Source organism: Brevundimonas sp. DW-iso22, from assembly GCF_058725425.1.
In genome coordinates this window covers 1-54,909 of record NZ_JBZXEB010000002.1, presented here as the reverse complement: position 1 = coordinate 54,909, position 54,909 = coordinate 1, and the positions used below count along the sequence as shown (strand labels likewise).

The window sequence follows — 54,909 nt, the reverse complement described above, 5'->3', positions numbered from 1 at the left end:
TTCAAGCCGAACGTGACCGTCTTCTCGCCTCGATCCGCTAGCGGAGCCGAGGTCTCCATGCGCGATCAGATCCCCGTGTTCATCGGTCTGGCCGCCGGCTTCCTGCTGTGGTCCCTGATCATCACCGGGGCCTCCATCCTGTTGAACAGCGTGATGGAGGAGAAGGCGAACAAGATTCTGGAGGTGCTGTTGTCGTCGGCCTCCTCGACCGAAATCATGACGGGCAAGGTGCTGGGCGTGGCGCTCCTGACGCTGACCGTCCTGGCCTTCTGGGGCATCCTCGGCGGAGCTGGCCTGGTCATCGGCAGTCCCGATCTGGCGCGGGATGTGGGCTCGGCCCTGATGGACGGCGGGCTGGTCTTCTACTTCCTGCTCTACATGGTTGGCGGCTATCTGATGTATGCGGTGCTGTTCGCAGCCATCGGGGCCTTCTGCGAGACGCCGCGTGATGCCCAGACCCTGATGGGTCCCATCATGATGGTGCTGGTCGTGCCGATCGTGGTCATGCAGATGGCCCTGCGCAATCCGGACGCACCGGTGGTCCAGATCCTGTCCTGGGTTCCCTTCTTCACGCCCTTCCTGATGAGCGCGCGGGCTCCCTCCGACCCCCCGATGATCGAGATCGTCGGCACCATGGTCGGCATGTTCGCCTTCGCCGCCCTGATGATCTGGGTTGCGGGACGTGCCTTCCGCGCCGGTGCCCTGTCCGACGTGAAACTCAGCTTCAAGAGCTTCGCCGGCGCGATCCGCGGCGGAGGGCGGTAGGTCATCGTCTCCTCCCCGTCGCCTCTTGGCAATGGGAAGAGGGACCGCGAAGCGGTGGAGGGGCCGCCGGGAGAGCTGGTGTATGCCTTCGCCCCTCCGTCACGGCGCGAAGGCGCGCTGCGCCACCTCCCCATCGCTGCGCGACAGGGAGGAGACAACAAAAAAGGCCGCCCCGGTTTCCCGAGGCGGCCTTTGAATTCTGTGTCGCGCTGTCTGCGCTTAACCGCGGGCAGCACCCGGGCCCGGCACGCGGGGCTTCGGAGGCGGCAGCAGGCCTTCGCGCTGCATGCGCTTGCGGGCCAGCTTGCGGGCGCGACGAACGGCCTCGGCCTTCTGCCGGGCGCGCTTTTCCGAGGGCTTCTCGAAATGCACGTGGCGCTTCATTTCACGGAAGCTGCCTTCACGCTGCATCTTCTTCTTGAGGGCTTTCAGCGCTTGATCGACGTTATTATCGCGAACGAAAATCTGTACCAGGTTGAACTCTCCTTTGGCCGCCCGCCGCGTCCTGTGAGGGAGACGGGCGAACAAATAAAAATCGCGCTCCGAACCTGAGGGCTCGCGAGTGAAGGCGGGCTGATACACGAGCCGACCGGCCCTGTCCAGATCGTCGCGCCCTAATCTGAAGGCTCGAAACCCACCGATTACGGGCTTATGCTGCTCAGATGACCGATGTGCCACACCTGTCAAACGAAGCCCCGGAAGCGGATTGGGGCGACCGCATGGAGCAGGCGGTGCTGGATGCCGCCATCGTGCGGGCCCCCGTCATGGGCTGGAACAGCCGCATGGTCCGCGCAGCCTGTGACGACAACGGCCTGTCACTGGGGGATGAGGAACTGCTGCTGCCCAACGGCGCGCGTGATCTGGCGGCCCTGCTGTCACGTCGCCACGACGACAGGGCGCTGGCGACACTGGCCGAACTGGACGTCGCCTCGCTGAAAATCCGCGAGCGAATCGCCCGCGCCGTCTCCGCCCGGCTGGAGGCCGGGGCGCAGGACCTTGAGGCCACCCGCCGCTGCGCCGCCTTTCTGGCCCTGCCGACCAATGCCGACCTGGGGCTGAAACTGGCCTGGGAGAGCGCCGACCATCTGTGGCGCTGGGCTGGCGACACCGCCACCGACTGGAACCACTATTCCAAGCGGACCATCCTGTCCGGCATCCTCATCCCCGCCATGACGATGCGCTGGTTCGACGGCCGCGACGCCGCCGACGCCTTCGTCTCACGCCGCATCGACAACGTCATGGCTTTCGAAAAATGGAAAGCCGGCAAGGACTTCGACGCGCCGTTGCGCAAGCTGACGGATGTGCTCAGCCAGATGCGGTATGGGGCGAAAGCGGAATAGCGGAACCGCTCACCTCCCCATCGCAGATGGGGAGGGGGACCGCGCGAAGCGTGGTGGAGGGGGTGACTCCGGCGCTGGAAGGCGTTCCCTGACAACCCTCACGATAAACGCCAGAACGCCATCCAGTTCGTCGCGCACATCGACTGTCGCGATCCGGATAACCCGGACTCCCTGGTTCGCAAGCCACCGCGTCCGCCGCACGTCATGCTGCAATTGATCCGGGTGCTCGTGAATGCGCCCATCCACCTCTATCGCTAGCCGTGCCGCCGCGCAGTAAAAGTCGACGATATAGGGACCAATCGGATGCTGCCGCCGAAACTTGAAGCCGTGCAGCCAATGTCCGCGCACTCGGGTCCATAACCGCGCCTCCGGCGGCGTCATCGGTCGGCGCAGGCTCTTGGCGCGACCACATGTGGACGTGTCCGACATGCACGGATGCTTGCATGTTCTTTCTTTGTTCTCAACTGGAAAAGCTGGTGCCGCCCCCTCCTGGCCGCTGACGCGGCCTGTCCTCCCCATTCGCCTTCGCGAATGGGGAGGTGAGGGTCAGAGCCCCTTCACCCGGTTCACATGCGCCATCTTGCGGCCCGGCCTGGCTTCCGCCTTGCCATAGAGGTGCAGGCGGGCGTGCGGCTCGGCGGCCAGTGAGCGCCATTGCTCGACCTCGGCGCCCAGCAGATTGGTCATCTCGACCTGCGCATGCGCCGCCGTGGGACCTAGCGGCCAACCGGCGATGGCGCGGATATGCTGTTCGAACTGGTCGCAGACGCAGCCGTCCTGGGTCCAGTGGCCGGTGTTGTGCACGCGCGGCGCGATCTCGTTGACCCGCAGGTCGCCGTTGCCCAGATCGAACAGCTCGACGCCCAGAACGCCGACATAATCCAGCCCCTCCAACACAGCGCGCGCGATGGCTTCGGCCCGCCCTTGCGTCGCCGCATCGACCACAGCTGGAGCCAGGGTCGTCTTCAGCACCCCGCCCGAATGGATATTCTCACCCAGCGGATAGACGGCGATCTGGCCGTCGCGGCCCCGTGCAGCGATAACCGACAGCTCTCGTACGAAGGCGGCCTTTGCTTCCAGCACCGATGGTCGTTCGCCGACCGCATGCCAGGCATCGGCGGCCATGGCGGCGGAGGTGACCCAGATCTGGCCCTTGCCGTCATAACCTTCGCGCCGCGTCTTCAGCAGGGCAGGGGTGCCCAGCCGCTCCAGTCCGGCGATCAGGTCCTCAACACTATCGACCACGGCGAAGTCCACGGTTATCGCCCCGACACCGTTCAGGAAGGTCTTTTCCTCGACCCGGTCCTGGGCCACGGCGAGGGCGCGCGGGCCGGGCGCGACCAGAGCGCCGCCCTCGGCCATCTGCGCGACCGAGGCGGCGGGGACGTTTTCGAACTCGAAGGTCACGGCCTGACAGGTCTGGCCCAGCACCCGCAGGGCCGTGGGATCGTCATAGGCGGCGACGATCTGGCCCTGGGACACCCGTCCCGCCGGACTGTTCTCCTCCGGATCCAGAATGACGACGTTGAAGCCCAGCCGCGACGCCGCCTGGCTGAGCATCCGGCCCAGCTGGCCGCCGCCCAGGATGCCCAGGGTCGATCCGGGGGGGAGGGGTTTCGATGACACAGGCGTGGCGCTCAAGCTCAGTCCTCGACCGTCTCGTGAACGCCTTCGGTCTGGGCGGTGCGGAAGGCCGTTAGCCGCCCGGCCAGGGCGTCATCCGATAGTGCCAGGATCTGCACCGCGAGGATGCCCGCATTCTTGGCCCCGGCCTCGCCGATGGCCAGGGTGGCGACCGGCACGCCGCCGGGCATCTGGACGATCGACAACAGGCTGTCCATGCCCTTCAGCGCCTTGGATTCGACCGGCACGCCCAGCACAGGCAGGTCAGTCATCGACGCCGCCATGCCGGGCAGATGGGCTGCGCCACCGGCACCCGCTATGATGATCTTGTGGCCCGCTGCCTTCGCTCCCGTCGCGAAATCATAGAGCCGCTGCGGCGTCCGGTGGGCGCTGACGACGCGGGCCTGCCAAGTCACGCCCAGCCGGTCCAGCATGTCGGCGGCGTGTTTCATGGTCGGCCAATCCGAGCGACTGCCCATGATGATCGCTACAGGAGCTATCTGGTTCGCCATGCCGTCGGACCTTTCGCGGAAAGCGGCGCGATACAGCACACACGTTGCGCCCGCAACCGACCGCGTTAGGCTGCATGCGGGCCGGGCGGGGTGAGTCGCGCGGACCGGGGAGCTGGAATTCATCCTTGACCGACGCGGCCGTCATCGACCCCCACGCCGAGATCGAGCGCCTGCGCGCCGAGGTCGAGGCCCTGCGCCTGCGCGCCGAGGCCGCCGAAGCCGCCGCCGATCACGACGTCCTGACCCCTGCTCTGAACCGGCGAGGCTTCGTGGCCGTGCTGGAGCGCACCATGGCCTATTGCAAGCGCTACGAGGCTACGGCGGTGCTGCTGTATCTGGATCTGGACGGGTTCAAGGGCGTCAACGACAGCCTTGGGCATGCCGCCGGCGATGCCGCCCTGGTCCATGTCGCCAACCTGTTGCTGGCCAATAGCCGGGCCGCCGATGCCGTCGGGCGGATGGGCGGAGACGAGTTCGCGCTGCTGATGCTCAATGCCGGCCTCGACGAGGGCCGGGACAAGGCCGCCAGGCTGAACGCCGCCCTGGCCGAGGGGTTCGACTGGAACGGCACGCGGGCACCGCTCGGCGGCTCGTTTGGCGTGCGCGCCTGGGTCGATCACGAGGATGCCGAGGTCTGGCTGGCCGAGGCCGACGCCGCCATGTGGGTCAGGAAACGCGGGCGCTAGAAAAGGAGCGCGGACCTCGTTCGTGCGCTATTTCAGACTCGCGCAGAACCGCTGGATCCGCCCGCAGGCCTCCTCCAGCACCGTCTCCGACGTCGCATAGCTGATGCGGAAATAGGGGCTCAGGCCAAAGGCCGTCCCTTGGACCACCGCCACGCCCTCAGCGTTCAGCAATTCTGTCGTGAAGGTCTCGTCGCCATCGATGACCACGCCCGCCTCGGTCGTCTTGCCGATCAGCCCCTCGATCGACGGATAGACATAGAAGGCGCCTTCCGGGTTGGGGCAACGGATGCCCGTCGCCTGGTTCAGCATCGACACCACCAGATCGCGGCGCATCTCAAAGGCCTTGCCGCGCTCGGCGATGAAGTCCTGGGGCCCGTTCAGCGCCTCGACCGCGGCCCACTGACTGATGGAGGAGGGGTTGGAGGTCGTCTGCCCCGCCACCTTGCGCATCAGGTCGATCAGCGGCTTGGGCCCGCCCGCATAGCCGATGCGCCAGCCCGTCATGGCATAGGCCTTGGACACGCCGTTGATGGTCAGGGTCCGGTCGTACAGGTCCGGCGCGACCTGGGCGATCGTGGTGTAGTCGAAATCGCCATAGATCAGGTGTTCGTACATGTCGTCGGTCATGACCCAGACCTGCGGGTGACGACGCAGCACCTCGGCCAGCGCCTCCAGCTCGGCCCGCGTATAGGCCGCGCCGGTCGGGTTCGACGGGCTGTTCAGGATCAGCCATTTGGTCCGCGGCGTAATGGCGGCTTCGAGCGCCTCGGGCTTCAGCTTGAAGCCATCCGCCTCATGACCCACCACGACCACCGGCTCGCCGCCGGCCAGAAGCACCATGTCGGGGTAGCTCACCCAGTAGGGCGCCGGCACGATCACCTCGTCGCCCGGCGACAGGGTTGCGACCAGGGCATTATAAAGCACCGCCTTACCGCCGGGCGCGACGTGGATCTGGGCGGGCGTATAGGTCAGGCTGTTCTCGCGCGCGAACTTGGCCACCACAGCGGCCTTCAGCTCGGGCAGGCCGTCGACGTCGGTGTATTTGGTCTCGCCGCGCTGGATGGCGGCAATGGCGGCGGCCTTGATGTTCTCCGGCGTGTCGAAGTCCGGCTCTCCGGCTCCCAGGCCGATCACATCGCGCCCCTCGGCCTTCAGCGCACGTGCCTGTGCGGTCACGGCCAGGGTGGCGGACGGCTTGACGCGGGCAAGGGCGGACGACTGCAGGCTGGACATGGCGAATCTCGGAGATGTCGGGAGCCGGGGAGGGCATCGCCTGTTTACGGGCAGGGTCGGGCCGGTGCAAATGGTCAGGACGATGTTCTGTAAAGGCGTTCACTCATGCTTGCTGCGCTGATGATGTCGCTGGCTCTATCGGGCCAGGAGCCGTGCGCCGATCTATGGTCGGACAAATGCGAAGCTGAGCGACGCGCGCGTCCGAACTGTTTCGACGATAATCTGACGGACCGCTGCGCCGCAGACGAACAGGCCCGAGTGCGCACCCTGCTCGGCGTCGCTTCCATCGAGGATGAGTCTGCCGCCGGCGTCGAGGCCTACCGCGCCTTCTTCGTTGATGGTTATGGCAACGACATGCCGGCGGTCGCCTTTGAACGACGTCCGGGAGAAGGACCCAAGGTTGTCGTCTACGGCCGGGAGGGACGCAGCATGAGCGCGCCAGTATCCGCAGATATCTGGCAAAATGTTCAGTCGGAGTCCCGGTTCGCCGACCGTGTGCTGCAGGAACCGGTCGCCACAGCGACCGCTGAAGGACAGCCCACGGCACTCCCCGCCATGTGTCTGCACTCTTGGGTTCAGACGGTTGAAATGGCCAATACCTGGCCTGAACGCTGGAGCGTCACGCCTGTTCGAAGGCGAACGGAGGATGCTTGCGGTGGCGGTCTGACGACCCGGTTCGCCTTCCATCTCGCCGACGTCGCGGTGAAGGCTATTCCTCCATGCGATGTGCTGGATGAGGGCCAGCAGCGCAACCGGATCACACAACTCGATACATGTCTGAGACTGAAGGGCGACCGACTTGCTGCCGCTGACCTTCGTAATGCCCGGTCGTCGTTCGGGCTGCGCCGTGGAGCCGATCCGGCCGACGCCTATGCATGGCAGGCCGCTATGGGCACCAATGGCTCGCCGCGACTGGTTTGGGCCGGTCAGGAGATCAAGACTGAAAGAAGCCGGGATAAGAATGTCGCCGAGTTTCTGATCGCCAGGCACGCCGAACTGTCCAGCCTGACTTTCCGCCAAACCGCGTTCGAAGGCATCAATTCTCGCCGCGCCATCGCAGAAGGGGTGGCCAGCTACGTCGTGGATGAGACCACATGGCAGGCCGACTATCGCCAGACATGGGTCTGGGACCTGTCGCTGATCGAATGGATGCTGTCCGACTGGGTCGTCGAGTCATTCGCCCCGGTTCCTACCCGCTAAATGCGCCGCCTCCTCGACTTCATCCTGAACATGGAGGCCGCCCGCTGGCGGGCCTTACTGGCGACCGCGGTGCTGCTGGCGGCCGTCACCGGCCTGTTCCTGTTCGGCAAGCACCAGCTGGATCTTGGGGCCGAGAGTCAGCTTGAGGCCTGGATGAGCGGCTTCCGCACTGGCCCTTGGGGCGTATTCGTCGCCATCGCGGTGTTCACCCTGTCGGCCTTCCTGGGGGTACCGCAGTTCCTGCTGATCGCCGCCTGCGTGGTCGCCTTCGGGCCGTGGTTCGGGTTCCTCTACAGCTGGATCGCCACCGTCGTTTCGGCGGGCGCGACCTACTGGCTGGGCCGCGGGCCGACGGCGCGGGCGCTGGAGCGGTTCGGGGGGCGCACGACCGACCGGCTGAAGCGGTTCGTCGGCGACAATGCCTTCTATGCCAGCTTCATGATCCGCAATGTGCCCTCGGCCCCCTTCATCGTCGTCAACATGGCGTTCGGGGCGACGCGGGCGAACTTCTGGGGCTTTCTGACGGGCTGTGCCCTGGGCGTTCTACCCAAGACGGTGCTGGTGGCCTTCTTCGGCGGGGCGGTGGTCTCGGCGGTCAGCGGCGACGGCATCTGGACATCGCTGATTCTTGCGGGCGTCGCGGTGGTCTGGCTGGGCCTCATGCTCGGTGTCCGCGAGCTGGTCCGTAGGCGGGAGAGGGCGACGGAACGAGAATAATCTGGCACCGGTATTGTTACGGATAGGTCGCGCCTCTATCTGCGTTGTCCATCCACACCCTTTCAGGAGATCGCCATGCTCAAGCTCTATATCTCGCCCGGTGCCTGCGCCACCGCCTCCCACATCGCTCTGGAAGAGGCGGGGGCCGATTATCAGACCCAGGTGGTCGACCTGAAATCCGGCCAGCAGAGGACGCCCGAATACCTGGCCGTCAATCCGGCGGGTGTGACCCCGGCCCTGGAAACCGATCACGGTGTGATCACCCAGAATGCTGCGATCCTGGCCCTGGTCGCCCAGACCCACCCGGATCGCAATCTGGCCCCGACCGAGCCCTACGCCCTGGCCGCGTTCAATGCCTTCAATGGCTTCCTCGCCTCGTCACTGCATCCGGCGATCGGCAAGGTGCTGTTCAGCCGCCCGCCACTGGAGGGCGAGGCTAAGGATCAGGCCATCGAGATGGCGCTGTCCAAATATCAACTGGTGCAGGATCACTATCTGAAGGGTGACTATGTCCTGGGCGACACCTTCAGTCTGGCCGACGGCTATCTGGTGGTGTTCGAGCGCTGGGCGCGTCAGGCGGGTCTGCTGGACGCCAGCCGCTTCCCCCGTCTGAACGCCCATCTGGATAGGATTCAGGCCCGGCCTGCGGTGCAGGCGGTGCTGAAGGCGGAAGGTCTCGCGGTGATATGATATTTAGCGCTCCGGCAACCTTTTGGGGCGCAACCTCACGTTCACGTGGAGGTTGCGCCCATGGATACCCTGGTCTTTCGTCAGGAACACGCCGTCTTGCTGCGCTCGGCCAGTCGTCTGGCTGGTCTTGCAGCGACACTGCAGACGCGCGCCGATGCCATCGGCGTCAGGGAACTCATCAATGGCATGGACGCCCTGCTGGTCGATCACCTGAGCAAGGAAGATAACGACCTCTATCCTTTGATGATGGCGTCCGACGACTATGAACTTCGTACCATGGCACGCGACGCCTTCGCGGACATGGGCCTGCTTCATGGTGCCTGGCTGGCTTATCGAAACCAATGGACAGTAGACCGAATTTTGGTCGATGCATCGACATTCGGAGCAGCCACCGCTGCCTTAGTCGAGGCGCTGGCGACCCGCATAGCGATGGAAAACGAGACGCTGTACCCGGCTGCGGATGCCGCAGGTCTGGCCGCTCCTTTCGCAGGGCGGGCCTGAGCTCATCACCTCACGGTGATCAGTGGCCTGCATGCCCCGCCTTGGCGGCAAGGGGGTTGTAATCCCCTTCGCACAAGGGCAAACCGGCCCTCGGTCAGTCAGGCGATAATGATCAGGTGGTGCCGCGCGTGGGGATGCGTGACATCGGGGCGTCGCCGAAGCGGATCACGACGACCAACGCCCTTATCAGGCCCGAACCAGACGGTATCCCAAGCCCATGTTCAACAACCTCTTCGGCTCGATCTCCAACGATATCGCCATCGATCTCGGCACCGCCAACACCCTGATCTACATGAAGGGCAAAGGCATCGTTCTGAACGAACCGTCCGTGGTCGCCCTGCGAAACGTCGGTGGACGGAAGATCGTCCACGCCGTGGGCCTGGAGGCCAAGCAGATGCTGGGCCGTACCCCCGGCCACATGGAGGCCATCCGTCCCATGCGTGACGGGGTCATCGCCGACTTCGAAGTCGCCGAGGAGATGATCAAGCACTTCATCCGCAAGGTTCATAACCGCAAGGGCTTCGTGAACCCGAAGATCATCGTTTGCGTGCCGTCGGGGGCCACGGCCGTCGAACGCCGCGCCATCAACGACAGTTGCCTGAACGCCGGCGCGCGCCGCGTCGGCCTGATCGACGAGCCCATGGCCGCCGCCATCGGTGCGGGTCTGCCCATTCATGAGCCGACCGGTTCGATGGTCGTCGATATCGGTGGCGGCACCACCGAAGTGGCCGTCCTGTCGCTGTCGGGTATCGTCTATTCACGCTCGGTCCGCGTGGGCGGCGACATGATGGACGACGCCCTGATCAGCTACATGCGCCGCAACCACAATCTGTTGATCGGCGAGACGACCGCCGAGCGCATCAAGAAGGATATCGGCACCGCCCGTATCCCGGCCGACGGCGAGGGCCTGTCGATCGACGTCAAGGGCCGCGACCTGATGCAGGGCGTTCCGCGCGAGGTCCGCGTCTCCGAGCGTCAGGCCGCCGAGGCCCTGGCCGAACCCGTCACCCAGATCGTCGAGGCCGTGAAGGTCGCGCTGGAAGCCACCCCGCCCGAACTGGCGGCCGACATTGCGGACAAGGGCATCATGCTGACCGGCGGTGGGGCTCTGCTGCGCGGTCTGGACATCGAGATCCGCGATCATACGGGCCTGCCGGTCTCAGTGGCCGACGATCCGCTGTCCTGCGTCGCCATCGGCTGCGGCCGGGTGCTGGAGCATCCGCGCTGGATGAAGGGCATCCTCGATTCGGCGCTCTGATCGGGCGGGTTCGTCCCGCCTGTAAAATCCGCGTCACAGGCTCGCACGCCCGTTTCCATCGGGACCGGATTTTGCCATAGCCTGTCGATAATGGCGGTATCATCCGCTCGACTCGCACTGTTCGAGTTTACTCAAGTCAGGAAGGCGCGCCGTGGCGTTTCGCGACGGACCGTTCGAGAATATCAAGGTTCCCGTGGTCTGGACGGCTGCGGTGGCCATGGTCGCCTGCGCTCTGGGGGCAGGCTTGCTGCTTATCGGTGATGCGCATGGCCAATCGGCCGCCCAGCCGGTCCGAACCGGTGTCGAGGCGACCACTGGTCCGGTGGGGGGCGTTCTGGCCGCGCCCGTGCGCTGGTTCGGCAGCCTTGGCGACGGCATCAGCGGCTATTTCTTCGCCGTGTCCGAGAATCGCCGCCTGAAGGCCGAGCACGTCGAACTGCTGCGTCTGCGCGACCAGAACACGGCCCTGCGGATCGAAAATGCCCGCTACGAGACCCTGCTGGCGATCCGCCCGGACCCGCCGGTACCCATGGTTACCGGCCGGGCGGTGTCCGATGCACGCGGACCCTTCTCCAATGCCCGGCTGATCGACGTCGGCACGGGCAAGGGGGTCAAGATCGGCCATCCTGTGGTCAACGAACAGGGCCTGCTGGGTCGGGTCGTCGGCACTTCCAGCAGCGTCAGCCGCCTGCTGCTGCTGACCGATGTCGCCAGTCGCACGCCGGTGATGATCCAACGCACCGACGCCCGTGCGCTGCTGACAGGCGACGGCTCGGGCAACCCCCGGCTGGAGTTCGTGCGCGGCGTCGGCGCGGTCCAGGTTGGCGATCGTATCCTTTCGTCGGGCGACGGCGGGGCCTTCCCGCGCGGCATCCCGGTCGGTGTTGTCGCCAAGGGCCTGGACGGCGGCTGGCGGGTCAAGCTGTTCAGCGACCGGGGTCCGATCGACTATGTCCGCGTCATGTTGTTCGAGGATTTCGGCCAGCTGGTCGGGCCGCATGATCTGGACGCCCCCCCGCTGTCGGGCCTGACTCCTGTCCCGATGCCCGCATCCCGGACCCCGCCGGCACCCGCACCCGGCGCTACCACGCCAAACCCGGCTCCGGCCACGCCGGCCCCCGCGACGGGAGGCCCCGGATGAGGCGGCCTGTCGCGGTTCGCGTTGTGGGGCCGGTGCAGTGGATATTCATCCCGGCGGCGATCACCCTGGCTGTGACGCTCGTGCTGGCGACACCGATCAGCCTGTTCGGCCTGCATCTGCCCGAGCCGGTCATTCCCATGGTGCTGGCCTTCGCCTGGGCCATGATCCGGCCTTCCATTGTGGCCCCGTTGATGCTGCTGCTGATCGGCTTGCTGCTGGACGGGTTCTGGGGCAATCCGCTCGGCCTCTGGCCGCTGGCCTTGCTGGCCATCTATGGCGTTGTCCTGTTCTCGCGCAGCTTTCTGGTGGGGCAGGAGACGGCGGTGCTGTTCTTCACCTATGCGGCCTGCTGCCTGATGGCCTACGGCCTGTGCTGGCTGATCATGACCTTGATCACCGGCACCTTGCCCAGCCTGTTCGCGGTCGCGGGCAGCCTGATCCCGACCCTTCTTCTCTTTCCGTTCGCCAACACCATGATCGAGCGGTTCGAGGACGGCGACGTGAGGTTCCGATGAGCTCGGAACCCTCCCTGGTCTTTTCCGACCCGAACCAGCGCCAGGGTGCCTTCCTGCGCCGTACTCTGGTGTTCGGGGGCCTGACCGCGCTGGGCGGCATCGCCCTGGTCGGACGGCTGGGCCAGCTTCAGGTCGTCCAGGCCCAGGAATACGCCACCCTGGCCTCCAACAACCAGTTCAACTTCCGCCTCGTCCCGCCGCCGCGTGGCCGGGTGCTGGATCGCAACGGCGTGGTCATCGCGGGCAACCGCCCCAGCTTCCGCGTTCTGGTCGTGCGCGACGAGACCAAGGATCTGGACCAGACCCTAGACCTGCTGGGCCGCCTCCTGCCCGACACCGTCGACAGGCGCCGGACCATCATCCGCGACGTCAACGCCGCCCCGCGTTTCTCGCCGGTGCCGGTCAAGACCGACCTCAGCTGGGATGAGTTCGCCCGCGTCAACCTGTATGCCAACGAGCTTCCGGGCGTCATGGCCGACATGCACGACGCCCGCTTCTATCCTTTCGGCGGGGCCTATGCCCATGTCATCGGCTATGTGGCCAAGCCTAACGACCGGGACATCAAGGCCATCCGGGATCGCGGCGAGACAGTGCCCGAGCTGCTCTACAACCCCGGCTTCCGCATCGGCCGCTCGGGGCTGGAGAAGGCGCTGGACATGGTCATGCGCGGCACCGAGGGCGGCAACCGCGTCGAGGTCGATGTGCGGGGCCGCGTCGTGGCCGAGGACGTCGGCGGCTCCCGCGCGCCTGTGCCCGGCAAGGACGTGGTCCTGACCCTGGACAACGACATCCAGAATCGCGCCCTGGAAGTCTTTGGCGAGGAAGCAGGCGGATGTGTCGTCATGGACATCCGCAACGGCGACATCCTGGCCATGGTGTCCTCGCCGTCGTTCGACCCGAACCTGTTCGTCGAAGGGGTTCCTTCACGCACCTATCGCGCCCTGGCCGACTATGAGCGACGTCCCCTGACCGACAAGGCCATGACCGGCACCTTCGCTCCTGGCTCGACCTTCAAGCCCGTGGTTGGACTGGCGGCGCTGAAGCGCGGCGTCAGCCCGGATCGCCGCATCGTCTGCACCGGCGGCTACTATCTGGGCCGCCGTTTTGCCTGCCTGGGTCGCCACGGGGCGCAGGACCTGCGGTCGGCCATCAAGAACTCCTGCAACGTCTATTTCATGACGCTGGCGGTGGAGATGGGCCCGGATGCGGTGGCCGAGACGGCCCGCGATCTCGGCTTTGGCCAGACCTTCGACATCGGCATTTCGGGCCAGAAGCCCGGCCTGGTCCCCGACACCCAATGGCGACGCGACAATCCCGTACGCGGCGACGGCAAATGGTATCCGGGCGAGACCCCCAGCTATGCGATCGGGCAGGGGGCTTTGAACGTCAACGCCCTGCAACTGGCGGTCTATACCTCGCGTATCGCCAATGGGCAGAAGGCGGTGGTTCCGCGCCTGATCAAGTCGATCGGCGGGGTCGAACAGGCACCCGGCGCGGCCTTCGCCGACCTGCCGTATGACGCCGAGTGGCTGAAGATGCTGCGCGAGGGCATGGAGGCCGTGACCGACATCGGCGGCACCGGCTTTCGCAACAGCCAGTTGGGCCTCGGCCCCATCCGCATGGCGGGCAAGACCGGTACGGCCCAGGCCCGCAACTACGGGGCCGGTTCCCGCAAGGGCGCAGGCCGTCCGTGGGCCGAGAAGGACCACAACCTCTTCATCGCCTATGCCCCGACCGATGCGCCGCGCTATGCGGTTGCCGTTATCGTCCAGCATGGCGGACTGGGCGGTGGCACCGCCGGCGCTCCGCGGGCGCGTGAGGTCATGCGCGTCGCCTTGCTGAAGGACCCCGAAATCCGTACCCGCCTCGAACAGGCGGGTCTGGAGGGGCCCGCCGAGGTCAATCCTCAGGACGCGCGGGCGCTGGAGGCGGGGGCCGCGACAGGCACGTCGACGGCCTCACCTCTTCCTGACGCCACGCCGGCCGATGCAACGCCTCCCGCCGAGGTGCCGCAATGACAGCCTCGGCCCTGACCCGTCCCGGCGAGCGCGACCGGCTGTCGTCAAAGATCGCGGAGATCGACTGGCGCCTGGTCGGCCTGATCAGCATCATCGCCGGGGTCGGTTGCGCCATGCAGTATTCCATCGCGGGCGGCAGCTGGGAGCCCTGGGCCCTGAAGCAGATGATCCGCTTCGGCGTCCTGCTGGTGGCCATGCTGGTTTTGGCCATGGTGCATCCCAAATGGTGGTTCCGCGCGGCCTATCCGATGTATGCCGTGCTGCTGTTCATGGTGCTGCTGATCGAGTTCACGCCTCTGGGCTATGAGCCAGCAGGGGCGGGGGCCAAGAACTGGCTGAACCTGGGCTTCACCCGCATCCAGCCTGCCGAGTTCATGAAGATCGGCCTCGTTCTGGCACTGGCCCGCTGGTACCATGATCACACGGCCCAGGACGCGCGCTGGTCATGGAAGCTGCTGATTCCGGCGGGTCTTATCGGTCTGCCCTTTATTCTGGTGGCCAAACAGCCGGACCTGGGCTCGGCCATGATCATCGGCCTCACCGGGGCGGTGCTGATGTTTCTGGCGGGGCTCAGCTGGCGGGTCATTGCGGCGGGTATCGCCGCCGTTGTCGCCATCGTGCCGCCCTTCGTCATGTTCGGCATGCACGACTATCAGCGCAATCGCGTCCTGACCTTCCTCAGCCCGGAATCCGACCCTTCCGGCACCGGCTACAACATCATCCAGTCCAAGATCGCTCTTGGCTCTGGCGGCGTCATGGGGCGCGGTTATGGTCTGGGCAGCCAGAGCCAGCTGGAGTTCCTGCCCGAACGCCATACCGATTTCATCTTCTCGACGGTGGCCGAGGAGTTTGGCTTCCTGGGCTCCTTCACCCTGATCGCCTGCTACATCGGCGTCATCCTGGTCGCACTGCGGATCGCGTCCCTGTCCTACAGCCACTTCGGCCGGATCGCCGCCTCCGGGATGGTCGCTTTCTTTGCCCTGTTCGTCCTGATCAACGGGGCCATGGTGATGGGTCTGGCTCCGGTCGTGGGTGTGCCCATGCCTTTGCTGTCCTATGGCGGCTCGTCGATGATGACGATCATGTTCGGCTTCGGCCTGGTCCTGTCGACGCGCGTGCACCGCTATGCCGAACTGCCGAAAGGGCAGGGGCTGTTCTGATCCCGGGTTTCAGGCGTTAGGCTGACGTCATGACCAAAGCCAAAGCTGCTCCCGCCGCCGCGCCTGTCGTCGCCCCGGCCTCCATGTTCTCCGACTGCGGCGACAAACCCTGTCCCGAACCCATGCTGCCCACCGCCACGGCCGAGCAGACGGCTGCCCTGACAGATGGTGTCCGCATGCGCGAGAACCCGGCCGAATGGGCCTTCGTCCGCCTGTCCAAACTGATCGAGGACTTCGAGAAGGGCCTCGACAAGGATGAGGAGATCGGGGCCAGCATCGTCGGCCTGCCCGGTGACGGCACCATGCAGATTCAGGATGTCGGCTTCTGGGGCCCCGACTTCGTCATGTTCCTGGGCAAGAATTCGCACGGCAAGCCGGTTCGGCTGATCCAGCACTACGCCCAGGTCAACGTCCTGCTCGACGCCCGCAAGAAGCCCGAGGAGCGCCCGGCTCACCGTATCGGCTTCCAGCTGTCCGAACTGGTCCAGAAAACCAATCCGAAATAGCCGTCAGTCGAACAGGGCTCCGCTGCGGTCATCCAGCGCTTCGCGGGCCAGGGTTCGCGTGACCGGCCTGTGCAGGGCATCCAGTCGTGCCACGACGCTCGCCGCCGCGTCTGCGGATCGATCAATGCGGCGGACCAGATACGGAATGACGTCCTTCGGGGGGCGGATGCCGCGTTCCGCGAACCGGGCCTCCAGCATGGCGGCCAGGACGACATCATCCGGGGCCTCCATCGGTATGCTGATCACCGCGTTCAGCCGCGACCGCAGGTCGGGCAAGGTGGCATGCCAGGCGCTCGGGGCCGGGCGGGACAGCATCAGCATGGCCCCGCCGGGGGCCTGGGCCAGGTTGATCAGGTGGAACAGGGTCTCGTCGTCCGCATCCATGGCCCGGTCCAGCAGGACGGGCCGTCCCTCCAACTCCATCGGATCGATCACCGCCGCCTCGCCGCCGTGGATGGCGACGGCCCCGACCCGCTCGGCCCATATCTGACCCAGTCGGCTCTTGCCGCAGCCGGCGGGGCCGCAGATGGCCATGACGCCGCCGATCAGATTGGGCCAGTCGGCCACGGCCTCGACCGCCGCCTGATTGCATCCGGACACGACAAAGCCTTCCGCCCCGTCGGGCAGGTCGCTTTGCAGCGGCAGGCGCATCTGATCGATCGGCGCGGTCATGGCTTCACTATAGCACTTTGCCGGTAACCTTGATCCCCTCGATGCAGGCAGCGGTGCAAGGCTTTGCGCAAGCTGTGGATTTTCTGTCCGTGCTCAGAGAAAGCGCGCCATCTCCGGATGGTATTTGCCGGGCGCGAACTCGATGACCTGATAGCTGGCGACGCCTGCGATCTGGAACGGGTCGCTTTTCAACAAGGCCTCCAGCTCCGCCTTCGTCCCGCCGCCGCGGACCAGCAGCACCCCGCCCGTGCGCGGCACCTGCGGCCCGGTCGCGATCAGCAGGCCGCTGGCCACATGCGGGTCCAGCCAGGCGCGGTGTTCGGCCGTGACCGCCTCTACCTCCGCCATCGGTTTCACATAGGTCAGCAGGACGATGTACATCGGATCGCTCGTTGGGGTGTCGGGTCAGTCCATCCTATCGACCACTGCACCGGCGCTGGCAACGGGTCGGAGGGGTGGATTCCGGACCCTGATCATCCGGTCAGAGGGTGATCCAAAGCGGAGACATTGGAGACATCGAACGGTGCCATTCGCCTGGCCACTAGGCCAACGTCAGGCTTTACGAAGGATGCGGTCATAACCGCGCCGCCTCGCGTGAGCAGTCACCCGAAAAGCCCGTTGCAACGGCCTGATTGGCCCAGCTACGCCACTCTCCTCACACCGTTTCAGACCGTGGTAGACTCACAGCGTGTCGCCGGTCTTTGAAATCCTGAAATCACGCCCTTCGGCTTTTGTCGGCGAGCAGCGAGACATTGGCCCTTCTGCCCGGCTCAAACCTTGACTTTCCGGGGCGATGATGCGCCCTTCCGCCCTCCCGATTTGCGCCCCTCGCGGCCTCTTTTCTCAAGACGATCCGATCATGCACGCCTATCGCTCCCACACCTGCGGCGCCCTACGACTGACTGATGCCGGGGCCAATGTGCGCCTGTCCGGCTGGGTTCACAGGAAGCGCGACCACGGCGGCCTGCTGTTCATCGACCTGCGCGACCACTACGGCCTGACGCAGCTGGTCCTGCACCCCGAAACGCCGGGCTTCGAGGCGGTCGAGCGCCTGCGCGCCGAGAGCGTCATCCGCGTCGACGGCGAAGTCGTCGCCCGCGACGCCTCGGTCGTGAATGCGACCCTGCCCACCGGCGAGGTCGAGCTGAAGGTCCTGGCCGTCGAGGTCCTGTCCGAGGCCGCCGAACTACCGCTGCCGGTCTTCGGCGAGCCCGAATACCCCGAGGAGATCCGCCTCAAGCACCGCTACCTCGACCTGCGCCGCGAGACCCTGCACAAGAACATCGTCCTGCGCTCCAAGGTCATCTCCTCGATCCGCCGTCGCATGGTTGATCAGGGCTTCCTTGAATATCAGACCCCGATCCTGACGGCCTCGTCACCCGAGGGGGCCCGCGACTTCCTGGTGCCGTCGCGTCTGCATCCCGGCAAGTTCTACGCCCTTCCGCAAGCGCCTCAGCAGTTCAAGCAGCTGCTGATGGTCTCGGGCTTCGACCGCTATTTCCAGATCGCGCCCTGTTTCCGCGACGAGGACCTGCGCGCCGACCGCTCGCTGGAGTTCTATCAGCTCGACGTCGAGATGAGCTTCGTCACGCAAGAGGATGTTTTCGCCGCCATCGAGCCCGTCATGCATGGCGTGTTCGAGGAATTCGCCGACGGCAAGCCGGTGTCGCCTATTGCTGGCACCCACACCTTCACCAACGACTTCGGCCAGACGATGGAGCACGCGGGCTTCGAGCGCCTGACCTACGAGCAGTCGATGAAGTGGTACGGCACAGACAAGCCCGACACCCGCAATCCGATCAAAATGCAGGATGTCTCCGACCATTTCCGCGACGGCGGCTTCGGCCTGTTCAACAAGATCCTCGGCGCGGACGCCAAGAACGCCGTCTGGGCCATTCCGGCCCCGACCGGCGGTTCGCGCGCCTTCTGCGACCGCATGAACTCCTGGGCCCAGGGCGAAGGTCAGCCCGGTCTCGGCTACATCTTCTGGTCCGACGACCAGCAGGCCTGGGGCGGCCCGATCGCCAAGAACTTGGGTCAGGAGCCGACGGACGCCCTGATGACCGCGCTGGGCCTCGGCAAGGGCGACGCGGCCTTCTTCGCCGCCGGCTTGCCGTCGGTGTTCGCCAAGTTTGCCGGCCTGGCCCGCACCCGCGTCGCGACCGAACTGAAGCTGGTGGACGAAGACCAGTTCAAATTCTGCTGGATCGTCGACTTCCCCATGTTCGAATGGTCCGAGGAAGAGAAGAAGGTCGACTTCAGTCACAACCCGTTCTCCATGCCGCAGGGCGGTCTTGAGGCGCTGGAGACCCAGGATCCGCTGACCATCCGCGCCTATCAGTACGACATCGTCTGCAACGGCTATGAGCTGTGCTCGGGTGCCATCCGGAACCACAAGGCCGAAATCATGCTCAAGGCCTTCGACATCGCCGGCTATGACGCCTCGGTCGTCGAGGAGCAGTTCGGCGGCATGCTCAACGCCTTCCGCTTCGGCGCGCCGCCGCACGGCGGCCTGGCTCCTGGCATCGACCGCATTGTCATGCTGCTGGCCAACCAGACCGCCATCCGCGAGGTCATCGCCTTCCCGTTGAACCAGCAGGGCCAGGACCTGCTGATGAGCGCGCCGTCGGACGCCGCCGAGCGTCAGTACAAGGAACTGCACATCCGTGCGGCCCAGCCGCTGAAAGGCTGACGGACGCCACCAAAAAGGCCCCGCCAACGATGGGGCCTTTTCATTCAGTTGCCGCTGGCGACCATGAAGTTGCGGGACCGGGGCGGCACCGGCGGCGCAGGCGGCCTGGGGGTTTCGATTCTCAGGGTCACGCCGCGACAGGCCCGGGCCGTCAGACCACCTGGCAGCCGCGTTGAGGCATCACCGCAGGCCCGGCCGATCTGATCTTGGTTCAGTCCGCGCGCCCCGACCAGATTGGTCCCGCGAATATCGGTGCGGTTGAACTCCACATCACTGAAGTTGGCTCCGGTGAACTGCCCCCCGGTCAGCCGCGCCCCGTTCAGGGTCGCACCGCGGAAGTCCACGTTGCGGAAATCGCCGTTCGACAGGTTCGACATGGCAATCTCGGCCCCGGTGAAGTTGGCCGACCGCGCGCTGACATTGGCCAAGGTCGCGCCGTTGGCCTCAACGCCGCTGAGCGACGCATTGGTCAAAACCGCGCCGTTTAGGTTCGCCCCGTTCAGCTCCGCGCCCGTCAGATTGGCCGACGCGAACCGCGCCCGGACCAGGGTGGCACCGATGGCTTCGACGCCGCTCAGATTGGCCGAGGTAAAGTTGGCGCCGGTAAAGTTGGCCCCGACCATCTCTGCGCCGCTCAGATCGGCCCGGCTGAAGTCGCTGCCCGAGAAATTGGAGCCTACCAGTTCGGCCCCGCGCAAATTGGCTCCGACCAGGGTCGCATTCAGGAAGTTGGCACCTGTAAAGGCCGCTCCGGTCAGATCCCGTCCCGACAGTTCGCAGCGGCTGCACGATCCGCCCAGCGACACCATCCGCGCCACATCACGATCCTGAAACTGCAGATAAAGCGTCACTTCGGCCGATGCGGCACCCGCGATCGCCCACACAGCCGCAGCACCTCCGAGGGCGGCGGTCAGGCGACGGGGAAGGGGGCGGTTGATCTGGAACACGCCTTGTAATGCCCCCAAATGCCCGGCCACCCTACTTAAATCGCGGTAAGGTCGTCGCCGCATACGTGTCCGTGCGGTGTCTCTAGCACTGCGGGATCGTCATGCCGCGCGGCAGTCGTGTCGTCTCGTCACCGCAGGCCTGGTTGAGCCGTGCCTGGCTCAGGCCTGTTGCGCGCAGCAGCGTCGCACCCGACAAATTGACCCCGGTCAGCGTCGCGCCAGAGAAGTTGGCTCCATCCAGATAGGCACCGACAAAGTTGGCGTTGGTCAGGTTCGCCCCCGAAAAGCTGGAACTGGAGAAGACGCCACCATAGGCCTCGACATCTCGCAGGTCCGCGTTGGAAAAGCGGGTTCGGTTCATGACGGCCACACTGAAATCCGACTGACGCAGACGCGCGCCAGCCAGGTTCAGGCCGCTGGCTTCAAGACCCGAAAAGTTTCCCTGGAAGAGATTGCAGCTACTGCACGACGAACCTGCGCGCACACGGGCGATCTGCCCGGCATTCTGGGCACTGACGGGGACGGCAACAGCAAGAGCAGCCAGCACGGCGAGGGTGGTCAGGATCGGCTTCATGGCAGGCTCCGGGTCGCTATGTGGCGCAGACTGACACACAATCCTTGATCAAGCCTGCACGGGCGTCAGCCCTGCATGGATGGTGCCGCGCCGCAGGTTTCGCAGACCCATCCCTCGCCGTGTTCACGCAGTGCCAGGTCGCCGCAAGCCGGGCAGGCCGCTTTCTGGCGGCCGGACACGTCCTGCGCTGCCCTGTCTCGCTTCTGGCCGAAGGGCAGAACGACCAGATTGTCGGGCGCGGCACCCCGCGCGAAGCCCTTCGAAATGAATCTGGCGGCGGGGACCAGTTCGTCAGCCTTGCCCGACCCCAGGCCGTCGGCATCCAGAGGCTCAGCGTCGGCGTTGGCCAGTTCGCGACGGTCCAGGTAGGACACACCCAGTTCCCGGAAGATGTAGTCCAGGATCGACGTCGCAGAACCGATAGAATCGTTACCGGTAACCCGCCCAGCCGGTTCGAACCGCGTGAACACAAAGGCGTCCACGAACTCGTCCAGCGGGACGCCGTATTGCAGCCCGATGGAGATGGCGATGGCGAAGTTGTTCATCAGGCTTCGGAAGGCGGCCCCTTCCTTGTGCATGTCGATGAAGATTTCGCCCAGTTCTCCGTCGTCGTACTCACCGGTGTGGATATAGACCTTATGGCCTCCGACGGAGGCTTTCTGGATGTAGCCCTTGCGACGGTCAGGCAGTTTACGCCTGGTACGGTCGCGCTCGATCACCTTCTCGATAACGCGTTCGGAGGTTGCGGGTGACGGCACGGGAGCCTCGTCCCGGCGAGGGCGCTCGTCCAGAGCGGGCAGCGGGAGAATGAAGTCGGCGGGCGGATCGGCACGTCTGAACCGTGTGGCCAAGGCTCCTTTGCGGGCAGCATCAGCCAGATATCCCGCCATCTGATCTAGAGAGGTCGTCCAGTCCAGATCGACGGCTCGTGTATCGGGTGCGCCCATAGCGTTCAGAAGGTCAGCCGTCAGACGGGCCTCGTAATCGCGTGGGCTTACAAGCGCATCCCGGACGGCTTCGGGGGCCACATCCCAGCTCGCAAGATCGGCGTGACCAAACGCCCAGTGGTCTGCCTGCTCCATCGCTGTCTGATCGAACCCGAGGTGCTCCAGCAGGTCGAGTCCTTCAAGCGTGGTTCCCAGAACGTCACGCATAAAGCCTTGATCGAGCACAGGTGCCCGCAAGGCATCGGACAAGGTATCGACTGCGAGCAGCGCCGTTTCGACGGCGTCGAGTTCTATATCGGTGAAGCCGACGGCCCGAAGTGCCGCATGATCAATGCCGGGGGCGTTGACGAGTGTTCGGTGCCCGAACAGGTGACGCTCTGCAGACTCGACATCACCGTCCGCCCGTTCAATGGCGTTGGCGATCGAAGTGCGCAGACGCCTCTCGACCTCGCCATCCTGAGTCTGCCAGACCTCGGTGGCTGCAAAAGGCGACAGGCCGAGGCGAAGCTCAGCCTCTGTATCGTCGATGAAGATATCAAGCCGCTGGTCCTTGCCGCAGGCCTTGCGAAGCGTGTCGGCTATCTGGGCCACGACGTCGGGTCCGCCGTCTGAAATCAGCGCCAGGTCTGCGAGCCCGCCCAAGGCAATGATCAGAGCCTGTTTCTTGTCGGTCAAAGCCCGCGCCCATGCTCCTGCGACCGAAGCCAGGGCCGCATGCACGTCGTCACTCGCCAAAGCTCTTATCGCCGTCAGAGAGATGAGCAGACCGGGCCCTCTTGACGCTTCGATCAGGGACCTGCCCAGTTCCCGATCGAAGACGACGACCAGGTCGTCCTCTGCCATCAGCCGCGCGGTCTCTGTGCAGACCGGGGCGCCCGAGGCGATCATGTCACGGTCGGCCAGGGCGATGATCGGCGCAGGTCGATTGACGACCTGTGGAGCCGTTACGGTTACCCGCTCGCCGGCTGCCGCCCTGATGATATCGATATCTCTGGCTCCTGCCAGGCGCGCCTGAGCGGCCGCTCGTGCGAGGGCCGGATTGCGCGCCGGATCGGCACAATCCGCGCGTGGCCCGTCACAGCGGTCCACCGCTTCACTGACTCGCAAAAGTGCAGCCGAAATGGCCTCGATCGCACGCGGCACGAGTCGCAGAGACCGACGCGTGGACGTTTCGCTCGACAACGCCGCCAGACTGGCAGTGTCGGACAGATCGTACATCTGGTCGGCTATAGCTTTGGGAAAGGCCGGGGTTGCCAGGCCAAGGCGCAGCGAACCTAGCAAAGTCGCGCGGTCGGAGGTGTTCGGGTTCAGAGTGTCCACATAGGCCGACAGGCTCTGCGCCACATCATTGCTGGGTTCGATACCGGCGTTGGCGGCCCAATCCAGCCAGGCCTCTACCTGGGCATCGCTCCACGCTGCTGGAGCATGGACGATGGTCACCGCATCGGATCGCTCCAGAACACGACGATCCCACACTTGCTGTCCATAGAGGGCGGTGAGTGAAAAGGGCATGGGACGTCCGCGGGTGGCCGGAGCCTCAGCCTAACCGCCGCCGGCGTCTGTGGGCAATAAATGTAGTCATGATCCTGCGGGTTACCCCCAAGATGTTGAGTTTGACATGCGGATGTCCCGGCTGGACGCAGCAGCCGGTTTTTTCTATGCTGCATCCTGTCGCTGGCGGTTCGCCGGGACGGATCACGAGTGGATTTCCTGACGTGCTAGGCAAGATTTTCGGCTGGACCAGTGGCCAGACCATCGGGACTTGGTTCACTATCGCCAAGCGTGGCGAATTCATCGGTGAGGATGAGTTCGGCAGCCGCTATTACCAGTCTCGCGACAACTCCAGCTATGACGGCCGCCGCCGACGTTGGGTAACCTACAGCGGTTATGCTGACGCTTCGAAGGTCTCGCCCGACTGGCACGGCTGGCTCCACTACACACTGGACGAGCCGCCGACCGTGGCCCCGCTGGCCCGGCAGCGCTGGGAACTGGATCACGTTCCGAATCTGACCGGTACGCCCATGGCCTGGAAGCCGCAGGGGTCGCTGGCCGCTGACGGCAAACGCCCGGCCGCGACCGGCGACTATGAGGCCTGGACACCGGAATGAACCCGCGCGGGCTGATCCTGGCGGGTGTGACGGCGGGGGCCATGCTGGTCTCGGGTGGCGTTATTGCCTCGGCCCTGAACGACCTGCCGCAGGATGCCGTGCCGGTCCAGGCCACCACTGCCGATCTGAACAGACAGCAGACACCGCCCAGCACACCACCTGCTCAGACGGCACCTGTGTCGCCAGACACACCGGCGGCGGTCCCCGTTGAGCCTGTCGTAATCGTCGCGCCCCCGATTGACGAAGCTGTCGAGGAAGAGGTCGCAGAGGTCGTTCCGACCCCTACGGTAACTACACCCACCGAGCCACTGCGTCGCCAGCGTCGCCGCGTTGCCATTGTCGAGGCGATCGACAAGATCACGGCCCGCTCCATGCGGTTCGAGGTTGAGGTCGGCGGTCGTCCTGTGCGCTTCGAGAAGGCCCTGATCATCTCGGCCCGCGCCTGTGAGGTTTCTGCCGGCGACGAGCAGGTGGCGGATGCCATCGCCTATCTGGATGTCAGTCTGCAACCGCGCGGCGTGATGCAGGGCGAACGGCGCGAGATTTTCCGCGGCTGGATGTTCGCGTCTTCACCGGCGGTCAGCAGCCTGCAGCATCCGCTTTATGATGCCTGGATCGTCGGCTGCAAGGCATAGAAGACTGCGGCCTGGCCTGACATGGGCTCGAACAGGCTGCGGCTGTTGGGTCTGACGGTCAGGGCGGGCGCGAGCTGCTTCAGATAGTCGGCCTGGGGCGTTTCGATCGCGCCGAACTGCGCCAGATGGCTGGTCAGGAACTGCGTGTCCAGCAACCGCCAGCCCCCGCGCTTCAGCCGTGCCACCAGATGCACCAGCGCCACCTTTGACGCATCGCGTTCGAGGCTGAACATGCTCTCGCCGAAGAAGGCCCCGCCGAGGGTCACGCCATACAGGCCACCGACGAGCCGCTCGTCTTGCCAGCATTCGATGGAGTGGGCCTGACTGCGTGCGTTCAGCGCGACGTACAGGCGGCGGATCGGGGCGTTGATCCAGCTGTCTTCACGTCCGGCGGCAGAGGCGGCGCAGGCATCGACGACGGCGTCGAAGGCTGTGTCGACACGGACCGTGAAGGCCTCGCTGCGCACCGTTCGGCGCAGTCGGGCCGGGATGTGGAAGGCATCCAGCGGAATGACGCCGCGCTGCTCCGGCTCGACCAGGAAGATGCGCGGGTCATCTCGCGCCTCGCCCATCGGAAAGACGCCCGTGGCATAGCAGTGCAGCAGTTCGTCCGGCCCGAAGGCTCCGAAGGGGCTGCTGGCACTGAAGCCGGGGTCGTTCACCAGCCCTAGGCCGTCGCCTTCTGCCGCGCCGCCCATTGCTCCAGCCAGTGGATGTCATAGTCGCCGGACAGGATGTCGGGCTCGGCCAGCAGCTTCTGGAACAGGGGAATGGTGGTGTCGATGCCGCCGATGACCATCTCGTTCAGCGAGCGTTTCAGGCGCGCGATGCACTCCTCGCGGTCGCGGCCGTAGACGATCAGCTTGCCGATCAGACTGTCGTAATAGGGCGGGATCGAATAGCCGGCGTAGATGGCGCTATCCAGCCGCACGCCCAGACCACCCGGGGCGTGGAAGTCGGTGATCTTGCCGGGCGAGGGGGTGAAGGTCTCGGGGTTCTCGGCGTTGATGCGGCACTCGATGGAGTGGCCGGTGAACTTCACATCCGCCTGGGTGAAGGACAGGGGCAGGCCTGCGGCGATGCGGATCTGTTCACGGACCAGATCGACGCCGGTGATCATTTCGGTGACCGGATGCTCGACCTGCAGACGGGTGTTCATCTCGATGAAGAAGAACTCGCCATCTTCCCACAGGAACTCGATGGTGCCGACGCCCAGATATCCGATGGCGGCGATGGCCTTGTTGACCGTCTCGCCGATGGCCTCGCGCTCTTTCGAGGACAGGGCGGGCGAGGGGGCCTCTTCCAGCACCTTCTGGTGGCGGCGTTGCAGGGAGCAGTCGCGCTCGCCCAGATGGACCACGTTACCGTGGCTGTCGGCGATAACCTGAAGCTCGATGTGGCGGGGCTTCTGGAGGTAGCGCTCCATATAGACAGCGCCATTACCGAAGGCGGCCAGCGCCTCTGACTGGGCGGTCTGGACAGCCTCGACCAGATCGTCGGCGGTCAGGGCGACCTTCATGCCGCGTCCACCGCCACCGGCGGAGGCCTTGACGATCAGGGGAAAGCCGATGGACTTCGACGCCTCGATGGCGGCCTCGACGGTCTCGACCTCACCGGCCGAGCCGGGCACGACGGGAATTCCGGCGTCCATGACGGTCTGTTTGGCGGTGATCTTGTCGCCCATGACCCGAATGTGCTCGGGCTTGGGCCCGATGAAGGTCATGCCGTGGGCCTCGACGATCTCGGCGAAGCGCGCGTTCTCGGACAGGAAGCCATAGCCGGGGTGGATGGCCTGGGCCCCGGTGATCTCGGCCGCCGCGATGATCGAGGGGATGTTCAGATAGGATTTGGCCGCCGGTGCCGGGCCGATGCAGACGCTCTCGTCGGCCAGGCGAACCCACATGGCCCCCCGATCGGCCTCGGAGTGCACGGCGACGGTGGAGATGCCCATCTCCTTGCACGCGCGGTGAATACGCAGTGCGATCTCGCCGCGGTTGGCGATCAGGACCTTGGTGAACATGCGTCCCGCCTCAGGCTTGCAGCAGGACGAGGGGTTCGCCGAACTCGACGGGCTGGGCGTCGCCGACCAGCACCTCGACCACGACGCCGTCGCGCGGAGCCTGGATCGGGTTCATGGTCTTCATCGCCTCGACGATCAGCAGGGTTTGGCCCTTCTTGACGGTGTCGCCGGGCTGGCAGAAGGGCGGGGCCTCGGGTGAGGCCTGCAGATAGGCGGTACCGACCATCGGCGACTTCACCTCTTCGCCCGACTTGGCGACGATGGTGGCCGGGTCCGAAGGCATGGCGGCGGCAGGCGCAGCCGCTGCCGGGGCTGCGGCAGGAGCCTGAGGCGCATAGGCGGGGGCGGCCGCATATTGCACCGGAGCCGCCACTGTCACTTCACGCGCGACGCGGATGTGCAGGTCGCCGCGTTCGACCTCGATCTCGGTCAGGTCCGTGTCGTTCAGGATATCGGCCAGTTGCCGCACCAGGGCGGTGTCGATCTCGGCGTCGTTCTTGAGCTTGGGAGCGGGGGTTTTGGAATCGGCCATGTGAGCCTCTCTCTGTCCTTTAAACCGAACGATCTTCGGTCTGGCTGCGTTCCTGCACCAGGCCGAGGGCGGCCTTGACGGCCAGTTCGTAGCTGCGCGGGCCAAAGCCCGAAATGATGCCGGTGGCGACCGGCGAAACATAGGATCGGTGCCGGAAACGCTCGCGCGCCGCCGGGTTCGACAGGTGGCATTCGACGATCGGGATCGTCAGGGTCTTCAGCGCATCCAGCAGGGCCACCGAGGTGTGGGTATAGCCCGCCGCGTTCAATACCAGGGCCGAGGCCTTGTCGCGCGCCTCATGCACCCAGTCGATCAGTTCGCCCTCGTGATTGGTCTGGCGAAAGACGATTTCGGCCCCGTCGGCGGCGTCGATGCACAGGGTTTCGATGTCCGCCAGCGTCTCATGCCCATAGATATCCGGTTCCCGAACCCCGAGCAGGTTGAGGTTGGGGCCGTTCAGGACGTAGATGACGGACGTTTGGGGCATGAGCTCCGGGCGCTGGACGCCGATGAATCGGGCGGCCTTTTAACTGACGGACCGCGCGGGTCAAAGCGCGGCGATGAACGGATTGACGTAACGGTATGCGCATTCAAGTCAACGGAGATACGCGCGAAGTGTCAGCGCGGACGATTCTGGAGCTGGTCGAGGCCCTGGGGCTGGACGTCCGAAAGGTGGCGGTCGAGCGCAATCTGGAGATCGTGCCCCGGTCGCTGCATGCCACGACGACGCTGGCGGAGGGGGATCGGATCGAGCTGGTCCAGTTCGTGGGGGGCGGTTAAACGATCAAAAGCGGTGACGTGGGTTTTCCCGTCGTCCTGATCGGACTAGGTCAACGGCCATGACCCAAGCTCCCGACACCTGGACCGTCGCCGGTCGCACCTTTTCTTCGCGCCTGATCGTGGGCACCGGCAAATATGCCGACTATGCCCAGAACGCTGCTGCGGCCGAGGCGGCGGGGGCGGAGATCGTGACGGTGGCGGTACGGCGGGTGAACCTGTCGGACCCCGCACAGCCCATGCTGGTCGATCATGTCAGCCCGGAGCGGTTCACCTTCCTGCCCAATACGGCGGGCTGTTTCACGGGCGAGGAGGCGGTGCGGACGCTGCGTCTGGCGCGCGAGGCGGGGGGCTGGAATCTGGTCAAGCTGGAGGTGCTGTCCAACAGTGCGCATCTGTATCCCGACATGATCGAGACGCTGCGGTCGCTGGATATCCTGGTCAAGGACGGGTTCGACGTCATGGTCTATTGCACGGACGATGTGGTCATGGCCAAGCGGCTGGAGGAGGCGGGAGCCGCCGCCATCATGCCGGCGGCCAGTCCCATCGGCTCGGGCCTGGGCATCCAGAACCGGGTCAATATCCGGCTGATCGTCGAGGCGGCGACCGTGCCGGTGCTGGTCGATGCGGGCGTGGGCACGGCCTCGGATGCGACCATAGCCATGGAGCTGGGCTGTGATGCCCTGATCGCCAATACGGCCATCGCGGCGGCGAAGGATCCCATCCTGATGGCCAGCGCCATGAAGCACGCTGTCATAGCCGGCCGTGCGGCCTATCTGGCCGGACGCATGCCCAAACGCATGTATGCCAGCGCCAGTTCGCCGCTCAGCGGGCTGATCTAGGGGTTTCCCTGAGGCCTCGACGCCTCTAGGTTCCGCGCCAACGATTTTCAGACGAGGTCCACCATGAACACCGCCGACATGAAGCGCGTCGAGGCGCATCTGAAGCGCACCTTCAATACGGGCGGCATCATCCTGAAGCCGCGCGGCAAGCCCAACGATTCCTGCGAGGTCTACGTCGGTGACGAGTTTATCGGTGTCGTCTTTGAAGACGAGGACGAGGCCGGTAGCTTCATGTTCGAAATGGCGATCCTGGCCGAGGACCTGCCGGCCGACTGATCGGCTTCGCCTGCAAACTGGCATGAAAAAGCGCCGGTGGAGCGATCCACCGGCGCTTAGTCTATTCTGGTCCCGTACTATTTCTTGCCGACGATCAGATCGCGGAGCTTGGCGAAAAAGCCTTTCTCTTCGGTCTTGGCCGGGGCAGGTGAGGGCGCTGCAGCTGCGGCGGGCTTGGGTGCCGGTGCGGAAGCTGGGGCTGGCGTCGCGGCAGCCGCCACGGGTGCCGTGGCAGGAACTGGTGAAGCCTTGGGAGCCACAGCCGCTGCTGGCTTGGGCGCTGCGGCAGGTTTGGCGGCGGCAGGCTTGGCTGTGGATGCTGCCTTGGCGGCGGGCTTTACAGCCGGGGCCTTGGCTGCGGACTTTGCAGCAGGCTTGGGAGCGGCAGCCTTTGCCGGCGCGACGGTCTTGGTGGCCGGCTTGGCAGCCGGAGCCTTGGCGGCGGCGGGCTTGGCCGCCGATGTCTTGGCAGGTGCCGCTTTTGCGACCGGGGTCTTGGTCGCTGGCTTGGCCGTGGCGGCTTTCGGCGCGGTCGCCTTGGCAGCGACGGGAGGCTTGGCGACGGCAGTCTTGGTTGCAGGTTTCGGCGCGGCGGCCTTTACAGCACTCGACTTTGCGGCCGCTTTAGGCTTGGAAGCGGCGGTCGCCGCCGGTTTCGGTTTTGCCGTGCTCGGCGTAGACGGTGATTTAGCCATGAATTCCCCGACCCCTCGGTGCGATTGATTGATGCTGGCGCGAGAGAGCACGCCAGCGCGTGTCCCGAGTCGTCATGATAGCGGTGTTTTTGAATGTCATACAGCCCAGTTCAGATTATCGCCCGGGGACCCCGCGCCGCGGCCGAAACCGCAGCAGAGGCGCTGGACGCCGACGTCCTTCTGGAGGGCGCGACCTATTCCATTCTGGAAGAGGATGAGGACAAGGACGTCTGGCGCATCGACGGCTATCCGACGACCGAGGAGGAGGCCCGCAGCATGGAGGCGGGCCTGCGCGCGCATGAGGCGCTGACGGTCGAGGTCGAGGTGCTGGCCGATGCCGACTGGCTGGCCATGTCGCTGTCGGGACTGCCGCCGGTCGAGGCTGGGCGGTTCTTCGTCTACGGGGCCCACGATCAGGGCAAGGTGCCGGATGGGCGCGTGAACCTGAAGATCGATGCGGGCGCGGCGTTCGGGACCGGCCACCATGGCACGACGGTGGGCTGTCTGGAGGCGTTCGACCGGCTGCTGGAGACCGAGACGTTCGACAAGGTGCTGGATGTCGGCTGCGGCACAGGCGTGTTGGCCATCGCGGCGGCGAAGACGGGTTCGCCCGTCGCCGTCGGCACCGATATCGACGAGCCCTCGGCCCGGATCGCCAACGAGAATGCCGCGATCAACGATGCGAAATGCGACTTCTATTTCGCCAGCGGCCTGGACGATGGGCGGATCGCGCAGCATCTGCCGTACGATCTGGTCTTCGCGAACATCCTGGCCGCGCCGCTGGTGGAGTTGGCCCCGGACATCGCCAATGCGTTGAAGCCGGGCGGGGTCGCTATCCTGTCGGGCCTGTTGCGGACGCAGGAGGAGCGGGTGCTGGACGCCTATCGCCCGCTGGGTTTTGTGGTCGAGCAGACCATCCATCACGATGCCTGGAGCGCGCTGCAGCTGCGCAAGTCAAACGCGTAAGGAGCCCCGATGCGCCAGACCTTCGACGAAACGACCGATCCGTCCTTCGGGGCGAAACACCTGCCGCTGCTGCGGGCAGAGATGAAGAAACAGGGTCTAGACGGCCTGCTGGTCCCGCACGAGGACGAGCATCAGAACGAATATCTGCCCGACGCCAATGAGCGGCTGGCCTGGGTCAGCGGCTTCACCGGCTCGGCCGGGGCCGGGGTGGTGTTGATGGACCGGGCGGCGGTCTTCGTCGACGGCCGCTATACTGTGCAGGTCAAGGCACAGACGGACGAGGCGCTGTTCGAACGGGTCGAGTTGCACAAGCTGACGACGTGGCTGGAAGGCCTGCCGTCCGCCTCTGTGATCGGCTATGATCCGCGCCTTCACAGCCCCGATTCGCTGGCGAGCCTGCGGGCGGCAGTGGAAAAGGCGGGCGCGACGCTGAAGCCCGTTGAGGCCAATCCGATCGATCTGGCCTGGGGCGCAGACCGCCCCGCCCAGCCGCAGGCCCCTGTGGTACCGCACGAGGACCGCTACTCCGGCGAGAGCGCCGCCTCCAAGCGCGCCCGCATTGGTCAGGCGATTGCGGCCAAGGGCGCGGACGTTGCGGTTTTGACCTCGCCGTCATCGCTGGCCTGGCTGTTCAACATTCGCGGTGGCGACGTGATCCGCACGCCCCTACCGCTCGGACAAGCGGTGGTGAAGGCTGACGGCACCGCCAGCGTCTTCTTCGATCCGGCCAAGGTCACCAATGAGTTGCCCGGCTGGCTGGGCGATGCGGTGGCGTTGGAGTCACACGATGCTCTGCCCGCTGCTCTGGACATTCTGTCTGGCCAGAAGGTCCTGATCGATCCGGCGGTGTCTTCGGCCTGGTATTTCGACCGGCTGGAGGCGGCGGGGGCCACCATCGTGCGCGGCATGGACCCCTGTGCCCTGCCGCGTGCCCAGAAGAATGCCGTGGAGATAGAGGGCAGCCGTCAGGCCCATATCCGCGACGGCGCGGCCCTGACGCGGTTCCTGCACTGGGTCGATACGGTGGCCCAGGTCGAACTCCCGGACGAGCGCGGCGTGGTCGAGGCGCTGGAGGGCTTCCGCGAAGCGACGGGCATGCTGAAGGACCTGTCCTTCGACACCATCGCGGGTGTCGGCGGCAACGGGGCCCTGCCGCATTACAAGCCGGTCGGGGCCAAGATCCGCAAGATGGAGCAGGGCAGCCTCCTGCTGGTTGACGGCGGGGGCCAATATCTGGACGGCACCACCGATGTGACCCGGACCATGGCCATCGGCGAGGGCACGCCGGACCAGCGGCGGATGTACACCCTGGTGCTGAAGGCCCACATTGCCATGGCCGTCATACGCTTTCCCGCCGGGACGACGGGTCATCAGCTGGACGCCATCGCGCGCCAGCCGCTCTGGAACGCCGGCTTCGACTACGACCACGGCACGGGTCACGGCGTCGGCTCCTATCTGGGGGTGCACGAGGGTCCGCAGCGCATAGCGACGGCATTCAACAGCCAGCCCCTGCTGACCGGCATGATCCTGTCCAACGAGCCCGGCTTCTACCGCGAGGGCCACTGGGGTATCCGCATCGAGACCCTTCAGGTCGTGACGGCCCCTGAGCCGATCCCGGGCGGCGAGCGGCCCATGCACGGCTTCGAGCAACTGACGCTGGCCCCGCTGGACCGCAGGCTGATCGACGTGGGACTGCTGACGGCCGAGGAGCGCGCCTATGTCGACGCCTATCACGCGGAGGTCGTGGCCAAGGTCGGCCCCCTGCTGGCCGAAGGTGTGCAGAAGGACGAGGCGGCGCTGGCATGGCTGAAGGCTCAGTGCGAACCCTTGAACTGATCCTGGGCGGTGATCATCTGAAGTGGCGCTGACGAAGCTGTCGTCGGTCCCATCACATCAGGAGAGCGCCCCATGAAAACCCGCACACTGGGCCGGAGCGGTCCCGAGGTCTCGGCCATCGGTCTGGGCTGCATGGGTATGGCCGCTTTTTACGGTCAGGCGTCGGACGAGGCGCAGGCGACGGCGGTGATCCACCGGGCGCTCGACCTGGGCATCACCCTGTTCGACACGGCCGAGATGTACGGGCCGCACACCAATGAGATCCAGGTCGGCAAGGCGCTGGCGGATCGACGCGACAAGGCCTTCGTCGCCACCAAATTCGGTATCGGCTACAATGCAGAGCGCACGGCGCTGACGGTGGACGGCTCGCCCGCCAATGTCCGTCGGGCGATCGAGGGCAGCCTGAAGCGGCTGAATATGGATCACGTCGATCTGTATTATCTGCACCGCGTCGATCCGAACACGCCGATCGAGGAGACGGTCGGCGCGATGGGCGAACTGGTGAAGGAGGGCAAGGTCCGCTTCCTGGGCCTTTCCGAGGCCGCGCCCGAGACGATCCGCAAGGCCCATGCCACCCACCCGATCACCGCCCTGCAGACGGAATATTCGCTGTGGAGCCGCGAGCCGGAGGATGAAATCCTGGCGACGGTCGACGAACTGGGCATCGGCTTCGTGCCCTACAGCCCGCTGGGACGCGGCTTCCTGTCCGGCGACATCAAGTCGATCGACGATCTTGCCCCCGACGATTTCCGGCGCAGCAACCCGCGCTTCATGGGTGACAATTTCCAGAAGAACCTGGATCTGGTGACCGCCGTCGGAGCCATCGCGGCGGACAAGGGCGTGACGGCGGCGAAATTGGCCCTGGCCTGGGTGCTGGCGCAAGGCGACCACCTGGTCCCCATCCCGGGCACGCGGCGGATCGCGACGCTGGAGGACAATGCCGCAGCCGCGGACATTGTGCTGACGGCCGAAGACCTGGAGCGGATCGAAGCTGTGTTCCCGAAGGACGCGGCGTCTGGCGATCGCTACGCCCCTGCGGGTCGGGCGGCGCTGAATCGGTAAAGTCGTGTCCTCCTCTTAGCCGCTTGGCGATGGGGAGGAGATCAGGAAATGAGCGCCAGCCACTCATCTTCGGTCAGAACCTTGACCCCGTGCTTCTGCGCGTCGGCCAGCTTCGACCCGGCTCCGGGACCCGCCACCAGATAATCGGTCTTCTTCGACACTGAGCCCGACACCTTGGCCCCCAGGCTTTCGGCACGCGCCTTGGCTTCGTCACGGGTGAAGCGTTCCAGCGCACCGGTGAAAACCACGGTCTTTCCGGCGACGGGGGTGTCGGATTTGGGGCGTTCGGCGTCCTCGACGGTGTCCAGTTCAGAGATCAGGGCCTCGACGACGGTGCGGTTGTGCGGCTCGTGGAAGAAGTCGGCCAAGGCCCGCGCCGCGACGGGACCGACACCGGTGATGCCAGCGATTTCGCCCAGCGTCGGGGACGGACCTTCGGTGTGGGCGATCTGCGCCAGACGCGCGATCGCTGACCAGTCGGGCGCTAGGGCGGCGATCGCCCGGCGGGCCGGTGATGCCAGGCCAGGAAAGGCGAGGGCGATCTTCTGGTCCAGCGGTGCCTCTGGCCACGGATCGCTGTTGCCCAGACGCGCCTCGGCCAGCGCCACCATCACCCGGGGCGACACGCCGGGCGCGACCGCCAACTGCGTCCACTCCGGCGAGGGCAGGCCGGAGGCGGCCTCCAGACACGCCGCCTCGAACGCGGCCCAGCTACCGAAATGGCGGGCCAGCAGCAGCGACGTCTGCTCGCCGATGTCGCGGATGCCCAGGCCGAAGATCAGCCGGTCCAGGGCGATGATGCGCCGCGCCTGAATACCCGCAACCAGATTGCGCACGCTGGTCTCGCCGTAGCCGTCCTCATTGCGCAGGGTTTCCAGCTTGGTCTCGTCCCGGGCCAGGCGGAAGATGTCGGCGGGCTCCCTGATCCAACCGCGCTCATGAAAGGCGATCAACTGCTTCTCGCCGAGCCCCTCGATATCGAAGGCCCGCCGACCGACGAAATGCTTCAGCCGCTCGACGATCTGGGCATCGCAGATCAGGCCGCCGGTGCAGCGCCTGCGCACCTCATCCCCCTCGCGCACGGCCTCCGAGCCACAGACGGGACAGTGTGTTGGAAAGACATATGGCGCGGCGTCGGCGGGGCGGCGGTCCAGCACGACGCCCACGATCTGGGGGATGACATCCCCTGCGCGTTGCAAGGTGACGGTGTCGCCGATCCGCACGTCCTTGCGCGCGATCTCGTCCTCATTGTGCAGGGTGGCATTGCGCACGACGACGCCGCCGACGGTGACGGGGTGCAGTCGCGCGACAGGGGTCAAGGAGCCGGTACGGCCGACCTGGATGTCGATCCCCTCCAGCACGGTGGTCGCCTGCTGCGCCGGAAACTTGTGGGCGATGGCCCAGCGCGGGCTGCGCGCGACGAAGCCCAGACGCTGCTGCCAGTCCAGGCGATCGACCTTGTAGACCACCCCGTCGATGTCATAGCCCAGGGTGGCGCGGTCCCGCTCCAGTTCGCGGTAAACGCCGATCAGCCCCTCGGCCCCTTCGACCCGCTGCGAGCGAACATTGACCCGAAAGCCCCAGGCCTTAAGCGCCTCCAGAGCGCCTGACTGGGTGTCGGCAAAGTCGTCGGAATGCTCTCCCCAGGCATAGGCAAAGAAGTTCAGCGGGCGACCGGCGGTGATCTTCGGGTTCTTCTGGCGCAGCGACCCGGCGGCGAAGTTGCGCGGATTGGCGTAGGTGCGCCGACCTTCGGCCTCGGCGGCCGCATTGAAGGCGTCGAAGGCGTCGGTCGGGGCATAGACCTCGCCCCGGACCTCCACCCGCGCAGGCCAATCGGCGCCGTGAAGCCTCAGGGGTATGTTGGCCTCGCCGAGCGTCTTCAGGTTCTCGGTGACGTCCTCGCCCGTCCTGCCGTCGCCGCGCGTGGCCCCGACGCTGAGTTCGCCATCGATGTAAAGCAGGCTGGCGGACAGGCCGTCGATCTTGGGCTCGGCCACAAAGGCGATGGCCTCGTCGCCCGGCAGCTTCAGGAACCGGGCAATGCGGGCTACGAAGTCGCGCACCTCACCCTCATTGAACGCATTGTCCAGCGACAGCATGGGCACGCCGTGCCTAACGGGTGCGAACTGGGTGGAAACGGCGGCCCCCACAGCCTGGGACGGGCTGGCCTCGGTGGTCAGGGCCGGGAAACGCGCCTCGATGGCCAGGGCGCGATGCTTCAGGGCGTCATAGTCGGCGTCCGAAATCTCGGGCGCGTCGTCGGTGTGATACAGGGCGTCATGATGCGCCAGCTCGGCGGTCAGGCGGGCCAGCTCGGCAGCCGCTTCGGCCTCGGTCAGGGTATCGACAGCGGGTTCGGACATGGAATCGCAGGGCCTCCTGACAGCAGAGGTCTTCTAGCATCGACACGTTCCGCATGAAGGGGGCACTGCCCCTTTTGACAGACGATGGATCATGACAGGGAGTTCATCTGACACGCGCCGCCGGTCCCGCTAGCGTCGCGCCCTGATCAAGGAGCCGACATGCGTTTCGTCCCGTCCCGGAAAATCCGTCTTCTGACTGCGGTACCCGTCGCGGTAGCCCTGCTGTTGGCAGGGTGCGGCTCTATGTCGAGCACGGACACGCCGGTCGCGGTCGTGCCCGTCACGACCGCCTGGCAGCAGCAGGCGCTGGACGACATCCGCATCCTGTCGGCTGACGACATGGGCGGGCGCGACACGGGCTCGGCGGGCGGGCAGATGGCGCGGGACTATATCGTCGGCAGGCTGGATGCGCTGGGCGTCGTTGCCCCGCCGGTCGGCCGGTTTCAGCCTTGGGAGGCCCAGAACCGTGGCAAGACCTGGAACGGCATCAATGTCATCGGCCTGATCCCCGGCACGCGGGTGACGGACAAATACATCGTGGTCACAGCCCATTATGACCACGTCGGCACCCAGGAAGGCCTGATCTACAACGGGGCCGATGACAATGCCTCGGGCGTTGCCACCATGCTGGCCCTGGCCGCCGATCTGAAGCGCCAGGCCCCGGAGCACAGCGTGCTGATCGTCGGCTTCGACGGAGAGGAACATGGCCTGCTGGGGGCCAAGCATTTCGTTGAGGCCCCGCCCGTGCCTCTGACCTCCATCGCGATGAACCTGAATTTCGACATGACGGCGCGGGCCGAAACGGACGGGAAGCTGTGGGTCACGGGCACCTATCAGAACCCGTCGTTCCGCCCGATTCTGGAGGGCATTCCCGCCAATGGTTCGGTGTCACTGGCCTTCGGCAAGGATACGCCACAAGACCTGGGTGCGGATAACTGGGTCGAGGCCTCCGACCACGGCCCCTTCTATCGGGCGCAGGTGCCGTTCCTGTATCTGGGTGTGAACTATCACCCCGACTATCATCGCCCGTCCGACGATTTCGAGCGGATCACGCCGGCGGTATTCATCAGCTCGACAGAGCTGGCGATCGCCTCGTTCCGGGCGTTGGATACGGCCCTGAACCGCTGATCGCGAGCGCGTTTCGGTCGCAAAGATCGGGCTTGATAAGGCCAGGATTTGAGCGCTGTTTCCCCGTCAGGAGATACGACCGATGACCACCGCGCCCTTGCTTGACATCCAGACGGTTCAGAGAGTGCGCAAGGGGGCCATTCTGGTCGCCCTGCTGGCGTTGATAGGCCTGTCGATCGTCACCCAGTCGATCGGCGGGGTTGATGGCAGCTGGCACGAGACCGTGGAGGCCATCGGCCTTGGTGCGATCATTTTGTCGATCGTCGGTCGCGCCTGGTGCTCGCTCTATATCGGCGGGCGCAAGAAGGCCGAGATCGTGGATCGCGGGCCGTATTCGATCAGCCGCAATCCGCTCTATGTGTTCAGCTTCTTCGGCGCATTCGGCATGGGGGCCCAGACGGGCAGCCTGACCATCGCCGGCCTGTTCGTCGTGGCGGCGTTTCTGGTCTTCCTGCTCACAGTCCAGCACGAGGAAGCCTTTCTGTCGCGCGAATTCGGGGCGGTCTATGCGGCTTACAGGGCCCGTGTGCCGCGGTTCGGGCCGCGTTTCTCGCTGTGGCGTGACGAGACCGAGCTGACCATTCGACCGGCCTTCTTCCTGCTGACGATCCGCGACGGCCTGGTCTTCCTGCTGGCCCTGCCGATCTTCGAACTGATCGACATGGGGCAGGCACAGGGCTGGCTGCGGGTATTCGCACACCTGCCCTGATCGTCAGCCGTCGCTGCGGATATCCAGTTTCAGCCCCATGATCTCTGCCAGGGCCTTGCCGCGCTTGCGGGTCTGCTCGCCCAGCAGGGCGTGCGCATAGCCGTCCGATGCGCTGAGGATCAGGTGGCCGTCCTCGACGGCGGCTCGCACATTGACCAGCAGGCTTGGAGACCGGCCCGACAGGTCGCAGGCCAGGCGGATGGCGATACCCAGGGTTCGAGCCTTGCGGCGTTGATCCTCGCTCAGCAGGCGGTCGATGATCGCCGGCTGGGGGGTGGACGCTCCGCCGCCATATCGGGCGTTGATCGCGGTTGCCAGCCAGGCCCGCTCGGCATGGGTCTGTCCGGGCACGGGCGCGCGCAGAACCTGGTCGAAGGCCAGTTCGACGCGGTGATCGACATGAAGCCGGGCCCCGATGTCGGCGACGCGACAGGCGGCGTCGGCCAGAACGACGTCCCGCTCCGCGCTGAAGGCGACGGGCAGGGTGTCGAGCAACGGCTGGACCCAGGCGTGCAGCACGCCTGGCAGGGCAGGCGATATCCCCTGACGCACGCCCAGGGAGGTGCAGCCTGCCAGCAGGGGATCGTCAGCGGCGACGTCGGGCTCCAGCGCCTCGAACAGCAGGCCCTCGCGCACGCCCCAGGCCGACAGCACGATCCGCTTCAGCCCCAGCCTTTCGATCAGGCCGTCCAGCACCAGGGCGGCATAGGGCAGGGTCTCGGCCCGTTTTTTCGACAGACCGGGCCAGGCCTCCAGCGAAGCCTTCGATGAACGCGACACCAGGCGCGCGATGTCGCGGGCGTCGGTGGCCGCCAGCTCGTACTGATGCACGACCTTCAGCGGGTAGCGGGCATGCGACATGTGCACCTGGGCGAGCGTCCGCCAGGCCCCGCCGACCGCATAAAGGGTGTCGGTGGTGAAATCCGGCGCGGCCTTCAGCCGTTTGGCGATCAGGTCGCGGACCCGGTCGGCATCGAACCCGGCCGGATCGGCCAGGGAGAACGGCCCCAGCGGCAGGGTTACGCCGCGCTGCACCTGACCATCGCCGATGCGGGTCAGCTCCAGACTGGCCCCGCCGAGGTCGGCCGAGACACCCTTTGCATCGGGGATGCCGGCCAGGACGCCCAGGGCGGCATACCGGGCCTCGTCCTCGCCGGACAGGACGCGGACCTGAAGCCCCGTCTCGGCGGCGACCTGATCGCAGAAGGCCTGGCCATCCTTGGCCTCACGCACGGCGGCGGTGGCGGCGACGAAGACATGGGCGGGCTGCACCGCTTCGATGACGGCGGCAAATCTCTTGAGCGCCGTCAGGGACTGGGCCGCTCCGGTGACGGAAAGTTTGCCAGTGGTCGACAGGTCGCGCCCCAGCCCGGCCAGGACCTTTTCGTTGAACACGGTCCAGATGGCCCGGCCTTCCAGCCGGTACAGCACCAGACGCACCGAGTTGGAGCCGATATCGACGGCGGCGACGTCTTGCGGCGCGCCGAGGGCAGACGAAAGGGCGTCGATCATCAACGCTTCTTCCGCGTGGGCGTATAGCTGAGGTTCTGCGGCCGGGTCTTCACCTTGCGGCCCCGTCCCGACAGGCTGGGGTTGGTCATGAAGTATTTGTGCGCCGAGAAGCCGTGTTCCGCATCCGCAGGCTGGACCCGGCGATAAGAGCCATCCGGCTCCAGCACCCAGCTCTGGATGTCGTCCTTCAGATTGGCGACCATGATCTGATCCAGCACCTGGTCGTGGACCGTGGCGTTCAGCACGGGCGTCATCAGTTCGACCCGGCGGTCCAGGTTGCGGTTCATCCAGTCCGCGGAGGAGATGAACAGCTTGGCCTTGTCGTGCGGTAGGTCGCGGCCGTTGGCGAAGGCGACGATGCGGCTGTGCTCCAGAAAGCGACCGACAATCGACTTGACCCGGATGTTGTCGCTGAGGCCCGGCACGCCGGGGCGCAGACAGCAGATGCCGCGGATGACCAGTTCGATCCGCACCCCCCACTGGCTGGCGCGGTACAGGGCGTCGATGACCTCCGGATCGACCAGGGAGTTCATCTTGGCCCAGATGGCAGCGGGCTTGCCCTTGGCGGCGGCGGCCATCTCTTTGCCAATCAGGTCGATCAGGGTCGATTTCATGTTCAGCGGCGAGACGACCAGCGCCTCCAGCTCGTCCGGCTGGGCATAGCCGGTGATGTAGTTGAACACCCGCGAGGCATCGCGCGCCAGGATCGGATTGCAAGAGAACAGCGACAGGTCGGTGTAAACCCGCGCCGTCACCGGGTGATAGTTGCCGGTGCCGAAGTGGCAGTAGGTGCGCAGGGCATCCGCCTCGCGCCGGACCACCACGCTCAGCTTGGCGTGGGTCTTGTACTCCACGAAGCCGAAGACGACGTGGACGCCCGCCCGCTCCATGGCCCGGGCCCAGCGCAGATTGGCCTCCTCGTCGAAGCGTGCCTTGATCTCGACCAGGGCGGTGACGTTCTTGCCATTCTCGGCCGCCTCGATCAGGGCCGCGACGATCGGGCTGTCCTTGGAGGTCCGGTACAGGGTCTGCTTGATGGCGATGACGTTCGGGTCGCGCGCGGCCTGGCGCAGGAACTGGACCACCACGTCGAAGCTCTCGAACGGGTGGTGGATCAGCATGTCCTTCTCGCGGATCGCCGCGAAGATGTCGCCGCCGTTGTCGCGTACCCGCTCCGGGTAGCGGGGCTCATAGCCCTTGAACTTCAGGTCCGGATGGCCACCGGCGATCAGGTCCGAGACCTGGGCCAGACCCAGCATGCCATCCACAATCACGACGTCCTGGGGAGCCGCATCCAGTTCGTCGGTGATGAAGGTGCGCAGGTCGTCGGGCATGGACGCCTCGATCTTGATGCGCACGACCGAGCCCATGCGGCGCTGCTTCAACGCCTCCTCGAACTCCATGACCAGGTCTTCGGCCTCTTCCTCGATCTCGATGTCGCTGTCGCGGATCAGGCGAAAGACCCCGCGCTCCAGCACGTCACAGCCGGGGAAAAGGTGGTCGATGAAGAGCGTCAGCAGGCTCTCCAGCGTGAGATAGCGGCTGCGGCCGGGAGTGGAGCGCCCGTCGGTGGCCAGCGGCCAGAACCGCTTCACCTGGGCTGGAACGGGCACCAGGGCATACAGGGTCCGGTTGTCCCGCCGCCGTTTCAGCTTCAAGGCCAGCGAGAAACCGAGGTTGGGCAGAAAGGGAAACGGGTGGGCCGGATCGATGGCCATCGGCGTCAGAACGGCAAAGAGCTGGTTCAGGAACTCCGGCTCCAGCCGCTCGCGCTCGGTCTTGGTGATCTTGTCGGCATCGACCACCTCGATTCCGGCATGCGCCATTTCCTTGCGCAACTGACGCCAGCGTAGCTGCTGCTCATCCATCAGGGCGCCGGCTGCCGTGCTGACCTTCTCCAGGGCCTCGGCAGGGGTCAGACCGTCGGCCGAAACGACGCGTACCCGCTCGCGCACCTGTCCCTTCAGCCCGGCGACGCGGGTCATGAAGAACTCGTCCAGATTATTGGCCGAGATGGACAGGAAGCGCAGTCGCTCCAGCAGCGGGTGGCCCGGGTTGGCGGCCTCTTCCAGCACGCGGCTGTTGAAGGCCAGCCACGAAATCTCGCGGTTGAAGAAGCGCTCGGGCGAGGCCATCAGCGCCTCGGACAGCTCCTGCTGGGGTGCGCGGGAGGAGGGGACTTCCTCGCCGGTGGTGGCGTCATGGATCCGCGTGTCGGTCATGGCCCGGTTCTGACCCGTCGCGGGCGCGGCTGCAACCATGGAAAGACGACACGAAAACGCCGCCCGGTCGCAGGACCGGGCGGCGCATCATCCGTGTACAGAAGGCTACCAGCTCCAGGCGTCGCGGATCACTTCGATGATGTAGCCGTCATACTGGTCGATCAGATAGATGTTGTTGTCGACCAGCACCCAGCGCGTGCCCTCGGGTGGATAGCCCAGCCCATAAGTGCGCCAGTCGTTCAGCTGATACCGCCAGAACGTCGTCGGCAGATACTCACCCACGCGGTAGTCGCGGTTATAGTAGCTGCGCGGCACGCTGTAGTAGCCATAGCCGGGCGCGAAATAGAAGCCGATCCTCAGGCCGCTGTAGCCCCGGAAACGCCGGTCGTTACGCCACCAGTGGCGATCGCGGTTCTGATACCAGTTCTGGCGCCACTGCTCGCTGTTGAAGCGACGACGGAACTCCCGGTGATTGCGGTCACGGTCGCGGTCGTTGTTCCAGCCGGGACGGTCGGGACGATCCGGCCTGTTCGGGCGGTCGGGCCTGTCGGGCCGGTCCGGTCTATCAGGCCTGTCAGGGCGGTCCGGCCTATCTGGACGGTCTGGACGAGGACGATCCGGTCTGTCGGGCCGATCCGGACGGTCCGGCCTGTCGGGGCGCGGCCTGTCGGGTCGGTCAGGTCTGTCCGGGCGATCTGGCCTGTCGGGGCGCGGCCTTTCTGGACGATCTGGTCGGTCGGGTCTGTCGGGACGCTCCGGCCTTTCCGGTCGATCAGGGCGGGGTGTGCTGGGCCGCTCAGGAGTCTGCGGACGGTCAGGCCTTTCCGGGCGTGGCCGCTCTGGGCGCTCCGTTCGTGGGCGTTCAGCTCTGGGTTCCTGAGGGCGCTCGGTGCGTTGCCGTTCACCGCGCGATCCACGATCGCCACTACTAACGCGGCCATCCTGATTTACACGGGCTTCCCGGTCCTGGGCCAGAACAGCCATGGGGGCTGCCGCCGGGACAGCAAACGAAGCGACCGCAGCCGCCATCAACAATGACCGTTTCATCGTCTTCCTGATCTCCGCACACCCAGTGGGTGGCTTGGACAGAGGATCGGTGTTTTCGCATGAACCCAGACTGAACGACGGTCCGTCATTTCTTACGCTTTCGTCATGAAAACGCCCCGCCGACAGAGATCGACGGGGCGCTTCAACTCTACTGTGCCCGATTTAGAAGACGCCGGACAGTACGCTTGCGATCAGGCCAGATGCGACGGCGATAAGGACGATGTCGTTGCCGGCATGGACGTAGCGATAGCCACGCGGGGCCGGACGCAGGCCGTAGACGTAGGGATCGTTCACGTAATAGCCGCGATAGGCCGAGGGCAGGTAGCTGCCGCGCGTCCAGCGCGTGTTGTAGTAGCGCGGCTCAACCCGATAGTAGCCCCGGTTCGGGGCGTACCAGTAACCCTGGCGGGCACCGCGATAGTCGCGGAAGTCGGCGCGGCCTTGCCACCAGTTGCGATTGTTGCGGTCATACCGGCGCTCCTGACGGAAGTCCCGGCGGTCATCGCGGCGATCTTCGCGGAAGTCCCGACGGTCGTCCCGGCGGTCACGGCGGTACTCGCCGCGGTTGCGATAGTCGCCTTGGCGGAAGTCGCGACGGTCGTCGCGGCGCTCCTGACGGAACTCGCGGCGGTCGTCACGGCGTTCCTGGCGGTATTCGCGGCGGTCACCCCGGTCCTGGGCCGCAGCGGCCACTGGAATGGCGGTCGTCGCCATGGCCACGGCGATGACGGCGGCCTTGGTAAAACGGTTCATGATCGTTCTCCTTTACTCGGGTCGGCGACGGAAAAGGCGATCCGGCCCGTTTGATAACCAAACTTCGCGCGCGGCCGATGAACTGTGCCTGAATGGGTCTGTCAGCTTGCGCGGGTGCGGCACCATGCCCAGATGGCAAGGTGAACAGGAGCCGCGCCATGACCACCGCCCCCATCCAGCTCTGGTACTGGCCCACGCCCAACGGCTGGAAGGTGTCGATCGCGCTGGAGGAGATGGGCCTGCCGTACGAGGTAAAGCCGGTGAATATCGGCACGGGCGAACAGTTCGAACCTGCCTTTCAGGCCATCAGCCCCAACGGCCGCATGCCCGCTATCGTCGATCCCGACGGGCCGGACGGCCTGCCGCTATCGATCTTCGAGTCAGGCGCGATCCTGCAATATCTGGCGACCAAGTCCGGCCAGTTCTACGCCAAGGATGCCCGAGGCCGGGCCGAGATCGACCAGTGGCTGTTCTGGCAGGTCGGCGGCCTTGGTCCCATGGCAGGGCAGACGCATCATTTCCGCCAGTATGCGCCCGCCATCATCAAGGATCAGCGCCAGATCGCCTATGGCGTGCGACGCTACACGGACGAGACCCACCGTCTCTACGGCGTGCTGGACCGCCGCCTGGCCGATCGCGATTTCGTCGCCGGGGCCTATTCCATCGCCGACATGGCTATCTGGCCCTGGATCCTGCCCGAGCATCAGGGTCAGAACATCGATGAGTTTCCGAACCTGAAGGCCTGGCTGGCGCGTGTCGGCGAACGACCGGCGGTGATCAAGGGAAGGGCCGTCGGCGATGAACTACGTGCCAATCTGGCCGCCAGCGGCAAGGCGGCCGAGGAGGCCCGCAAGGTGCTGTTCGGACAGCGTGGTCGTTAAGCTCTCGCCAACGACTGTAAACGCCGGGTTTCCAACAGATTTCAGCTTGATGAAGGTGGGCTGACATCTTCATTTTGGCTTTACGAAAAACATCTTCGCCACCGTTTGGCCGTTAACATTAACTTCAAACCACGGGTATCTTATCGGCGTCACAGGAAGGGCCAGAAAGGCCGGTTCCAGGAGACACGGTGATGATCGCGCAAGAAACCGCGCCTGACGCAATCCACGAGCAGGGCCTGCCCCTGCCGACGGCCGACATGAGCGGGGACGACCTGTTCCGGCTGGGCATGATGTATTCGACGGGCCAGAACGGCTGCCCCATCGACCGCGTCTCGGCCCACATGATCTTCAACCTCGCCTCCATGAAGGGCTCGATCGAAGCGCGCGTTTATCGCCGCGAAATGTCGAACGAGATGGAGCGCGAGGAAATCTCGGAAGCTCAGAAGGCGGCTCGCCGCTGGATCGACGCGGGCGTGGTCAGCCTCGCAGCCTGAGGCGGCAGCCTGCAGACGAGCGTTAGCGCCCCAACCCGCGCTCAAGCAGCGAGCGACCGCGTCGCGAGCGTTAGCGCCTCTAAAACTGCTGATACTGCCCGCCCAGCGCATAGGTGAAGCCCACTGGCAGGGCATTGCGGAACTGGGTCACGAAGTTGGCAACTTCGCCCAGCGTCGTGCGCGGCACGAACAGGATGTCGCCCCGCCGCAGGGCGATGACCTCGCCCCGACGAGGCCGCAAGTCCGCCGCCCGCAGCATACGCGTCCCACCGCGACCGCGCCGGATCAAAGCCACCTCCTGCTGGCGCGCCGTGGGCAGGAAGTCCCCGGCCTGGATGATGGCCTGATAGGCGTCCAGGTCGCCGCTCATCTCGATCATGCCGGGCGTGCGGACCTCACCCCCGACCCAGACGCGGATCGGTCCGGCGGTCTTCAGCGTCACCTCGACCATCGGCCGTCTCAACTGGCTGGCATAGGCACTGGATGCATCGGCCTCCAGTTCTGCAATGGTCCGATCCGCCGCCATCAACTGGCCGACCAGGGGCAGGGACACACGTCCGTCCGGTCCGATCCGCTGGGTCCGGGTCAGTTCGGTGGCCGTCGGGGTCGCGATCTCGATCTCGTCCCCGGGATACAGGACGTATTCCTGCTCGGCGTCGCTCCATTCGGAAAAGCCGATTTCCGGAAAGCTGTTGCGGTCCAGGGTCTGGACGCGATTGCCGCCGGGCTCGGTGCCCGGGCCCATCAGGCGCGAGGCCATGCCGCCCGTGCTTGCGCAGCCACCGACCATTCCGGTGGTGAGGGCACCCATGCCGAACAGAAGCAGGCGGCGGTCTATGGGCATGGCAGAATCGGTCCTGAAGGCGATGTCGAAACACAGGTTAGCGGACATGGGTAACCATCAGTTAACGCCGGTGGCCCAAGGCTGATCATCACAGTCCGATTTGATGGAATCAGTGCGCGCCATGCGTTCGACGGCCTACACCACAGCCCGCCCGCGCTACGGCTTCATGGACGTCGTGGGCCTGCTGTTCCGCGAGCTGATGCTGATGATCGCGGTCTTCCTGCTGATCTTCGCCATCGGGGCCGCCGTCGTCCTGACGATGAAGAAGACCTATACCTCGACTGCCAGCATCTATGCCGGCGTGGGTCAGGAATATGCTTATCAGGCCCGGGTCGGCACGATCACCGAGCGGGGCCAGACCCTGGAGTCCGACGCCGTCGCCCAGTCAGAAGCCGCCATCTTAAACAGCCTGGGCGTCAAGCGTCGCGCTGTCGAGGTGCTCGGCCCCGCCGCCGTCCTGGGTCCCAAAGCCAAGGGCACACGCGCCGAACAGGTGACGGCAGCGGTCAAGGCCATCGACGGCGGTCTTGGCGTCGGCGTCACGCCGGGTAGTGCCATCATCTCCGTCTCTTACGAAAGCGGCGACCCGGAACGCGCGGCCACCGTGCTGAATGCCGTCATCGACCAGTATCTGGTCCAGCGCCGAACCCTTTTCCGCGACCGCGCAGCCCCCGCCATCGCCAGCCAGCGCGAGGCCTTCGAGGATGAACTGGGCGACGCCGATGCCGCCTATGAAAACTTCCTGCGCACCAACAACATCGGCGACTTCGCCACGGCCAAGGCGACCCTGGCCGCGACCTATCAGACGACCTATGCCGAGACCCTGTCGGTTCGCGCCCAGCTTAGCCAGGCGTCGCAGCGGCTGGCCACCCTGGAGCGCCAGCTGGCCCAGCAGCCGGCTGAGGTCGTCCTGCAGCAGGATCTGAACGTCCAGGCCCAGGACCAGATCCTGACCCTGCGCACCCAGCGCGAGAACCTGCTGGCGCGCTATAACGAAGACGCTCAGCCGGTCCGCGATCTGGACGAGCAGATCGCCCAGCTTCAGGCCTATGTGGCCACTGGAACCACGGTCGGTGCGCGCGAGGTCCGCACGGGCCCCAGCACCATCTTCACCGAGATCGAGACGACCCGCATCAACGCCGCCGCCGACCGCGATGCCCTGCGCGCGCGCCTCGGCATTCTGGAGGGTCAGCTGGCGCAGCTGCGCGCCCGCCAGGCCGAGCTGACCCAGCTGGAATCGACCAACGCCAATCTGGCCGGCAACCGCGAGGTCCTGACCGCCTCCATCCGCGACTTCCAGCAGCGCGAGAGCGCCGCCCGCGCCGACAGTGCCCTGGTCGCCGCCGGGGCCGACAACGTCAATGTCATCGCCCGGGCAGAAGCACCGACGCGGGGCACCAGTTTGAAACTGCCCCTGCTGGCCGCCGCCTTCCTGTTTGCGGGCTTGACGGCCCTGTGTGTGGGTCTGCTGCGGGTCTTCACCCGGCGCGGCTATCCGACGCCGGCGACCGTCGGGCGGACCATGGACCTGCCGGTCCTGGCCGTCGCGCCGATGAAGACCGCGCCGCGCGGCGCATGATAGGCTTCAAGCCTGTCGTGAGCGCGTAACGATTCGCATGGTCGATCTGACATCCGAAATGGCAGCCCTCTGGGCGGCGCTGGGACCCGCGCCGGGCCATCGCGGACGTGTGATCCAGATCGCGGCGGCCAACTCTGGCGAAGGCGTCTCCACTGTGGCCCGCGAATACGCCCGGCTGGCGGCGGTCCGGGCGCGCAAGCCCGTCTGGCTGATCGATGCCGACCTGGCCCAGCAGGGACAGCTGGACGCCGTGGCCCAGTCGCCGGACCGCTTCGGCAAGCTGGGCAAGGCAGCGATCGCCACACCCGACGGCTCCAACTTCTATGCGGTGACGCCCCGCATCATGGATCGTGGCGGACGACCCGTGCATCCGGCGCGTCTGCTGACCGCGCGACCCTGCTTGGGCGGGCGTCTTTGGGTCACCAAGTTCGCGGCCGAGGCCCTGCGGGCGGGTCAGCGCGCCGAGGCCATCGGTGACCCCCGTTACTGGGACGCCCTGCGTCGCCATGCCGATACGGTGGTGATCGATGCCCCGGCCGCGGACCGCAACGACCTGTCCATCACCCTGGCCCCCATCGTCGACTCGACCGTGATCGTGGTGGCGGCGGGCAGCACGGCCCCTAACGAGCCCCTGATCTTGCGCGACGAAATCGAGGCCGCCGGTGGCAGGATTGCCGGCGTCGTCGTCAACCGCTCGACCTACGACCCACCGGCTTTCCTGAAGAAGCTGGCGGGCTAGCCCTTCGCTCGCTCCAGCCTGGCCAGTTCCCGCGCCCCGTAAAAGTGCGGCTCGAACCCTTTCATCCAGAACAGCTTTCCGACGCCGCGTGCGGTCCGGTCATACATCTCTGCACGGCGTGGGCTTCGGACGACGGCCAGCGCGACAGAGCCCGCGCCCCACACCACAGCCTGCGCTGCCCCGATCAGCATCCACCGCGCCACGCCTGGCCAATCCTTTGCCGCCGCTGCCGTCTGGCTGGGCCCCTGGCCATAGGCGAAGGCGCGGGCCAGGGCATAGCGCAGGGTGGCCCGGTGAGGGGGCGCGAACTCCTCGACCCAGGCGTCCGCCGCCCAGCCGAATCGACCGCCACGCGCCGACAGGGCTGCGAACAGGGCATCATCCTCGCCGCCCGCCTGATCCGAGGACGTGTTGAATGGGGCCGGGCCGGGCAGGGCGGTCGCCCTTACCATCAGGGAGTTGCCGCACCCCCAGGGATGGTCGATCACCTGCGTCGTCGTCGGACCGTGACGCCCGAAGAACCGCTCCAGATAGGGCTGCAACCAAGGCTCCGCCGAGGGAGCCCGCCCTGTGATGGGGCCGAACACCACATCGGCACCCGTCTGCGTCTGTCCCTCCAGCAAGGCCGCCAGCCAGCCGGGCGAGGCGACCTCGTCGTCGTCCAGAAAGGCGATCAGCGCTGCCTGGGTCGCTGCCAGCCCGGCATTCCGCGCCGTGGCCACGCCCGGCACCGGTGCATGGACATAGTTCAGGGGCCAGGGTGTCTCGGCCTGCAGACTCTCGACCAGATCGCGTGCTGAGCCCGTCGGGTCGTTATCGACCACCACGACCTGGCCGACCCGATCCCCGACAGACTGTTGGGCGAAGACCGAGCGCAGCGCATCGCGCAGGCCGTCGGGCCGTCGCAGGGTCGGGATGATGACAGCGACATCACCCGCCATCAGATCGCATCCGCATAGAGGGCCGCGCGGTACAGGCGCAGCGAGAAGGCTCGCGCCTTGACCGGTAGCCAGGTCGCCTCGGCCCCGCCGCGCATCATGCGCCGCCACAGCGGCAGGCCGGGCACGCGTTTCAACAGCCGCGCCACCTTGTGGCTGGGATAGGCCGCGACGATCTCCGGGTGGCGCTGGACCATGCGGGCGAAGTTGGGGGCCGACTGCTCGTATTTGCCGGCCAGCGACTGGACCGTATCCAGCCCCATATGCGTGGCCGGATTGTCGATGTGCAGCACCTCGAACCGCCGCGCCACCCGCATGGCCCACTCCACATCTTCCCACCCCCAGCCGGTGAAGCCGGGATCGAAGGCCTCGGCTTCGAACACATCGCGCCGGACCAGCAGGTTGGAGGTGTAGACGTATTTTTCGGGCTGCCTGGCCCGCTCGGTATGGGCCACGCACTCGGATGCGGTCGCCAGCGCCCGGTGCACCGCGAACTTCGCAGCGGTCGGGGCCTGCAACAGGGAGAAGCCGCCGAACGCCACCGCGGGATCCCGCGTCTGCACCAGCTCCGCCCAGGTCCTCAGGAAACGGTCGTTGTCCGGTCGCATGTCGCTGTCCAGAAACAGCAGCGTGCCCCCCCGCGCCGCCGAGGCCAGCCGGTTGCGCCCGATCGCACGCCCCTCGTTGGCGGCGAGGGTGATCAGGCAGACGGGGAGGGTGAGGCTCGCCAGTTGCTGTGTCAGCCGCGCGGTCAGAGCCGCATCGCTGGTACCGTCATCCAGCAGGATGATCTCGACCGAACCTGCCAGCGCAGCCGCCTCGCGCTCCAGCATGGCCAGCAGTTCGCTCGGGTCGTCCCGCAGGAAGGGCGTCAGGACAGACAGCCGCGGCTCCGCGGCCTGCCACGTCGGGCTGAAGGTCAGATGCGCGCTCATGCCGCCGCGCCCCGTGCCCGCAGGCGCGCGGCCAGACCCAGCGCTACATCTCGTATGCCTGACGCATTCAGCATCAGGGCTACCGCCGCATAGACCACGCCCCCGACCGCCGCATCCATCACCAGTTCCGCGAACCCGCCGATGGCGGGCAGGGCCATCATCGCCAGCGCCATCACCCCTGTCGCGATCAGACAGCGCACCAGGGCGTCCCAGGGCACGGGCAGGGCCACGACCCGCCGCCCGATCAACCAGGTCGCCAGCAGGCCCACGGCAAAACTGGCCGCCGTCGACCAGGCCGCCCCGACCAGTCCGAAGCGCGGCACCAGTATGAAGTTCAGCACGATGTTCAGCACCGCCGGAATGGCCATGGCCCCCAGCAGCCGCTTGGTCTTGCGACCCAGGGTGAAGGCCTGGCCGAAATAATAGGCCGTCAGCCCGAACAGCAGGGCCGACAGGGCGATCCACGGCGTCACGCTGGTGGCCGCCACCCGCAACTCCTCGCCGATCAGCACCTCCGACAGCGGCCGCGCCACCAGTGCCACCCCGGCGGCGGCGGGCAGGCCGATCAGGAAGAAGGTCGAGGCCTGCTCGCGCGCGGCAATCTTCAGCTGGCTCAGCCCCCCGCGCTCCAGCGCCATGACCATGGCCGGCTGACCCGCAGTGCCCAGCCACAGGAACATGACGTCCAGCGTCCGGTTCGCGATGGAATAGCTGGCGTGATAGGCCCCCACCGCCGCCTCATCCATGTAGAAGGCCAGCAGAAACCGGTCGGTCGAGGCCAGCACCACCGTCAGCGCCAGCGACGCCGCGATGGGATAGCCGTAGAGGGCGTATTCTCGGACGCGCGCCCGCTCCAGCCGTCCCCCGGCCCCGTGTTTCAGCTCGCCCGGCAGGATGAAGGGCAGGGCGATCAGCGGGGCCAACCCCAGCCCCAGCAAGGGGGCCGCGCCGCCTGCGCCCGCCAGCGCAAAGCCGATGCCGATGCTCAAGCCGCCGATGGCCACGGCCATGTCCAGACGCGCCGCCTTCGACACCTCGCCCGCCGCCCGGTACCGCTCCTGCGCCAGCTTGACGAAAGCCCGGATCGGACACCCCGACAGCCCCGCCGCCAGGGCAAATTTCAGCAGAGGATCGGCCGGCCACAGCCACAGCACCAGAGCCACCACCGGCACGAAGGCGAGCGTCAGCAGGCCGGCGGCGCGGTACAGGCTGGCGAAATGGCCGATCAGGTCGGCCCCCGGTTTCGACGAGGCCCAGAACCGGGCCATCGAGGCCTCCATCCAGCTGAACACCGCCACATGGGCCAGGGTCAGGACGGAAAACGCCAGCGCATACCGCCCGAAATCCTCCGGGCTCAGCAGGCGCGTGAAGACGATGATGGCCAGAAACCCGACCACGCCCTGCACGATATTGGCGGGCAGATAGCCCCAGACCCCGCGCCAGAACATGGCTCAGCGCACCGCGCTGCCGTCGCCCAGCAGGACGGGCACGGTGATGGCCATGATCCACAGGTCCAGCCAGACCGACTGGCGCTCCACATAGTCGATGTCCAGCTGCACCCGGCGGCGCACATCCTGAGCTGTGTGCAGCGGCCCGCGCGAGCCGTTGACGGCCGCCCAGCCGGTCATGCCCGGCTTGATGCGATGGCGATGGGCATAGTCGGCGACCAGCCGAGCACTCTCGACATGACCGGTCTTCATGCCGATGGCGTGGGGGCGGGGACCGACCAGAGACATCTCGCCGGTCAACACGTTCAGCAGTTGCGGCAGCTCATCCAGGCTGGTCTTGCGGATGAAGCGGCCGATGCGCGTCACCCGGTCGTCGTCCTGGGTGACCTGGCGGCTGGCGGTGGCGTCGGCGGTCTCCTGGCGCATCGACCGAAACTTCCAGACCACGATCTCCTCGTGATTGAAACCATGGCGACGCTGGCGAAAGAAGATCGGCCCTGGGCTGTCCAGCCGGATGGCCATGGCGATCACGGCCATGACGGGAGCCAGCAGGATCAGGGCGATCAGACCCACCACCATGTCCTGAATGCGCTTGTTGAAGGCCCGCCGGTCCGGATCCAACGGGCCCTGAATGTCTGCCAGTGGCGCGGCCGCCAGCCGGTCCAGCGCGCGGTTGGTTTCTTCCGCACCCGTCGGCTCGATCAGCAGGGTCACTTCATTGGGAAGCAGGCTCAATCGGTTGTTGAGCTCGCGCACGCGCGCCTCGGCCTTGGGGTCAATGGCCAGGACGATCCGGTCGACATAGGGCGTCATCTTGTGGCTCAGCAGATCATCCGCCGTCCCCAGCACCGGCACCCCCTCGATGGCCGTCGGCGCGCGCGCCAGCCGGTCGTCGAAGATGCCCAGTACGTTCAGATCGCGCCGTTTCAGCGCCTCCCGGATCAGGCTCTCGGCCCGACGCGTCGCCCCGACCAGCACGATATTGGGCGTCAGAGCGCCGGACGCCCGCCACTTACGCACAAGCTCGCCCCAGCCCATGTGCAGGCCGGTCATGGCGATCAGCGTCAGCGCGATCCAGCTCAGCACCCCGATCCACTGCCCCTGCGGCGCGCCGGTGAAGGCCAGACTGCCCAGGGCCGCGATCCCGCCTATGCCCACGATGGCGATCACCGACGTCAGGTGCGACGAGGCCGACTGCCGCCGCGAAAACCGGTACCGCCCCAGCGACCGCATCAGGGCCAGCACCACCACCGCCCCGATCACATAGGGCGCGACATGGGCGAGGGGGCTTTGAAAGACGCTGTCGGGCGTGCTCAGCGCGGAACAGCCCAGGCTGATCGCCACGATGATCAGAACGTCGAAGGCACGGAAATAATGGGCCGCCAGACGAGAGGCATGTCTTTGACGCGCATTCAGCCAGACATCCGGCCGAAAGGGCCCGCGTCGCGCGGCGCTGTCGTCACCGCGTGACGCCTTCCTGCGACCCTTGGCCAGGGCCTGCAGGCCCACGACCGCCTCCGCCACGGCCTCGCCCGCGACGGCATCCCCGCGAACGGGGTCGGGCATCAGGCGGGCGGCATCGGGCATGAAGCGGGCTTTGAGCGGGCTGCGTCGGAACAGCGCCCATCCTGCCCCACGCGCCCTCACTGTCGCGTTAACAGCCTGATTTTTCATGGAGTGGCGGAGACGCAGGGATTCGAACCCTGGGTACCCCTTACAGGGTACGACGATTTAGCAAACCGTTGCTTTAAGCCACTCAGCCACGTCTCCGGTAAGCGGGTGATTAGCCGAGGGCGATGGCTTGCGCAACGGGGTCCGCAGCGATCTCGCCAACTTGACGCCGCGTGACCTTGGCACGCTTGCATTCCCGGTCTAGGTCCATGTCCTCAACCGGTCTTCAGGACCGATCAGCAGAGGAAACGCACATGCCCGATCTGGCTCAAGTCACCGAACACATCCGCGGCGCCGTGGGCGACAACTCCGGTCTGGGCAAGACCGTGAAGCTGGACCTGGGCGACACCGGCAAGATCTACATCGACGGTGCCTCGGTCCCGAACACCGTGACCAACGAAGACAAGCCCGCCGACGCCACCGTCTCGATGGCCTGGGACGACTTCATGGCCCTGTCGGACGGCAAGCTCGATCCCATGATGGCCTTCATGCAGGGCAAGCTGAAGATCGCCGGCGACATGATGATCGCCCAGAAACTGGCCCCGCTGCTGAAGCGATAAGGCGTCATTCCTCCCCCATCGGGGGAGGTGGCGCGGCGCACCTTCGCGCCGTGACGGAGGGGGCTAATCGCAAGCCGAGTGGTCGGGGCTGGCCCCCTCCACCGCTTCGCGGTCCCCCTCCCCCGATGGGGGAGGAACACCATGGACTTCAAACATTCCGACAAGGCCCTGCACTGGCAGGAGCGCGTGGAGCGCTTTCAGGCCGATCACGTCATCCCGCGTGCCGAGGAATACTGGGCCCAGGTCCATGCCGACCACACCGTCCAGCCCCCCGCCATGGAGGAGATGAAGGCCAAGGCCAAGGAAGCCGGGCTGTGGAACATGTTCCTGCCGGGCGATCACGGCGCGGGTCTGACCAATCTGGAATACGCCCCCCTTGCCGAGATCATGGGCCGTCACCTGTGGTCGGCCGAGGTCTACAACTGCGCCGCCCCCGACACCGGCAATATGGAAGTGCTCCATATGTACGGCAACGAGGACCAGCAGGCCCGCTGGCTCAAGCCGCTGATGGCGGGCGACATCCGCTCCGCCTTCCTGATGACGGAGCCTGAGGTGGCGTCGTCGGACGCGACCAATATCCAGACCTCCATCGTGCGCGACGGCGACGACTATGTGATCAACGGCCGCAAATGGTGGTCGACCAACATGGGCCACCCCAACGTCGCCATCGCCATCGTGATGGGCAAGACCGACACCGGCGCCGCCACCCACCAGCAGCAGTCCCAGATTCTGGTCCCCACCGACACCCCCGGCTTCCGGGTCGAGCGCATGCTGACGGTCTTCGGCTATGACGAACGCCCCATTGGGCACGCGGAGGTCGTGCTGGACAATGTCCGCGTGCCCGCCACCAATCTGATCGCGGGCGAGGGCAGGGGCTTCGAGATCGCCCAGGGGCGCCTCGGGCCAGGCCGTATCCACCACTGCATGCGTACCATCGGCGCCGCCGAACGCGCGCTGGACCTGATGGTCAACCGCCTGCTGACCCGCACGGCCTTCAAGAAGAAGATCGCCGAGCATTCGGTATGGGAACAGCGCGTGGCCGACGCCCGCATCAACATCGAGATGTGCCGCCTGTCGGTGCTCAAGGCCGCCTGGATGATCGATCAGGCTGGAGCCAAGAACGCCAAGTCCGAGATCGCCCAGATCAAGGTCGCCGCCCCGAAGATGGCGCTTCAGGTTATCGACGACGCCATCCAGGCCTTCGGCGGCGCCGGCGTCAGCGGCGACTTCCCCCTGGCCGAACTCTACGCCGGCGTCCGCACGCTGCGCCTCGCCGACGGCCCGGACGAGGTCCACAACCGCACGATCGCGCGGCTGGAGTATGCCAAACACGGGGGGCGCGGGGGCTAGGGCCCTCTCGCCTCGCTCCAGGCCAGACCTTTAGCCCCGGACCCGCAGGCAGGGTGCCGTAGCCAAATCGCTTGTGGGTCCGGGATGACAGTTTGGAACCCGCCGGGCAGCCGACACCGCTGAGAGATTGTGTCCCGGGTTTCTGCACCAAGCGCCGAAAGCGGACGTGCTCAACGTCTGCTGGGGGTGGGAAGCGGACATATCGACCCAAAGGACTTTGGCTGCTACGACAGTCATGTCGCGGGTTGCCCTTGCCTTAACGTTCGCACTAACAGCGTGCGCTGGCA

Annotated in this window: 55 protein-coding genes and 1 tRNA gene (1 of these 56 only partly in view); 30 read left to right on the top strand and 26 right to left on the bottom strand. The window is 66.1% G+C overall.

Going from position 1 to position 54,909, the window contains the following annotated elements:
* Positions 1-765: the 3' portion of an ABC transporter permease gene (locus AC4PRM_RS00325; RefSeq protein ID WP_492038374.1), read on the top strand. Its footprint begins 624 nt before the window's first position; 765 of the gene's 1,389 nt are visible here — the last part of the coding sequence; its start codon lies beyond the left edge, outside the window; its stop codon occupies positions 763-765.
* Positions 766-984: 219 nt separating this feature from the next.
* Here the strand turns inward: AC4PRM_RS00325 and rpsU are convergent, their stop codons facing one another.
* Complete coding sequence (rpsU, locus tag AC4PRM_RS00320) at positions 985-1,239, bottom strand: 30S ribosomal protein S21 (RefSeq protein ID WP_373256766.1); 255 nt, start codon at positions 1,237-1,239, stop codon at positions 985-987.
* 188 nt (positions 1,240-1,427) lie between these two features.
* Here rpsU and AC4PRM_RS00315 point away from each other — a divergent pair, with 188 nt between their 5' ends.
* Positions 1,428-2,105, top strand: coding sequence for a COQ9 family protein (locus AC4PRM_RS00315; protein WP_492038373.1), 678 nt, complete (start codon positions 1,428-1,430; stop codon positions 2,103-2,105).
* A 9-nt stretch (positions 2,106-2,114) separates the two neighbouring features.
* Here the strand turns inward: AC4PRM_RS00315 and AC4PRM_RS00310 are convergent, their stop codons facing one another.
* From AC4PRM_RS00310 to purE, 3 genes are all read right to left on the bottom strand, one after another.
* Complete coding sequence (locus AC4PRM_RS00310; RefSeq protein WP_492038372.1) at positions 2,115-2,534, bottom strand: endonuclease domain-containing protein; 420 nt, start codon at positions 2,532-2,534, stop codon at positions 2,115-2,117.
* 117 nt (positions 2,535-2,651) lie between these two features.
* Complete coding sequence (locus AC4PRM_RS00305; protein WP_492038813.1) at positions 2,652-3,731, bottom strand: 5-(carboxyamino)imidazole ribonucleotide synthase; 1,080 nt, start codon at positions 3,729-3,731, stop codon at positions 2,652-2,654.
* Between the two features lie 17 nt (positions 3,732-3,748).
* On the bottom strand, positions 3,749-4,240 hold the full coding sequence (gene purE, locus AC4PRM_RS00300) for a 5-(carboxyamino)imidazole ribonucleotide mutase (protein ID WP_492038371.1): 492 nt from the start codon (positions 4,238-4,240) through the stop codon (positions 3,749-3,751).
* 125 nt (positions 4,241-4,365) lie between these two features.
* Between purE and AC4PRM_RS00295 the strand changes: the two genes are divergently transcribed.
* A complete protein-coding gene (locus AC4PRM_RS00295; protein WP_492038370.1) occupies positions 4,366-4,926 on the top strand; it encodes a GGDEF domain-containing protein in 561 nt (186 codons plus the stop codon).
* Positions 4,927-4,953: 27 nt separating this feature from the next.
* On the opposite strand, the gene AC4PRM_RS00290 is transcribed toward AC4PRM_RS00295, so the two are convergent.
* Complete coding sequence (locus AC4PRM_RS00290; RefSeq protein ID WP_492038369.1) at positions 4,954-6,159, bottom strand: pyridoxal phosphate-dependent aminotransferase; 1,206 nt, start codon at positions 6,157-6,159, stop codon at positions 4,954-4,956.
* A 105-nt stretch (positions 6,160-6,264) separates the two neighbouring features.
* Here AC4PRM_RS00290 and AC4PRM_RS00285 point away from each other — a divergent pair, with 105 nt between their 5' ends.
* The 10 genes from AC4PRM_RS00285 to AC4PRM_RS00240 all read left to right on the top strand — a co-directional run bounded on the left by AC4PRM_RS00285 (position 6,265) and on the right by AC4PRM_RS00240 (position 15,865).
* Positions 6,265-7,359 carry a hypothetical protein gene (locus AC4PRM_RS00285; protein ID WP_492038368.1) on the top strand — a complete coding sequence of 365 codons (1,095 nt, stop codon included), beginning with the start codon at positions 6,265-6,267 and terminating at the stop codon, positions 7,357-7,359.
* Entirely contained in the window at positions 7,360-8,076 is a 717-nt protein-coding gene (locus tag AC4PRM_RS00280) for a TVP38/TMEM64 family protein (RefSeq protein WP_492038367.1), read from the top strand.
* Positions 8,077-8,151: 75 nt separating this feature from the next.
* Positions 8,152-8,766 carry a glutathione S-transferase family protein gene (locus tag AC4PRM_RS00275; RefSeq protein ID WP_492038366.1) on the top strand — a complete coding sequence of 205 codons (615 nt, stop codon included), beginning with the start codon at positions 8,152-8,154 and terminating at the stop codon, positions 8,764-8,766.
* Between the two features lie 60 nt (positions 8,767-8,826).
* A complete protein-coding gene (locus AC4PRM_RS00270; protein WP_373255529.1) occupies positions 8,827-9,267 on the top strand; it encodes a hemerythrin domain-containing protein in 441 nt (146 codons plus the stop codon).
* Between the two features lie 217 nt (positions 9,268-9,484).
* A complete protein-coding gene (locus tag AC4PRM_RS00265; protein ID WP_373255528.1) occupies positions 9,485-10,525 on the top strand; it encodes a rod shape-determining protein in 1,041 nt (346 codons plus the stop codon).
* A 151-nt stretch (positions 10,526-10,676) separates the two neighbouring features.
* Entirely contained in the window at positions 10,677-11,666 is a 990-nt protein-coding gene (mreC, locus tag AC4PRM_RS00260; protein WP_492038365.1) for a rod shape-determining protein MreC, read from the top strand.
* Positions 11,663-12,181 carry a hypothetical protein gene (locus AC4PRM_RS00255; protein ID WP_492038364.1) on the top strand — a complete coding sequence of 173 codons (519 nt, stop codon included), beginning with the start codon at positions 11,663-11,665 and terminating at the stop codon, positions 12,179-12,181. Before mreC ends, AC4PRM_RS00255 begins: the two co-directional genes overlap by 4 nt.
* On the top strand, positions 12,178-14,199 hold the full coding sequence (gene mrdA / locus AC4PRM_RS00250; RefSeq protein WP_492038363.1) for a penicillin-binding protein 2: 2,022 nt from the start codon (positions 12,178-12,180) through the stop codon (positions 14,197-14,199). Before AC4PRM_RS00255 ends, mrdA begins: the two co-directional genes overlap by 4 nt.
* Positions 14,196-15,359: a rod shape-determining protein RodA gene (gene rodA, locus AC4PRM_RS00245; protein WP_373255520.1), complete on the top strand. Its 1,164-nt coding sequence runs from the start codon at positions 14,196-14,198 to the stop codon at positions 15,357-15,359. Before mrdA ends, rodA begins: the two co-directional genes overlap by 4 nt.
* Positions 15,360-15,388: 29 nt before the next feature.
* A complete protein-coding gene (locus tag AC4PRM_RS00240; protein ID WP_492038362.1) occupies positions 15,389-15,865 on the top strand; it encodes a DUF6173 family protein in 477 nt (158 codons plus the stop codon).
* A gap of 3 nt (positions 15,866-15,868) precedes the next feature.
* Here AC4PRM_RS00240 and AC4PRM_RS00235 read toward each other — a convergent pair whose 3' ends face one another.
* Together AC4PRM_RS00235 and AC4PRM_RS00230 are read right to left on the bottom strand one after the other, a co-directional pair.
* The gene (locus AC4PRM_RS00235) at positions 15,869-16,537 is read right to left on the bottom strand and encodes a P-loop NTPase family protein (RefSeq protein ID WP_492038361.1); all 669 of its coding nucleotides are present in this window, start codon (positions 16,535-16,537) and stop codon (positions 15,869-15,871) included.
* 93 nt (positions 16,538-16,630) lie between these two features.
* Positions 16,631-16,918, bottom strand: a complete 288-nt coding sequence (locus AC4PRM_RS00230; protein WP_373255513.1) for a YciI family protein — start codon at positions 16,916-16,918, stop codon at positions 16,631-16,633.
* Between the two features lie 478 nt (positions 16,919-17,396).
* On the opposite strand from AC4PRM_RS00230, the gene aspS reads away from it, so the two are divergent.
* Positions 17,397-19,229: an aspartate--tRNA ligase gene (gene aspS, locus AC4PRM_RS00225; RefSeq protein WP_492038360.1), complete on the top strand. Its 1,833-nt coding sequence runs from the start codon at positions 17,397-17,399 to the stop codon at positions 19,227-19,229.
* Between the two features lie 44 nt (positions 19,230-19,273).
* Here the strand turns inward: aspS and AC4PRM_RS00220 are convergent, their stop codons facing one another.
* The 3 genes from AC4PRM_RS00220 to AC4PRM_RS00210 form a co-directional block, all read right to left on the bottom strand.
* Positions 19,274-20,176, bottom strand: coding sequence for a pentapeptide repeat-containing protein (locus AC4PRM_RS00220; RefSeq protein ID WP_373255509.1), 903 nt, complete (start codon positions 20,174-20,176; stop codon positions 19,274-19,276).
* Between the two features lie 82 nt (positions 20,177-20,258).
* On the bottom strand, positions 20,259-20,750 hold the full coding sequence (locus tag AC4PRM_RS00215; RefSeq protein WP_492038359.1) for a pentapeptide repeat-containing protein: 492 nt from the start codon (positions 20,748-20,750) through the stop codon (positions 20,259-20,261).
* A gap of 65 nt (positions 20,751-20,815) precedes the next feature.
* The gene (locus tag AC4PRM_RS00210; RefSeq protein ID WP_492038358.1) at positions 20,816-23,209 is read right to left on the bottom strand and encodes a TSCPD domain-containing protein; all 2,394 of its coding nucleotides are present in this window, start codon (positions 23,207-23,209) and stop codon (positions 20,816-20,818) included.
* Positions 23,210-23,412: 203 nt separating this feature from the next.
* On the opposite strand from AC4PRM_RS00210, the gene AC4PRM_RS00205 reads away from it, so the two are divergent.
* Positions 23,413-23,805: an NADH:ubiquinone oxidoreductase subunit NDUFA12 gene (locus AC4PRM_RS00205; RefSeq protein WP_373255501.1), complete on the top strand. Its 393-nt coding sequence runs from the start codon at positions 23,413-23,415 to the stop codon at positions 23,803-23,805.
* A complete protein-coding gene (locus AC4PRM_RS00200; protein WP_492038357.1) occupies positions 23,802-24,440 on the top strand; it encodes a DUF2155 domain-containing protein in 639 nt (212 codons plus the stop codon). The genes AC4PRM_RS00205 and AC4PRM_RS00200 overlap by 4 nt, the downstream gene beginning before the upstream one ends.
* On the opposite strand, the gene aat is transcribed toward AC4PRM_RS00200, so the two are convergent.
* Genes aat through aroQ form a run of 4 tightly spaced genes read right to left on the bottom strand, consistent with a single transcriptional unit; the run spans position 24,407 to position 27,479 of the window.
* On the bottom strand, positions 24,407-25,138 hold the full coding sequence (gene aat / locus AC4PRM_RS00195) for a leucyl/phenylalanyl-tRNA--protein transferase (protein ID WP_492038356.1): 732 nt from the start codon (positions 25,136-25,138) through the stop codon (positions 24,407-24,409). The genes AC4PRM_RS00200 and aat overlap by 34 nt on opposite strands.
* Positions 25,108-26,460 carry an acetyl-CoA carboxylase biotin carboxylase subunit gene (gene accC / locus AC4PRM_RS00190; protein WP_492038355.1) on the bottom strand — a complete coding sequence of 451 codons (1,353 nt, stop codon included), beginning with the start codon at positions 26,458-26,460 and terminating at the stop codon, positions 25,108-25,110. The genes aat and accC overlap by 31 nt, the downstream gene beginning before the upstream one ends.
* Before the next feature lie 10 nt (positions 26,461-26,470).
* The gene (gene accB / locus AC4PRM_RS00185) at positions 26,471-26,992 is read right to left on the bottom strand and encodes an acetyl-CoA carboxylase biotin carboxyl carrier protein (protein WP_492038354.1); all 522 of its coding nucleotides are present in this window, start codon (positions 26,990-26,992) and stop codon (positions 26,471-26,473) included.
* A 19-nt stretch (positions 26,993-27,011) separates the two neighbouring features.
* A complete protein-coding gene (gene aroQ / locus AC4PRM_RS00180; protein ID WP_492038353.1) occupies positions 27,012-27,479 on the bottom strand; it encodes a type II 3-dehydroquinate dehydratase in 468 nt (155 codons plus the stop codon).
* Positions 27,480-27,574: 95 nt separating this feature from the next.
* Here aroQ and thiS point away from each other — a divergent pair, with 95 nt between their 5' ends.
* The 3 genes from thiS to AC4PRM_RS00165 all read left to right on the top strand — a co-directional run bounded on the left by thiS (position 27,575) and on the right by AC4PRM_RS00165 (position 28,887).
* Positions 27,575-27,772 (top strand): sulfur carrier protein ThiS, encoded by a 198-nt coding sequence (gene thiS / locus AC4PRM_RS00175; RefSeq protein ID WP_492038352.1) that lies wholly within the window; start codon positions 27,575-27,577, stop codon positions 27,770-27,772.
* A 59-nt stretch (positions 27,773-27,831) separates the two neighbouring features.
* The gene (locus tag AC4PRM_RS00170) at positions 27,832-28,611 is read left to right on the top strand and encodes a thiazole synthase (protein WP_492038351.1); all 780 of its coding nucleotides are present in this window, start codon (positions 27,832-27,834) and stop codon (positions 28,609-28,611) included.
* Positions 28,612-28,674: 63 nt separating this feature from the next.
* Entirely contained in the window at positions 28,675-28,887 is a 213-nt protein-coding gene (locus tag AC4PRM_RS00165) for a DUF3126 family protein (RefSeq protein ID WP_373255482.1), read from the top strand.
* A gap of 77 nt (positions 28,888-28,964) precedes the next feature.
* On the opposite strand, the gene AC4PRM_RS00160 is transcribed toward AC4PRM_RS00165, so the two are convergent.
* Positions 28,965-29,582, bottom strand: coding sequence for a hypothetical protein (locus tag AC4PRM_RS00160; protein ID WP_492038350.1), 618 nt, complete (start codon positions 29,580-29,582; stop codon positions 28,965-28,967).
* Between the two features lie 93 nt (positions 29,583-29,675).
* Here AC4PRM_RS00160 and AC4PRM_RS00155 point away from each other — a divergent pair, with 93 nt between their 5' ends.
* From AC4PRM_RS00155 to AC4PRM_RS00145, 3 genes are all read left to right on the top strand, one after another.
* Complete coding sequence (locus AC4PRM_RS00155) at positions 29,676-30,548, top strand: 50S ribosomal protein L11 methyltransferase (protein WP_492038349.1); 873 nt, start codon at positions 29,676-29,678, stop codon at positions 30,546-30,548.
* A 9-nt stretch (positions 30,549-30,557) separates the two neighbouring features.
* The gene (locus tag AC4PRM_RS00150; RefSeq protein ID WP_492038348.1) at positions 30,558-32,384 is read left to right on the top strand and encodes an aminopeptidase P family protein; all 1,827 of its coding nucleotides are present in this window, start codon (positions 30,558-30,560) and stop codon (positions 32,382-32,384) included.
* Positions 32,385-32,456: 72 nt separating this feature from the next.
* Positions 32,457-33,446: an aldo/keto reductase gene (locus AC4PRM_RS00145; protein WP_492038347.1), complete on the top strand. Its 990-nt coding sequence runs from the start codon at positions 32,457-32,459 to the stop codon at positions 33,444-33,446.
* A 41-nt stretch (positions 33,447-33,487) separates the two neighbouring features.
* Here AC4PRM_RS00145 and ligA read toward each other — a convergent pair whose 3' ends face one another.
* Positions 33,488-35,812 (bottom strand): NAD-dependent DNA ligase LigA, encoded by a 2,325-nt coding sequence (ligA, locus tag AC4PRM_RS00140; RefSeq protein ID WP_492038346.1) that lies wholly within the window; start codon positions 35,810-35,812, stop codon positions 33,488-33,490.
* A gap of 159 nt (positions 35,813-35,971) precedes the next feature.
* On the opposite strand from ligA, the gene AC4PRM_RS00135 reads away from it, so the two are divergent.
* Both AC4PRM_RS00135 and AC4PRM_RS00130 read left to right on the top strand, forming a co-directional pair.
* Positions 35,972-36,940, top strand: a complete 969-nt coding sequence (locus AC4PRM_RS00135) for a M28 family peptidase (protein WP_492038345.1) — start codon at positions 35,972-35,974, stop codon at positions 36,938-36,940.
* An 82-nt stretch (positions 36,941-37,022) separates the two neighbouring features.
* Positions 37,023-37,649, top strand: coding sequence for a methyltransferase family protein (locus AC4PRM_RS00130; protein WP_492038344.1), 627 nt, complete (start codon positions 37,023-37,025; stop codon positions 37,647-37,649).
* Positions 37,650-37,652: 3 nt separating this feature from the next.
* On the opposite strand, the gene AC4PRM_RS00125 is transcribed toward AC4PRM_RS00130, so the two are convergent.
* From AC4PRM_RS00125 to AC4PRM_RS00110, 4 genes are all read right to left on the bottom strand, one after another.
* Complete coding sequence (locus tag AC4PRM_RS00125; RefSeq protein WP_492038343.1) at positions 37,653-39,161, bottom strand: Ppx/GppA phosphatase family protein; 1,509 nt, start codon at positions 39,159-39,161, stop codon at positions 37,653-37,655.
* Positions 39,161-41,383, bottom strand: coding sequence for an RNA degradosome polyphosphate kinase (locus AC4PRM_RS00120; RefSeq protein ID WP_492038342.1), 2,223 nt, complete (start codon positions 41,381-41,383; stop codon positions 39,161-39,163). The genes AC4PRM_RS00125 and AC4PRM_RS00120 overlap by 1 nt, the downstream gene beginning before the upstream one ends.
* A 105-nt stretch (positions 41,384-41,488) precedes the next feature.
* Positions 41,489-41,698 (bottom strand): RcnB family protein, encoded by a 210-nt coding sequence (locus AC4PRM_RS00115; protein ID WP_373255463.1) that lies wholly within the window; start codon positions 41,696-41,698, stop codon positions 41,489-41,491.
* 894 nt (positions 41,699-42,592) lie between these two features.
* Positions 42,593-43,183 (bottom strand): RcnB family protein, encoded by a 591-nt coding sequence (locus AC4PRM_RS00110; RefSeq protein ID WP_373255459.1) that lies wholly within the window; start codon positions 43,181-43,183, stop codon positions 42,593-42,595.
* Between the two features lie 158 nt (positions 43,184-43,341).
* On the opposite strand from AC4PRM_RS00110, the gene AC4PRM_RS00105 reads away from it, so the two are divergent.
* Complete coding sequence (locus AC4PRM_RS00105) at positions 43,342-44,064, top strand: glutathione S-transferase family protein (protein WP_492038341.1); 723 nt, start codon at positions 43,342-43,344, stop codon at positions 44,062-44,064.
* 191 nt (positions 44,065-44,255) lie between these two features.
* On the top strand, positions 44,256-44,558 hold the full coding sequence (locus tag AC4PRM_RS00100) for a sel1 repeat family protein (RefSeq protein ID WP_492038340.1): 303 nt from the start codon (positions 44,256-44,258) through the stop codon (positions 44,556-44,558).
* Between the two features lie 79 nt (positions 44,559-44,637).
* Here AC4PRM_RS00100 and AC4PRM_RS00095 read toward each other — a convergent pair whose 3' ends face one another.
* Positions 44,638-45,402 (bottom strand): polysaccharide biosynthesis/export family protein, encoded by a 765-nt coding sequence (locus AC4PRM_RS00095; RefSeq protein ID WP_492038339.1) that lies wholly within the window; start codon positions 45,400-45,402, stop codon positions 44,638-44,640.
* Between the two features lie 121 nt (positions 45,403-45,523).
* Here AC4PRM_RS00095 and AC4PRM_RS00090 point away from each other — a divergent pair, with 121 nt between their 5' ends.
* Both AC4PRM_RS00090 and AC4PRM_RS00085 read left to right on the top strand, forming a co-directional pair.
* Positions 45,524-46,981 carry a GumC family protein gene (locus tag AC4PRM_RS00090; protein ID WP_492038338.1) on the top strand — a complete coding sequence of 486 codons (1,458 nt, stop codon included), beginning with the start codon at positions 45,524-45,526 and terminating at the stop codon, positions 46,979-46,981.
* A 37-nt stretch (positions 46,982-47,018) separates the two neighbouring features.
* Positions 47,019-47,720 carry a P-loop NTPase family protein gene (locus AC4PRM_RS00085; protein WP_492038337.1) on the top strand — a complete coding sequence of 234 codons (702 nt, stop codon included), beginning with the start codon at positions 47,019-47,021 and terminating at the stop codon, positions 47,718-47,720.
* Here AC4PRM_RS00085 and AC4PRM_RS00080 read toward each other — a convergent pair.
* From AC4PRM_RS00080 to AC4PRM_RS00060, 5 genes are all read right to left on the bottom strand, one after another.
* Positions 47,717-48,661 carry a glycosyltransferase gene (locus AC4PRM_RS00080; RefSeq protein ID WP_492038336.1) on the bottom strand — a complete coding sequence of 315 codons (945 nt, stop codon included), beginning with the start codon at positions 48,659-48,661 and terminating at the stop codon, positions 47,717-47,719. The two genes, AC4PRM_RS00085 and AC4PRM_RS00080, sit on opposite strands and share 4 nt — an antisense overlap.
* Positions 48,661-49,593 (bottom strand): glycosyltransferase family 2 protein, encoded by a 933-nt coding sequence (locus tag AC4PRM_RS00075; protein WP_492038335.1) that lies wholly within the window; start codon positions 49,591-49,593, stop codon positions 48,661-48,663. Before AC4PRM_RS00075 ends, AC4PRM_RS00080 begins: the two co-directional genes overlap by 1 nt.
* Positions 49,590-51,041, bottom strand: coding sequence for a lipopolysaccharide biosynthesis protein (locus AC4PRM_RS00070; protein WP_492038334.1), 1,452 nt, complete (start codon positions 51,039-51,041; stop codon positions 49,590-49,592). Before AC4PRM_RS00070 ends, AC4PRM_RS00075 begins: the two co-directional genes overlap by 4 nt.
* Before the next feature lie 3 nt (positions 51,042-51,044).
* The gene (locus AC4PRM_RS00065) at positions 51,045-52,628 is read right to left on the bottom strand and encodes an exopolysaccharide biosynthesis polyprenyl glycosylphosphotransferase (RefSeq protein WP_492038333.1); all 1,584 of its coding nucleotides are present in this window, start codon (positions 52,626-52,628) and stop codon (positions 51,045-51,047) included.
* Between the two features lie 91 nt (positions 52,629-52,719).
* Positions 52,720-52,811, bottom strand: a tRNA-Ser gene (locus AC4PRM_RS00060).
* A 155-nt stretch (positions 52,812-52,966) separates the two neighbouring features.
* Between AC4PRM_RS00060 and AC4PRM_RS00055 the strand changes: the two genes are divergently transcribed.
* Positions 52,967-53,272, top strand: coding sequence for an SCP2 sterol-binding domain-containing protein (locus AC4PRM_RS00055; protein ID WP_487923315.1), 306 nt, complete (start codon positions 52,967-52,969; stop codon positions 53,270-53,272).
* A 141-nt stretch (positions 53,273-53,413) separates the two neighbouring features.
* Positions 53,414-54,622, top strand: a complete 1,209-nt coding sequence (locus tag AC4PRM_RS00050; RefSeq protein WP_492038332.1) for an acyl-CoA dehydrogenase family protein — start codon at positions 53,414-53,416, stop codon at positions 54,620-54,622.
* Positions 54,623-54,909 lie beyond the last annotated feature (287 nt).

Coding starts and splice junctions, on each gene's coding strand:
- AC4PRM_RS00315 (WP_492038373.1), top strand. CDS start 1,428: ATGACCGATGTGCCACACCTGTCAAACGAAGCCCCGGAAGCGGATTGG.
- AC4PRM_RS00310 (WP_492038372.1), bottom strand. CDS start 2,534: ATGTCGGACACGTCCACATGTGGTCGCGCCAAGAGCCTGCGCCGACCG.
- purE (WP_492038371.1), bottom strand. CDS start 4,240: ATGGCGAACCAGATAGCTCCTGTAGCGATCATCATGGGCAGTCGCTCG.
- AC4PRM_RS00290 (WP_492038369.1), bottom strand. CDS start 6,159: ATGTCCAGCCTGCAGTCGTCCGCCCTTGCCCGCGTCAAGCCGTCCGCC.
- AC4PRM_RS00285 (WP_492038368.1), top strand. CDS start 6,265: ATGCTTGCTGCGCTGATGATGTCGCTGGCTCTATCGGGCCAGGAGCCG.
- AC4PRM_RS00280 (WP_492038367.1), top strand. CDS start 7,360: ATGCGCCGCCTCCTCGACTTCATCCTGAACATGGAGGCCGCCCGCTGG.
- AC4PRM_RS00275 (WP_492038366.1), top strand. CDS start 8,152: ATGCTCAAGCTCTATATCTCGCCCGGTGCCTGCGCCACCGCCTCCCAC.
- AC4PRM_RS00270 (WP_373255529.1), top strand. CDS start 8,827: ATGGATACCCTGGTCTTTCGTCAGGAACACGCCGTCTTGCTGCGCTCG.
- AC4PRM_RS00265 (WP_373255528.1), top strand. CDS start 9,485: ATGTTCAACAACCTCTTCGGCTCGATCTCCAACGATATCGCCATCGAT.
- AC4PRM_RS00255 (WP_492038364.1), top strand. CDS start 11,663: ATGAGGCGGCCTGTCGCGGTTCGCGTTGTGGGGCCGGTGCAGTGGATA.
- mrdA (WP_492038363.1), top strand. CDS start 12,178: ATGAGCTCGGAACCCTCCCTGGTCTTTTCCGACCCGAACCAGCGCCAG.
- rodA (WP_373255520.1), top strand. CDS start 14,196: ATGACAGCCTCGGCCCTGACCCGTCCCGGCGAGCGCGACCGGCTGTCG.
- AC4PRM_RS00240 (WP_492038362.1), top strand. CDS start 15,389: ATGACCAAAGCCAAAGCTGCTCCCGCCGCCGCGCCTGTCGTCGCCCCG.
- AC4PRM_RS00235 (WP_492038361.1), bottom strand. CDS start 16,537: ATGACCGCGCCGATCGATCAGATGCGCCTGCCGCTGCAAAGCGACCTG.
- AC4PRM_RS00230 (WP_373255513.1), bottom strand. CDS start 16,918: ATGTACATCGTCCTGCTGACCTATGTGAAACCGATGGCGGAGGTAGAG.
- aspS (WP_492038360.1), top strand. CDS start 17,397: ATGCACGCCTATCGCTCCCACACCTGCGGCGCCCTACGACTGACTGAT.
- AC4PRM_RS00215 (WP_492038359.1), bottom strand. CDS start 20,750: ATGAAGCCGATCCTGACCACCCTCGCCGTGCTGGCTGCTCTTGCTGTT.
- AC4PRM_RS00210 (WP_492038358.1), bottom strand. CDS start 23,209: ATGCCCTTTTCACTCACCGCCCTCTATGGACAGCAAGTGTGGGATCGT.
- AC4PRM_RS00200 (WP_492038357.1), top strand. CDS start 23,802: ATGAACCCGCGCGGGCTGATCCTGGCGGGTGTGACGGCGGGGGCCATG.
- aat (WP_492038356.1), bottom strand. CDS start 25,138: ATGGGCGGCGCGGCAGAAGGCGACGGCCTAGGGCTGGTGAACGACCCC.
- accC (WP_492038355.1), bottom strand. CDS start 26,460: ATGTTCACCAAGGTCCTGATCGCCAACCGCGGCGAGATCGCACTGCGT.
- accB (WP_492038354.1), bottom strand. CDS start 26,992: ATGGCCGATTCCAAAACCCCCGCTCCCAAGCTCAAGAACGACGCCGAG.
- aroQ (WP_492038353.1), bottom strand. CDS start 27,479: ATGCCCCAAACGTCCGTCATCTACGTCCTGAACGGCCCCAACCTCAAC.
- thiS (WP_492038352.1), top strand. CDS start 27,575: ATGCGCATTCAAGTCAACGGAGATACGCGCGAAGTGTCAGCGCGGACG.
- AC4PRM_RS00170 (WP_492038351.1), top strand. CDS start 27,832: ATGACCCAAGCTCCCGACACCTGGACCGTCGCCGGTCGCACCTTTTCT.
- AC4PRM_RS00165 (WP_373255482.1), top strand. CDS start 28,675: ATGAACACCGCCGACATGAAGCGCGTCGAGGCGCATCTGAAGCGCACC.
- AC4PRM_RS00160 (WP_492038350.1), bottom strand. CDS start 29,582: ATGGCTAAATCACCGTCTACGCCGAGCACGGCAAAACCGAAACCGGCG.
- AC4PRM_RS00155 (WP_492038349.1), top strand. CDS start 29,676: ATGTCATACAGCCCAGTTCAGATTATCGCCCGGGGACCCCGCGCCGCG.
- AC4PRM_RS00150 (WP_492038348.1), top strand. CDS start 30,558: ATGCGCCAGACCTTCGACGAAACGACCGATCCGTCCTTCGGGGCGAAA.
- AC4PRM_RS00145 (WP_492038347.1), top strand. CDS start 32,457: ATGAAAACCCGCACACTGGGCCGGAGCGGTCCCGAGGTCTCGGCCATC.
- ligA (WP_492038346.1), bottom strand. CDS start 35,812: ATGTCCGAACCCGCTGTCGATACCCTGACCGAGGCCGAAGCGGCTGCC.
- AC4PRM_RS00135 (WP_492038345.1), top strand. CDS start 35,972: ATGCGTTTCGTCCCGTCCCGGAAAATCCGTCTTCTGACTGCGGTACCC.
- AC4PRM_RS00130 (WP_492038344.1), top strand. CDS start 37,023: ATGACCACCGCGCCCTTGCTTGACATCCAGACGGTTCAGAGAGTGCGC.
- AC4PRM_RS00125 (WP_492038343.1), bottom strand. CDS start 39,161: ATGATCGACGCCCTTTCGTCTGCCCTCGGCGCGCCGCAAGACGTCGCC.
- AC4PRM_RS00120 (WP_492038342.1), bottom strand. CDS start 41,383: ATGACCGACACGCGGATCCATGACGCCACCACCGGCGAGGAAGTCCCC.
- AC4PRM_RS00110 (WP_373255459.1), bottom strand. CDS start 43,183: ATGAACCGTTTTACCAAGGCCGCCGTCATCGCCGTGGCCATGGCGACG.
- AC4PRM_RS00105 (WP_492038341.1), top strand. CDS start 43,342: ATGACCACCGCCCCCATCCAGCTCTGGTACTGGCCCACGCCCAACGGC.
- AC4PRM_RS00100 (WP_492038340.1), top strand. CDS start 44,256: ATGATCGCGCAAGAAACCGCGCCTGACGCAATCCACGAGCAGGGCCTG.
- AC4PRM_RS00095 (WP_492038339.1), bottom strand. CDS start 45,402: ATGCCCATAGACCGCCGCCTGCTTCTGTTCGGCATGGGTGCCCTCACC.
- AC4PRM_RS00090 (WP_492038338.1), top strand. CDS start 45,524: ATGCGTTCGACGGCCTACACCACAGCCCGCCCGCGCTACGGCTTCATG.
- AC4PRM_RS00085 (WP_492038337.1), top strand. CDS start 47,019: ATGGTCGATCTGACATCCGAAATGGCAGCCCTCTGGGCGGCGCTGGGA.
- AC4PRM_RS00080 (WP_492038336.1), bottom strand. CDS start 48,661: ATGGCGGGTGATGTCGCTGTCATCATCCCGACCCTGCGACGGCCCGAC.
- AC4PRM_RS00075 (WP_492038335.1), bottom strand. CDS start 49,593: ATGAGCGCGCATCTGACCTTCAGCCCGACGTGGCAGGCCGCGGAGCCG.
- AC4PRM_RS00070 (WP_492038334.1), bottom strand. CDS start 51,041: ATGTTCTGGCGCGGGGTCTGGGGCTATCTGCCCGCCAATATCGTGCAG.
- AC4PRM_RS00065 (WP_492038333.1), bottom strand. CDS start 52,628: ATGCCCGATGCCGCCCGCCTGATGCCCGACCCCGTTCGCGGGGATGCC.
- AC4PRM_RS00055 (WP_487923315.1), top strand. CDS start 52,967: ATGCCCGATCTGGCTCAAGTCACCGAACACATCCGCGGCGCCGTGGGC.
- AC4PRM_RS00050 (WP_492038332.1), top strand. CDS start 53,414: ATGGACTTCAAACATTCCGACAAGGCCCTGCACTGGCAGGAGCGCGTG.